The following is a 57,671-nucleotide window of genomic DNA, read 5'->3' as shown; positions in this document are numbered from 1 at the left end:
TATTGTTCCTGTACTAACAGGTCTGGTGTTGTTTCGCTATTTGCAGGTTAACCGGGCCGCAGATATGGAGCATACTTTACCTATTAAGCGGGAGACTATGTATAATACCCATATTGTAGCAGGTCTTATCTTACTTTTAGTTCCTCTTGTTATCACGGCTCTGATTTGCTGGGCCTTAGTTACCGGGCTAGGGATCCAAATAAATAATCTGGCTATTCTATCCTGGTTGTCGGTAGGTATGCTGGTCAATATACTTTTGTTTATGACTAGTGTAGCTGTAGGCATGTTTACCGGCATGTCCACTGTGCAGGGACTATTAAGCTATATCCTGCTTCTCCTGCCCAGCGGGTTTTCTATGTTGTTACTGTATAATCTGAAAATTTATATTTATGGTTTTGCTATTGATGTTTACTCGGAAAAGATTGCTCACCTGTCACCCCTGATAAGAATGGCAGAATACTCCGGGATGCCGCTTAATTCCACTGAAGTCATGGTTTATCTTCTGTGTAGTATAGCCTTATATTTTATAGGCAAATACCTGTACCGGCGGCGACGGTTAGAGATGGCCGGTAATGCTATAACCTTTGACATAATTGCTCCGGTTTTAAAATATAGTGTTACTTTTTGCAGCATGCTCTTAGTAGGGGTTTACTTCCAACATGCGCAGAACAGCATGGGATGGACTTATTTTGGCTATTTTCTAGGTGCAGTACTAGGTTATTTCCTAACTGAAATCCTACTTAACAAATCCTGGCATGTTTTTGGATGGAAGCAGCTTAAAGGCTGCGGAATATATGGAATGATTATCGTATTAATGCTTGGTTTACTACATTTTGATTGTACCGGTTATGAAAAACGTTTGCCGGCACTAGATCAAGTGGAAAGCATTTACTTGGATAATTCTTTTTGGGCTTTAATCTATAATGATGATCCCAATCCCATATACAGGCAGGCCTATAGAGGTGGTTTCCGCCCCTTACCGGTATTTGTGGACTCGGCTATTCAGAACAATATTCATACTTTGCATAAACAGATAATAGCTAATATTGGCAAGAAAAATGCAGTTTCCGTAGGAAGAAAAAGGAATATTCCAGGTGAGCGTATCTGCTTGGCTTATAAGTTAAAGGATGGTAGCTACATCTACCGGCAGTATACTATTACCACTGATAAGTATGCAGAACAGCTAAAGCCTATTTATGAATCGCCAGAATTTAAAAAGCTGCATTATGAAATCCTCAGTATAAACCCCGGTAAGGTAAATAGGTTGGAGATTAATGCTCGGGAGGGGAATAAGCAGGTACGTATTACTGATCCCGAACTGATTCGTCAGGGTATCATTGTTTTACAGAAGGATATTTATGAGCAGAGTTTTGCCGAGATGGTGGATCAAAGGTCTCCCTGGGCAGAAATAGAAGTCTATTTTAACAATCAATATAGTTGTGGTGTTAGGTGGAATAAATCATATGCCAATTTCGAACAATGGCTAAAAAGTACCGGTAAATATGATCAGGCTCGGCTAATGCCGGAGGATATTAGTTATGCTATTGTAGCCAAGGGCCCTGATCAGGAGCATAAAAACCCCCGGGAACCTCAGGCGGTTAAACCTGAACCGACCAGTATTCAAGAATTAGAAACCAGGTCAGGTGTAATTAAAATAACTGCCTCTGATCAATTGGAAAGTTGTTTGCGTATTTATCAGGATATCTACCCTGATAATGGGGAATATACCATTATGTTCCAGCTAAAAAACGGAGGAGTTATCTCGGGAACCTTTTCGGAAACAGATGTTCCTGATTTTATCCAAGAACATTTTTAGCAACATAATGGCCTAAATTTATTTATTAAGTTTGGATATTTCCCTTATCTTTTTCAAATAGTAATAAAAAAGGAGGGAGATATCTAAATGTCCAGAAAGCGATGTTTCATTCTTACTCTAGTAATATGCCTGTTATTTACAACCATCGTAGGGTGTTCCCCGGCTAAGAAACCGAATACTACTCCTTCTAAGCCCCGTACTACTTCAGATAGTAGCCGGGTAGCCAGTGCCATTGACACTATTGCCGGAGTAAATAAATCTACGGTAGTTTTAGCAGGGAATACCGCTTATGTAGGTTTAGATCTAAAGGCTAATGTAGAAAAGAGTAAAACCAAGACTATAGAAAAAGAAGCCAGTAAAAAAGTACAAAAGGTACTACCCCGGATTAAAACGGTTTTTGTTAGTTCAGACGTAGATACGGTTACCCGCCTTAAGAAAGTATCTAGCGGTATAGCGGCAGGTAAACCGGTATCAAGTTTTACCGACGAATTATCAGAAATAGGCAGGCGCATAACACCTATGAGGTACTAGGATACTTGTAATCCTTAAGGGGTCAGGATTTAATCATTTTACTTCCCCGTAAGGCGGAGAATGATGAAGTGATAAAGCCTGACCCTTTTTTATTTTCTGACTGGGCTTTGTTAAAGCTGTCTGCAAAGAGATTTTCACAGGTAGCCCCAGCTAAGGGAAATGATGTAAAATTGACTATGAAAGCGCAATATATAAAAACTAGAGTGGAGGGTATTTATGAAAGATTTTTTTAATAGCCCGGTCTGGAATATAATCTTTTTAGTCATTCTGGCTTTTTTATCGGTCTTTACCGGGGAAATCGTTACTTTTGCCATGTTGGGTATAATCATGATCATGTTAACGAACATTTACAATGTTTTGCGGGATATTTCGAAAAAACTGGATAGTTAATAAAGAAGCTGTTTGACCACTGTGGCCGGTATATTTCCCCTTCTGCTAAGGAGCTTAGATGGGGTTTTAACTTACCACTACCAGGCAGTATTTTAAAAGATCTGTTTTAAGGGCTGCTTTTAAGAAGACAACTCGAAAGAACAATTCCCCCTTCTGAGGTATTCCCATAAGTTATTAGACAAATAAGAAAAATGAATTATAATAATATTAAATATAGGGAGGGTGGTAAACAATGAGAGTAAAAAGGCTGGCAGCTTTGCTGCTGATTGCAGCCCTGGCATTATTTGCAGTGGCTGGTTGTGGTGGGGATAAACCGGCTGCGGATAATAATCCGGCTACAGATCAAAAAAGTTCTATTAAGATTGGTGGATCTAGTACCCTGGCCCCTATCATCGCTAAATGTGCAGATGATTTCACAGAAGAATTTAAAACCTGGAATAAGGTAGATCCCAGTTTGCCTGAGGAACCTATAGTAATATTCGTATCTACGGGTGGCTCAGGTTTTGGCATGAAATCAGCAGTAGATGGCACCTTCGATTTTGGAATGGTATCTAAAGACCTAAAGGACGAAGAAAAGGCCCAGTTTGCAGATGGTACGATTGTTCAGCTGGGCTCTGATGTTCTCGACATAGCTGTTAATCCTGCCAATCCTGTCACCAAGGTGAAACCCGATCTGACTACTGAAGAGATCAAGGCTATTTTTGCAGGCCAGATTAAGACCTGGCAGCAGTTGGAGCCTAGTTTGCCAGACCGTCCCGTTGTCGTTGCGGTACGGGACCTGGGTGGTGGTGCCAGTGAAGTTTTTGATAAAGCGGTTATGAAGGGTACGCCTATCTCACCGGAAGCGCTGCAGATTCCTTCTATGGGGGCTCTAGCCGGAAAAGTTATGGATAATGTTGATACTATTGGCTATGTTTCTTCCGGATTAGTGAACCAGAATTCTGATAAGATTACTGCTTTAAGTGTAGATGGTATTGCTCCTACGGTAGAAAACATCGTGGCGGGAAAATACAAGATCGGGCGGCCTTTGTTGTTAGTTAGTAAGGATAAACCAAATAGTCAACAACAAGCCTTCCTAGATTATCTGCAATCAGAAAAAGGGCTAAAGGTAGTAGAAAAAATGGGTTATATTCCCGCTGCCCAGTAAGAGGGTAACGGTGATTAAATAGCGGGCAGGATTATGATTCCTGCTCGTTATTTTTTGTAGTGAGGTAATAGTAATGCAAATTTTTACCCCCAATAGAGATTTTAAAGAGAGGCTTTTTGCTACCGGGATTACTATTATGGCTGCTTTTTTCAGCCTGATTCTTATCGGGATTATTTTCTTTATGCTGCAGGAAAGCTGGCCAGTCTGGTCGGAGGCAGGGGTAGTGAGTTTCCTGACTGGAACGGTGTGGAGGCCACTGAGCAATATTCCCCAGGTAGGCATAGCCCCTATGCTGGTGAGTACTTTGTGGGTGGCTTTTGGTGCCCTAATAATTGCGGCTCCACTGGGGTTAGGCTGTGCCATATTTATGGCTGAGGTTGCTCCTGCCTGGCTGGCAGCTGCTATTCGGCCGATGCTAAATATGCTGACTGGTATACCCTCCGTAGTCTATGGTTTTCTGGGAGCAGCAGTGATGGTTAGATTTTTTGAAGTTACCTTTGATCTGGCTAGTGGGGAGTCTCTATTTGCTGCTTCACTAGTGTTGGCGATCATGGTGCTCCCTTTTGTGGTGGCCAATTCGGAGATGGCCCTGCGGGCGGTACCATCCGAATACCGTGATGCAGGTCTTTCCCTGGGGGTATCCCGGCCTTATTTTACCCTGCGGGTACTAGTTCCTATGGCCTGGAAAGGAATCTTAGGAGCTTTGGTATTAGCTTTCGGGCGGGCTATGGGGGAAACTATGGCTGTACTTATGCTAGCGGGGAATACCTTGCTTTTGCCGGCTTCCTGGTTTAGTAAAGGGGAGCCTTTACCAGCCCTTATTGCCCTGGAACTGGGTAGTTCCACTCCCGGTACTCTACATTATCAGTCCTTATTTGCGGCAGGATTAGTGCTGGTGGTAATAGTATTTGTCGTTAATTTGTCTATCCACATCTATTTAAACCGGGTGAGAAACGAGGTGAATCGCTCATGAAACCAGGAAATACTATAGATCGTGTGCTGACGGGGTTTTTCTGGTTATCGGGACTGTTCATTATTCTGGTTTTGCTAGCAATTATTATATATCTGGTCTGGCGGGGCGGGGCCTTTGTTAATACCGCCTTTATAATGGGAAACCCCTGCGGCACCCCTCTGGGCAGTGAGGGAGGTATACTTCCTGCTATTAAAGGAACCTTGTGGCTAGTTTGGTTGGCACTTATTTTTGCTATAATTCCCGGGCTGGCTACTGCTGTTTACCTGAGCGAATACGGGCATAAACACCGCCTGGCAGAACCTATTAATATTTTGGTACAGAGCATGTCCGGGGTTCCTTCTATTGTACTTGGTCTATTTGTATACGCACTCGGAGTTGTAAAACTGGGCTGGGGGATATCCCTGTTGGCAGGTGGAGTAGCTTTAGCTTTAATGATTTTTCCGGTGATTGTCGTTTCCAGCCGGGATGCATTATTGGCCATTGATGACAACTATCGTTTGGTAGCCAGGTCACTGGGGGTATCGGAAGCTTACACCCTGGGAAGGATTATTTTACCCCGGGCGATTCCGGGCATAATGGCGGGGGTGCTTCTGGCTATGGGATATGCGGCTGGAGCAACTGCTCCTATTATGGTAACTGCTGCAGCGATTATAGCCAGTTCATCAGGGGTGTTAATGGAACCAGTAATGGCCTTACCCTATCACCTTTATATTTTGTTTAATGAGCATATATCCATGGATAATGCCTATGCTACTGCTCTGGTTCTGGTACTGCTCCTGTTAATAATAAATGCACTGGCTTTATGGTTACATAGTCTGCAAGAAAGGGAAAATGCATGATGATAGCGGTAAAAATAGCTCAATTTAACACCTGGTATGGAAGGCAGCCGGTTTTGCAGGATATTAATATCAACTTTCAAGCTAATGCTATTACGGCTATAATAGGGCCGTCTGGTTGTGGTAAAACTACTTTGCTGCGCAGCATAAACCGAACCGCCGAAATGGAAAAAGCCTTTTCCTGCCAGGGTGATATACAGGTACTAGGAAAATCTATCTATAACATAAAACAGGTTGCAGCAGTACGCCGCCAGGTAGGGATGGTCTATCAGACTCCGGTGGCTTTGCCTTTAAGCATTCAAGAAAACATACTTTTTGGGCCTAAATATTATGGTGTTAAAGAGCGTTCCCGTCAGAAGGAAATCGTAGAAAATTGCTTGTGTAAAGTAGCTTTGTGGGAGGAAGTTAAAGACCGGCTTAAGCAGCCGGCCGGTAAACTTTCCGGGGGGCAGAAACAGCGCTTGGCAATAGCCCGGGTACTGGCGGTGGAACCACAGGTATTGCTTCTGGATGAACCTTGTTCCAGCTTGGACCCGGCTTCTACCGGATTAATAGAAGAACTTCTGACCGGGTTAGCCGGTGAATTATGTGTGATTATTGTAACCCATAATCTTTTCCAGGCCTGCCGTATTGCTCAGGAGACAGTTTTATTATTGGATGGACAGGTGGTGGAGAGCGGTCCTACTGCCACTATTTTCTCATCCCCCGGTGATGTAAGAACTCGGGGCTTTATTGGTGGGCAATTCGGTTGATTTTTATAGGTTTAAATAAACTATTCTTTAATCATCCCCTAAAATCATCCTGTAAAAATCAATGTTTTACCCCGATATATCCTGATATATAGAAAGATAACTCCCCACTATCAACCATTTCCCATTTCCTTTCTCCGACGGCGTTATACCTGTCGGGCTCGACTCATAGGACCCGGCTTCTGCCTGCCGGAAAATACGGAATAGTTTTTTGCAATTATTTCCATACTTTGGAGAGTTTTTTAATGGATTGAGCATTTGTTGGACTTAATCTGTAAAAACGATGCAATTTACCGAAAAAAACAAACAAATATACAATATCCCAGTAAAAATGATATATATGGATATAAGTGGGCTTAAGAGATTTTCACGTATATCTGTTTATATGCTAAGCTGTATTCTGAACGGATATAACCAATTTGTGGGGAGGTGGTGGTATCATTTCATGAGAAAGATCTTTAAATGGGGAGCAATTTTAGTCGGTCTTGGGTTTGCCATGATGTTATTGACTCGTCTCCCGGCTTTAGGATTAGAGGAAGCCAGCTTTTGCGGGCGCTGCCATAGTATGCAAGTACAGGTTGATACATATATGCATTCTCCACATCGTGAGGTGGCTAATTGTGGTGATTGCCATGATCCGCATGGATTGGTTACTGGAGGTGCTTATGCGGCTTATACGGGTACACGAGATCTATATCGTGTAGTAACTAATACTATACCCCGTGAGATCCGTACTACTGAGTTGAGTAAGAGAGTACTGCAGGATAACTGTCTTCGCTGTCACCAGGATATCATGAAGGAAATAGGTGACACCAGTCGTGATCAAGGGAAGCATTGCTTCCATTGTCATCAAGAAATCGTTCATGAGAAATAAATGCTGAAAGGGGCGTGAATAGTCTGATGTCAGCTAGAATGAGGCAGCTTATTTTTGTTACTGTCCTTATTTTAATTTTTATAGGGGGAGCGGCTGCCTTCTTTTTTACCCGTAATAATCAGGATAGTATGGAGGGAATTCAGGGAGAAATTGCTGCCAATGAGATGCGGTCAGAAGTCTGGGGTAAATTTTATCCCCGGCATTGGGATAGCTATCAGGCCAACCTGAATAATACGGAGAAGCCTTCCCATTTTGAAACTAAGCCCTATATGAAGACCATTTATGCCGGTTTTGGTTTTGCGGCTGAATATAATGAACCTCGTGGTCATCTGTATACCCTGGAGGATATACGGGATATTGATCCGGCCAGAAAAAAGTCCGGAGCAGCCTGTAATACATGTAAATCTACCCAGATTCCTGAACTTATCCAAAAATATGGGGATAAGTACTACCAGATGTCTTTTGAAGAAATAAACAATCAATTAAGGGAACCAATTGGTTGTCTGGATTGTCATGATCCTAAGACTATGGATCTACGCATCAGCCGTCCAGCTTTGAAGGAAGCACTGGAAAGGCAGGGGCGTGATTTGAATAAAATCTCCCACCAGGAAATGCGTAGCCTGGTCTGTGCACAATGTCATGTTACTTACTATTTCCAACCAGAAACTAAAAAAGTAATTTTCCCCTGGGATAAAGGGATCAAGGCGGAAAATATCCTGGCTTATTATGATGACTTCCAGTTTAGTGAATGGATACATCCGCTAGCTGGTACGGGATTGGCCAAGGTTCGCCATGCAGACTATGAGACCTTCATGGGAAGCACCCATGAGAGCGCAGGAGTAGCCTGTGCAGATTGTCACATGCCATATACTAAGGTTGGAAATGTTAAAATTAGCTCTCATGACTGGAGCAGCCCCCTAAATCATATTGAAGAGAGCTGTACTACCTGTCATCGCAATGGTATAGAGTGGTTACAAAGCCGCGTTACTACTATACAAAAACAATGTAAGGAAACCCAGGACATGGCTGGTGAAGCTGTAGTTCTAGCGATTAATGAACTGAAAATCAGCCGTGAGACTCCTAGGGTAGACCAGGCTAAACTTAAACAAGCTATGGATAGTCACCGTAAAGCCCAGTGGTATCTGGATTTTGTCATGGTAACCAATGGATATGGTTTCCATAATCCTACTGAAACCTTGAATAATCTAAGCAAGTCTATTAATTATGCTCATCAATCCGTGCGGCTTGCCCGTGAAGCCAGAGTTAAATAATTAAAGTAAAACCTGGAGTGTGAATGGATTGAGAAATATATCGTATTTGGTGCAGGCCTTATCCAGGATGAAAACAGCCATCTATTTATTAATAACAATTAGTATAGTAAGTGCCGTAGGAACCTTTATCCCTCAGGACTATGAATCGGCTTATTATGCCCAGCAGTATGGTGCAGGTCTAGCTAAGTGCATACAGCTACTGGGATTAGATCATCTTTATCAGGTTTGGTGGTACCAGTCTTTAATAGGGATTTTAGGTGCCAGCTTGCTTTTATGTTCTGTACGGCGACTTAAAGTGGGGAGGAATATACAGGGAGCAGCTTCGCTGCTCCTTCATTTTGGTATGGTTATTACGCTGATAGGTGCCGTCTGGTCTCTGGGTTATGCTCATAATTCCTATATAGAGATAGCTGAAGGGGAAACTGTCTCGTTACAGGAACATGGTTTTGATAGTGGATGCTTACATATAAAAGATTTTCAAATTGATTATTATCCTGATCTGTCTCCCCGTCAGTATCAGTCTGAGATTTCCTTAGAGGGTTATCGCGGCCGGGATTACCACCAAAACGTAATCGTGAATCATCCACTTAAAGCAGGAGCACTAAAGATATATCAGACTTCCTGGGGCTGGCTGATGGAGACTAGTCTAAAAGTAGATGGAGCAGAACATAATTTACGTTTACAGGATGGAGTAAGGGTGACATTACCAGGTAATGAGAATATACAAGTACAGTGTTTGTTTATACCTGATTACCGGGAGGATAATCAGGGGCTTCAATCGGCATCACCGCTCCCCAATAACCCCAAAATGTGGATAACGCTTCTGTCTAAGGGGCAAATCGTGGCTATGACCATTCTGGCTCCGGGAGAAAATTATGAATGGGGGAAGTATAGTTTTACCTTTGACCAGTTTAGGTATTACACCGGACTTACCGTAAAGGAAGATAAGGGCGTTTATCTGGTCTTTATCGGCTTTTTGGTGACAATAGCCGGATTAATAGGACGATACTCGAAAGAATTATTATACAGAAAGGCAGTATAAATTATGGAGATGTATATCGTCTACTTGCTGGATACTAGTTTTATATTGCTGCTGGCCGGGATTATTGTCGGTGTGGCCATGCTGTGGAAGCCGGTGCCGTGCCTTAAAAAGGTTAATAACGTGCTATTTATCCTGGCCACCATATGTTTAACCCTGGTTATACTTCTGAGGGGAGTAGATTCAGGTCGTCTTCCTTTTGCGAGCATGTATGAATTTACCCTGCTTTTTATCTGGGGAATTCTGCTTTTTAGCACTGTTTTGAAGCGAACTATACAGGCACCTACTTTTGATTTGGCAGCTGGTATTCTAGTTTTATTTCTTCTATCCCTGAATAGTATAATACCTTCAGACTCCCGTCCCCTGATGCCTGCGCTGCAGAGTACCTGGCTTCATTTTCATGTAGCTACAGCCGTAGTTGCGTATGGTTTTTTTGGTGTGGCCTGCTGCCTGGGTGTAATGTATCTTATTAAATCTAAAAGCGAAACCCGGGAAGACATACAATATCTGGATAACCTGATTTATCGATTGGTGGTGGGGGGGTTTATTTTTTTAACCCTGGTTATTGTTACTGGGGCTATCTGGGCGGAGCAAGTCTGGGGAAATTGGTGGACCTGGGACCCTAAAGAGACCTGGTCGCTTATTACCTGGCTTGTATATGCAGCTTATCTTCATGCTCGCCGCAGCTATAGTTGGAAGGAGAAGAAAAGTGCCCTCATAGTAGTGGTAGGCTTTGCGGTGGTTCTTTTTACCCTGTTCGGAGTGAGTTTCCTATTATCGGGTTTACACAGCTACATATAAGTATCCTGGTATATCTTTATCTGTAATAAATTACTTATGCCCGTACTTGTTACGGGTATTGCTTTTTATAAGATGTCAGGTAGCGGCTCTGGGCTGTGTAAAAAGGTGGTCTCATTTAATTTTACCAGTTAATTTGTGTATACTATCAATAGCTGCCGGGAAGCCAAATAAGGTTTATTTACTACCATCTGGAAGGGCTTGCTAAAGCAGTAGTAAGGAGTGAGGAATTGGGAATCAAAATAATAACCGATAATTGCTGTGATCTTCCGCAGGAGTTGCTGGCCAGGTATGATATTACCGTGGTCCCCCTAAGGGTGCGCTTTAAGGATGAAGAGATCCCTCCTGGCCAATTTAGCCATGCAATGTTTTATAACCGCATGAAAACCTCTCCGGTTTTGCCTAGTACTAGCCAGCCACAACCGGGCGATTTTCTGCTGGAATATAATAAAGCCAAGGACTGCGGGCAGGAAGTGATCAGTATACATCTTTCGTCAGGAATATCGGGGACAGTTCAATCTGCTCATATGGCGGCTCAGATGATGCAGGGAAATAATATTCATGTGGTTGATTCCCTAAAAGCTTCGGTAGGTCAGGGATTGATGGTGCTGGAGGCAGCCCGCCGGGCTGATCGTAAGGAAGATATATCGTCAATTCTTAAACGGTTAGAGGAAATGAAAAAACGGTTACGCTGTGTTTTTGTAGTAGGGAATCTGGAGGCTTTAATAAAAGGGGGGCGTTTATCCCGTACTAAGGCTATAATAGCAGGAACCTTAGATATTAAACCAGTACTGCATATGGACGAATGCGGAAAAATTGTACCCTTTGATCGGGCCCGCGGATATAAAGGGGCCCGGAAAAAATTACTCGATATTATGGAAAATTTGGGGAGTGAACTATCTGGACAGACGACGGGAATTTGCCATAGTGCTTGTCCGGAACATGCTGAATATTTAAAACAGGCTATTCAGGAACGATTTGGATCCAAAGAAGTTATTATAGGCGAAATTGGTCCTGTTATTGGTTCCCATGTGGGCCCGGGAACTTTTTCAGTTTTCTTTGAGTCCCAACCTTATGCTTGAGGAGTACTATATAGTCGGATGTTTAGACACTATACTTCTTCGCTTTATGTTACGAAGCAGGCTGGAGATTAACACCTCCCGATCAGGTGATCTCCTACGAATAGGCTCTTAAACTTAATTGGCTCGTCTAATGTATAGTATTTTAAAGGCGGTAAACGCCAAGACTAATTTTTTAAATTACGTTATTTTTTTATAAAGGCTTTGCTACTCATAATCACTAGGGCGGCACTGGCGATAACGATGGCGGTCAGATATCCCAGATTTAAGCCTAAGTCCAGCATAAACCCGCCAAGAGCAGGTCCGATAGAACGCCCCAGACTATCATACCCCTGCAGTATTCCCATAGAGGTTCCCTGAGCATTTTCGCTTTGCTTGGAAACTGCTGCGGAAATAGCAGGACGCATTAGGCCTACTCCTGCGGAAAAAACAGCCATGAAAACAATGGAACTAGGAATATTAAAGGTAAAGATAAATAAGATGAAGCTTAAGATCAATAAAGCGATTCCGGTAGCAGCTGTTTTTTCTTCCCCCAGACGATTAATTAATCGTCCTACCAGTAGACCCTGAACTAATGCTGAGACTACCCCGGCAGCGGTAAATGACCAGCCGATATCACCAGCAGTAAAGTTGATTTTAGCTTCCGCAAAAAGGGCGAAGGTACCATGGTGAATAGACTCCCCGATACTGGCCAGAAGGATGACTATAAAGAACACGGCTAGGGGACTGTTTAGCCCTTCCCGGAGAGAAGCTCGCTGGAATTCCCGCTGAGTACGCATTTCTTTGGGAAGAGATTCCTTTAATACTACAAGCATTCCCATGCTATTTACCAGAGCTAATAGGCCGGCTAAAAGAAAAGGAAAGCCCAGGGAAATATCAGCTAAAACTCCGCCTATGGCTGGACCAAAAATCATGCCCATTCCCATAGCTGCACCTATTAACCCCATACTGCGCCCGCGTTCTTCCGGACTGGTAGAATCTGCCACATAAGCCATGGCTGTAGGCATAGTGGCACAGGATAAAGCCCCTCCGGCTATTCGCACCAGATACAGCATCCATAGCCGGGTGGAATAGGCAAAAAGAATAAAGGTTACGGCAAAGCCAAAGATGCCTAATAACAATACCGGTTTGCGCCCTACTCGGTCTGAATAGGCACCCCAAATAGGTGCGAAGATAAACTGGCAGATAGCATAGACCGTCATAAGTAACCCTAGTTGAAAGGCGTTAGCTCCCATTGATTCAGCATAATATGGTAATACCGGCATGATAATGCTAAAACCTATCCCTACCAAAAAGATGGATATAAAAAGGACGACCATACTGTTGCGCTGATCTTCCTGTTCCTGCTTATTGTGCATATTAATTCCTCATTTCGAATGCTATACTGATTGTATACCAGCCACTTCTAAAGGTGTGACCAGTTTTCAAGTATTGTATAAAAGATCAGATATAACTATTTTATATGTTCAACCTGTTATTAACACTAAACTCTTTAGCCCCCTAACCGACTTGGACAAAGTATCTTAATCTGGTACCTTTTAAAACAGGAGGGGGCAATATGCAACGTAAAAGGTACTCACAAGAATTTAAAGATCAGATTGTTAAAGAATCTCTGGAAGTTGGCAATGCCGCTATTGTGGCCCGGAAGAATGATTTATCTGCCAACATGGTCAGTCGTTGGGTTAGAGAACATAAGAATCACAATAGTATTGGAATAGGACCAATCCCTGTTAGAATCGGACCATATAATCAAAGCGCTAAAGCATTGGAATCTGAAAACGAGAAACTTAAAAAGTTGCTGGGCGAAAAAGACCTTGAAATAGCCATTCTTAAGGATCTTGTAAAAAAAACGAACCCACAATTCAAGATAAAGTAGATATATCCAGCAAATGGATATCAAGAGGATATCATAAAACCCTTGTATTGCGATTGGTCGGGCTTAGCCGCTCAACATACTATTACCATTTGAAGCATCCAGTTTCTGCACTTAATCACAGAGGCGGCCACCCGACAACTGCAAGTACCTGCACTAACGATGGCAGATTTGTAAGCAATGAACAGGTTAAAGAATGGCTTTGTGAACTCATCTTCGCTGAAGGAGAATACTATGGTTACCACAAATTAACCTGGGCGCTCAGACGGAAATACCAGCTTATCATCAATAAAAAGAAAGTATATCGTTTGTGTAAAGAACTGGATATATTGAAACCGCAGCGTAAACTTAAAGCAAAGCATCCCAGACGACTGGCACGGAACCATGAAATTACTTCTTCAAATCGTCTGTGGGAAATCGATCTCAAATACGGCTATATTACTGGAGAAAACCGTTTCTTTTATATTCTGCCTATCATAGACGTGTTTGATCGGGTTATTGTGGATTACCACATCGGCCTAAACTGTAATGCTCAGGATGCTGCACGTACTGTACAGGCAGCCATGTTTAAACGTCAGGTATATGGAACCGATGATTTAGTCATCCGAAGTGACAATGGGCCACAGTTTATCAGTCATCATTTTGATGAAAGCTGTATTAAATTCGGCGTTGAACATGAGCGTATTCCTTGTCGTACACCCAATAAAAATGCTCACATTGAATCTTTCAATGCCATCCTAGAAGGAGAATGTCTGAGCAAGCATGAATTCCAAAGTTATGCCGAAGCTTACGATACGGTAAGCCAATTCATAAAAGACTACAACGCAGTGCGGATTCATTCCAGTTTGAAATATCATACTCCAAATGAAGCGTACCACCTGTTACAGCAGAAATCCTTAAAAATCCAGTCTGTAAGGGTATAATAATGATCCTGGCAAAGCCAGTTTATATAAATTTTCAAATTCTAAGTATCAGCCAGACATTAAGAGTTTTTGTACAATATTAGGGGGTCAGTCCGCTAAATTTTGAATGATAGTGTTAATAAGGCTTATTGGCAAAATTGACACGCCAGTTAGTAAAGCATTAAGGAGACATAGCCATAATGCCTATAGCCTTAATGTAGTAGTACTGGTTCAAGGTAGATGGAAGATTATAAGTGTAATGGGTCTAACGGCAATAATTTTTAGGAAACTATTAGGTTATTCAAAGGGAGGGCTATTTGTGCCCGTAATCATCAGCATGATCAACCTTAAAGGAGGGGTGGGTAAGACTACCCTTACGGTAGCATTAGCAGAGTTTATAGCTTTAGAGTATGGACTGAAGGTATTAGTTATTGACCTGGATCCGCAGACTAATGCTACAGTTAGTCTTATGGACGAATACCAGTGGAAAAAGCACAATATACATGGTCAGACAGTGGTACAGCTATTCCGTGATTATCTGGAGGACCGGCGGGTTTTCTCAGCTCATGAAGCCATTGTACATAATGTATCTAATATTGGTGGGGGAATAGCCGGGCTGGATTTACTTCCTTCCAGTTTAGACTTAATTGACATACAAGACGAACTAATTAAAATCCCGGCCCGGGGAATATTTAGCCAGCGACCATTGACTATCCTGGGGGAAAACATTTGTGAGGAAATAGGCAGTTATGACATCGTCTTAATAGATTGTCCTCCTAATCTGGGTCTGATCACTCAAAATGGTTTAATACTCAGCCAATACTATCTCATTCCCGTTGTTCCCGATATACTATCCGCTTATGGCATCCCTCAGATTGTGACCCGTATTAAGCGTTTAGAAGCCGAAACGGGTATAAGGATTAATTGTCTGGGGGTAATTATTAATCGCTTTCGCCAGCAGAACCGTTTACATGTTAATCAGGTTCGTCTTTTACAGATGAATGCCAGGGACGGTGGTTACCAGCGGGTTCTTTCTACCATAATACCAGAGGCTGCCCGGGCGGCCTCTGCCGTTGACTTCAGTTTACCGGGGAACAACCTTCATGATAAGTATGGATACGATGTTCCATTTAAACAGTATCAACAACTAACCGAGGAGGTTTTACAGCTTGTCATCCTATGATATGGGTACAGCCATGGCAGATTTCCTACGCCTATTGGCAGAGGAAGTGGAAAAAAACCAGGCACTAGCTAAACGCCTGGCAGTTCCCTTTGACGAAATGATTAAAAAGAGCCGGTCAAAGCCTACTGCTTCGGCAGGGAACAAGCGCAAAAAAACTAACCTAGAGGTTCCTGAAGGATTTGATCCTTTTCAGATTTATCATGATCAGGGTCGGGTGGGACTATGTGCTGCCCTGGAAAGATATGATGCTAGACAATGTAAAGCTATTTTAAGCCATTTTGCCCTGGATCCCAGCCGTAGTTATGTACGCTGGCGCAAGCAGGAACGTTTGGCCAATTTTATCATTGAAAGAGTAAAGGCTATAAGTGAAAAAGGAAAAGTGTTTATGGATTAAAAATAGGCACTGTCGATGAGATAGTTCTGTTCTTAGCAAGCTTAGCAGTTAAGAAATATATTTATTTTTCTGGTCTAAACCGGCTAGAAAGGAAATAGCCACCCTGAAAGGGTAACTGTTTTTTTAAACTCTTTATTATCTGATGGTAACCCGCCAGTCATGAGTATATAGATTAAAGCGCTCACCCCGGGCAAATCCTACTACAGTAATTCCTATTTTTTCAGCTAATTCGACGGCTAAAATGGTAGGAGCAGATCGTGATAAAATTAGAGGTATCCCGTTGCGGGCTGCTTTTAGCAAAATCTCCGAAGCGATTCTTCCACTTAGAACCAGGCATTTATCATGTAAAGGGATATTGTTTAAAAGGGCATAACCAAATACTTTATCTACTGCATTATGGCGGCCAATGTCTTCGTAACGAACTATCAAACCATCAGATCCTCCCAGGGCTGCACTATGAACTCCCCCGGTTTGCTTAAAGGTTAAAGCGGCATCATTTAAAGTCCGAATTAAGCCTAAAAGATGAGAAGCTTCAAAAATTACCTTATCATTTATAACTGGTAGTGAATCGGTACCAGATGCATAGCTTTTACCCATGGCAGTGTGGATGCGTCCTGGGCCGATATCCCTGTGCAATGGCATTGCAGTTTGAACCTTTATACAAAGTCCTTCTCCCCAAGTAATACTTTTAATATCACTATGATGTTTTATAAATCCTTCATCAAGCAGATACCCTATAGCTAATTCTTTACAGGCATCTGGTGAGCAGGCTAAAGAGACCAGTTCCTGATCATTAAGTATAATACGCAGGTTTTCTTCCAGAACCATAACATCGCACAATGGGTGTAAAGATCCATCTTTAAATACCTGTAGCGAGCGCTCTTTCGTAATGGGCGGACGGTTCATATGAAAACTCCTTTCTAATAGTTACCTTCTTAGCTATATTAAACCATATAGAGCCAGTGTCCACTAGCCATGATGTAGTTATGAATGGGTAATGGGAAAAAAGCTTACGGGAAGATCATTTTCCTGCTGTATATCGGTATATAAAGGCTGGTATTTATAGCTCCTGTGAGTAATATTTTGAGGTAGAACCAGTAGTGTACTAAATCAGAACCACCTTGTTCATCTTAGAGAACCACTCTGGTCTTTCTCAGAGCCGCCGTCAAAAGACGGCAGCTCCAAGTATTGTTTTATTCTTTTAGACCATGACGTTCCCTCATTGATATTTCACCATCAATAAGAATAGTATAGGAATCATGAACTATACGATCCAAAATGGCATCGGCTAAAGTATCTTCACCTATTTTCTCGTGCCATCCCCTGGGATCAAACTGCGAGCAAAAAATAGTCGATCCAGTTTGATGTCTGGCTTCCACAATTTCCAGAACATCCATGGCTTGTGGTTCTCGTAAAGGCCTTAATAACCATTCATCCAGAATCAGGAGGCTTACTTTTTTGTACTGCTTCATGACTTTTTGATAAACCCCTTCACCTCGTGCAACAGCTAATTCATTGAGCAAATCTGGAAGACGAACATATTTAACAGTATAATAATTTCTACAGGCGGCTATACCGAAAGCACACCCCATATAGGTTTTTCCGTTTCCAGCAGCACCCATAATGATAATGTTATGCTTTTCCTGTATGTAGTTACAGGTAGCCAGGCGTAAGAGCTGGGTTTTGTCCAATTTCCTGTCCGGGTGGTATTCAATATCTTCCATACATGCCTCGGGAAAACGGAATTGCGCTTGTTTGATTAAACGGGCAAGCTTATTTGTTTTTCTTCTTGACCATTCAATGTCTACCATTAGCCCTAAGCGTTCCTCAAAGGATAGTTCCTGATATTTGGAATCAGATAGCTGGTCTCTATAGGAATCTGCCATTGCCGTCAGTCGCATTTCATTGAGTTTTGTTATCGTGCTTTGGTTAATCATGCTTCTTACCTCCAAAATAGTCAGCACCACGGGTAAAGCCGAAGTTTTCTGCTGTATTTTTCTTTGAAGTAGCTATTGGGTTTGTTCCTTCTGTCAGTTTGTCTTATCCGGTTTTCAAGATAGTCTGGATGCTCTTTAAATTCGGACAAGGCGTATAGGATAATGCCTTCCTACAGGCGGATTCTACTCTGTTTACAGAATATTTGTCCGCCAGTTTCATTAGTGACATACAGGAACGATATCCTTGCTGTTCTACTTTATGTGAAGATAAGATAGCTTGCATGGCAGCCCCTGTGTTAGGACCAACAGTTCTAGCCCAGTCCATGAAGCGCTCGCCGTTCCATGATAGATACTGTTTATGGTTGTCTGGCATATGTTCCGGTAATATTACGGGATCGTTTCCTTCCCCATAAATACGGACATGAGATGCTATACGGTGGTTATGATAAAAAACCTCAATGACTTTACTTGTTACACGAATATCCACCTCATGTTTGATGTATTCATATGGAACCGAATACTTGTTTTTATCAACATGTATGAGATAATCATACTGTACAATAGCTTTTTTCCAGGTAGCTAACTCGTATGGGGAAGCGGGTAGGGGTAAAAGCAAAGCCTTCTCTTCTTCAAGGAACGCACTCTTCCTGCTTCCCGGTTTCTTTTGAAATGGTTTTTCATTAAACTCGTCTAGTTTGATAAAGATGGCCTCATTCAATTCCCTTAATGAAAAAAACTGCTGGTTCCTTAGGGAAGCAATGATCCAGGTGGTGATGATCCCAACTGTCCCCTCTACGACACTTTTATCTTTCGGGTGTTTCACCCGGGTTGGGATAACAGCAGTACCATAGTGTTCTGCCATCTCGTTATAGGTTCGGTTAATAGTAGGCGTAGGTCCTGAAACTCGATCAACTCCTGTCTTAAGGTTGTCGGGTACAAGGATTCTAGTAACGCCACCAAAGTACTGATAAGCATGGATATGGGCTGTAATCCAGCTCTCCATATCCATTGATAAAAATGCCTCCACATATGCAAACTGGCTGCACGGAAGTGCTGCAACAAATACATAAGCCGGAATAATTTCGCTGGTAATATTGTTAATGATGGATGCAGTTTTTCCTGCCCAATCCACCTCCATAATTTCACCGGGTTTACGTTGGATACGCATGGTAGCTTTTGTTGTACTTGCGTAGCGTCGATAATATCTGCAAAACTGACTGTACATAAGTGGGATCTCACCGCTTAAATGGCACTCCTCACAATATTCATTCCATAGAAGGGTAAGTGTTACGCCACTCTTAGCCATTTCCTTATGAATACGCTCACAATCCGGCATCTTCCGGCTAGAAGAAACACATTTTTCAGGAAATAGAAGCTGATGTAACTCGCCATCTGTTCGGTCTGAAGGTAGCGGCCACGAAATACCACGTTGTTCTGCCCGTTCCAGGACGGCAGTAATGGTATTACGTGAACAATGACAGCTAGTGGCTATGCCTCTTTTGCTCATACCCTGGCTACTAAGCCTAAGGATTTCACGATACTGGGTCATAATATCGACCTCCCGTATAAGATTTACACTGATAAACAGTGCATATCCTTACTATACAGGTGTGGTTTTCGCTATGACCATAATGGTTCTATTTTAAGACCACAGTGGTTCTAACACAGTACACTGATGGGTCTATTGAAAGCTAATTTGCACTCCTGTTAAAAAAAGCCGCTTGACCAGGATGGCAACACAGGTAATACATCCCGGAAAAGCGTGCTTTTTACTATAGATTATAATTGGCTTAATTTTTGCTTAGAGCCATAAACAAATGTTTAGACTTCATAATAACTTATCCCGATCAGACCTGGACCGGTGTGAACTCCCAGGGCGGGACTAATATCGGAAAAAATAATATCACGTACATTAGGTAAACTACGTAGGCGTTCCAGAACCTTTTCGGCCTCCTGCCGGGCCCCTCCATGCATTACAGATAGATTGATCGGTTTATGGGCTGCCTTTTCTACTACCTGAATTAAGCTTTCGATAGACTTCTTCCGGCCCCTGGTTTTACAATAAACATAGTAGCGCCCTTCCTCATTCACAGAAATTATAGGTTTAAAATGCATAAATTCTCCCAGCATGGCAGCAACATTACCAATACGTCCACCGCGCCGTAAATATTCCAGGGTTTCCAAAACATAGAAAACCTTAACTCGGGGGCGCATAGCCTGTAGGTGCTCTATAACCTTGTCCAAGTTGAAACCTTTGGCTATACTACGGGCTGCTTCCATGACCATCCAACCCGTGCCGATAGAAAGGGTTTTAGAATCAAAGACCTGGACCGTAAGGTCTTCCATTTGATTAGCCATCATTTTAATCGCATCATAAGTGCCAGAGAGGTTACTAGATAAAGAAATACTTAATAAATGGGTAAAACCTTCCTCACGGATCTTTTCAATTACACTGGTAATTTCGTGGGGACTAGGCATGGATGTTTTGGGAATCTCTTCCGGCATACGCTTATAAACATCCTCTGGCTCAATGTCAACCCGGTCAGAATAAGTTCCCTCTGGGTAGACAACCTTTAAAGGCAAGATGTGGATATTTAATTCTTTTATAATTTTTTCAGGTAAATCACAGGCACTATCTGCCAGGATAGCGATACGCTCTTTCAATACATTACCCCCTATAGAAATTCCCAATTATCATGTAATCATTGTAGGATACTACAACCTGCTCGGTAAAGAAACAAATACGATTAAGGGGCAGGTTTATTCCTGATCATACTGTTGTTTAATCTGTTCTATAGAACTTAAACAATCCCCTAATTCCCGAATTTTATTTGTAATATGGAAAAGCTGTCGATGCAGGTTATCTAAAACCGGTTGTTCTTCAAAACCTAGAGCCATTAAAGCATAACATTTACCGATATCCAACCGAAGCTGTTTACCTTCTTCGATCAGCTCCCGTATCTGTGATTCCAGTTGGTCAGTTCGTATATCCAGGAACTGCATTATTTCGTCTTTGTAGGAATCGTTTTCCAGATCGTACAAAATATCATCTAAATTCATTTTACCAGCTCCCTTCTGCTTAAATTATATAGTAAAAAGGGAGCTTTGCAGATAAATTACCCCATAGTTCGACACAATTTATTTACCAACAATATTACCGCTGTTTACCAGTAACCCATCAGATGGATTAACATTTGGATAATAGCGGGGTATGGTAATAAACCCATTCGCAAAAGCAAAAGGGAGCAAGTTTATGCAGGCTGATTAATACTAGATTTACCGGAAAACACAGTTATTTTTTTCAAAATTATGTTGAAGTTTGTCCCGTAATTCCATACCATTTTCATATTCATCAGGCTGTAATTTGCATTTATTGCCATTGCCGGTTTGGATTATATAATAGTTAGGTCCCACGGGTAGGTTCCGGCTCTCTTTGATGCTCTTAATTTCATTAAAGGCGATACAGGACTGTTCTCCTCCACGTGAGAAAGTCATACCTTTATCGTTAATTTCGATCAAATCACCTACCTTTTTTTGGCCCTTATACTTTATAAATAACAGCAGGAGTATTCCCAGCAGGGCTACCGGCATAGCCGCTAAAGGCGAAAACACCCGCCAGATGAAAAAACCGGCTATCAGTAGCAGAGCAAACCATATCCAAACTTCCGAATGCCAGGATTTTTCCGTGACATAATAACGATTCATAATATCCCGCCTTTTAAAATATTTTTAATGTTAGCTGAAGATTTATCTATGGAATCTTTGGAGAAATGTTAATTAATAATTAACAAAATTATAGTCCCTAGCTAAAATAGCGATACCTTAAGTATTATCGGTTCATTTATAATTTTCCTGCCTGACCGGTGTTTTTTGCAAGGTACCAAAATATGTCGTTTAGGCAATGTTTTTTAATAAATTAGAAGTAAAATATACCTTCTAGCAGGAAAACAAATATTAGCAGCGTAATAAATACTTATTAATACTGGGAAAGGAATCCGTTCCTTGAAAAAAAATACACCTGGTTTATTAACCCTAGCTGGACAAGAGGTTACATTTAGGAACCTGGCCATCTGTGCGGTAGTCCTAATGCTAGCCTGTTATTTCACAGCCCAGTTTATAGCTGCCGTTTTGCTGCCTAATCACCTTAATACTGTGCACACCCTGCTGGAAACGACCGGTATATTCATAGCTTTGTTTACGTTTATCTTAATGTGGAACCAACCGGAAGAAAGCTGGTTAGTCTCCCAGACGGTAGGCTACGGGTTTCTGGTGATATCTATTTTTCTTATATTTCACGCCTTCTTCTATCAGGGTTTAGTCACTGGACAGGGGGTAAATAGTGGTCTTACTTTTAAATATTCAACCTTAGCTCGCTTGGGGGAAGCAGTAGTTTTTTTGCTAGGCAGCCTGGGAGTTAGCTGGAGAAACAGGACTTCATGGCTGCAATTATTCCTGGTTATTTTGTTATCCCTGACCCTAGCCGTTTTCATCTATGCTTTTCCTCAACTGGCCCCAAAGCTTTCATTAACAAGTGATTATACTACGGCCAGAACTACTTCCCGGGTAGTTGAACAGCTGGTTATTGTTGCTATATTGTTAGTGGCGGTTTTTCCCCTATCCAAAAAAATTAAGCAAAAAGAGCGCATTAGCTATTATTACCTATTTATCGGCTTATTGTTGGCTATAGCAGCCGGGATATGCTTTGCGGCTTATCCTAATGTTTATTCTGTCTGGTATTTGTGCGGTCATTTATTAAAAATAACCTTCTACTTTTTAGTTTATCAGGGGATTGTTGTTACAGCTTTAAAGTATCCATATGAATCAAAGTATCGGGCTTTAAGGTATATGGAAAGTATACTGGATGCATTGCCGATGGGTATTATGATTTTTAATCGTTACAGAAAACTGACCTATGCTAATGGCCGGGTGGAGAAATTTTTCCATTCCCATAAAGGAAAGCTGATTGGAATGAATGATGCTGAATTTTCCAGAATATATCTGGGGGATACCCCCTTAATAAGTCAGGTAATGGATGGCTCCTTACAACCAGAAATAATAACTTTAGTCCACCCGGAAGGTGGAGTGTTTAAATTGGTGCTAGAAGTTGAAAAACTGTCTACCGGAGACTATGTGTTAGCTTTTGTCCGGGCTCGGGATGAGCAGGATTTGGGTAAGATCAAGATCCAGACCCGAACTATACTTGATACTATCACTAACCCTGTTTTTATCATCGATAAACAAAAAGTAGTAGTAGCCTGTAATCGTGCGGTACAAAGTCTACCGGGGCTTAATATGAAGGATATAGCAGGTAAGAAGTTGTCGGAGATTAAAAACCGCATCAAAATCAGAGAGTATTTCAAGTTTAATTGTGAGCCAGACAAAATGGAAAAATGGCAATTAGTCATCGAAGATCAATCAGGGGAAGGCCGGGAGATATTAATTCATCAATCTGTGGTAGAAAATGCTAATGGGGAGACCATAGGATCTATCATAGTGGCTACTGATCTAACCGGGCTACAGGAGCACCAGCACCAGATGCAACAGCAAGAGAAGTTGGCAGCCTTAGGTCAAATGGCAGCTGGAATCGTACATGAAATCAAAAATCCCCTCACGGCTATAAAAGGGTTCAGTCAAATCTTAACCAGTTCTAACCTATCCCGGGAGGAAACCCAGGAATATGCCGGGATTATTGAGGAAGCAACCAACCAGATGAACAAGGTGGTATCGGATTTTTTGATGTTTGCTCGTCCCGGTAACCCCTGTCTGCAACCAGTTACCTTGAATTCCCTAGTTCGTTCGTTGCATTTTATGCTAGAAGGGCATATCTTCATGAGAAATATCAGATTAGGCTATAATCTATGTGCAGCAGGGGAGGAGTATTATGTAACCATTGATCCAGATCAGGTAAAACAGGTAATGTTAAACTTGGTAAAGAATGCTCTGGAAGCTGCCGAGATGAGCCCTCAGCCTCTGGTGATAGTTTCCACCCGATCAGACCCCCAACAAAAAGTAATGATCGTGGAGGTTATGGATAACGGTCCGGGAATTAGCGAGGAGCAAATGGAAAGGTTGGGTGATCCCTTTTATACTACAAAAGATTCGGGAACTGGGCTAGGTTTAAGTATCTGCTATCAGTTAGTCCAGAAAAACCGGGGAAAAATTGCCGTAGAAAGCCAGCCCGGAAAAGGGACTACTTTCCGCCTGGCTTTCCCTTATGGTTAACCATCTTTCCTACTTAAAGAGATACGGCCCACAACATTTGGCCGAAATTTCGATAATCCAGTGTTAAATATCTTTCATACTTAAAGAGATACGCTTTTTGCTTACATCTATTGAAAGTACTCTTACCTTAATTATATCCCCGATAGAAACTATATCCAGCGGGTGGTTCACCCGGTGAGGGGCCATTTCTGATATGTGGACCAGTCCATCTGTTTTAACGCCTATATCAATGAAGGCTCCAAAATCAACTACATTCCGTACTACTCCGGTGAATTCCATACCGGGATTAAGATCTTCGATGCTCAAAACATCCTGACGAAATACCGGGGGTGGGACATCTTCTCGAGGATCGCGTCCTGGTCGCATCAGGGCTTCTACTATATCACGCAAAGTAGGAATACCTGCTTCCAGATCTTTAGCTGCCTTGATTATATCAAGGGCCTTCAATTTATGGTGCAGCTTTTCCGAACCTATACTAGTCAGATCTTCTTCCAGGTAGGCCAGCAGATTCATGGTTAATTTATAGGATTCCGGATGAATAGGAGTATTATCCAGTGGATTATCCCCGTAAGGAATACGTAAAAAACCAGCTGCCTGTTCAAAAGAACGAGGTCCTAAACGGGGTACTTTTAAAAGCTCCCGGCGGGTGCGGAAAGGACCGTTAGCTTCCCGGTGTTTAACAATATTTTTGGCTACGGTATTATTAAGTCCAGCCACATAAGCGAGCAGGGAAGGTGATGCGGTATTCAGATCTACACCTACGTAATTAACGGCTGACTCTACCACTGCTGTCAAATTTTCATCCAGGCGCCGGGGGGCAATATCATGCTGGTATTGACCAACTCCGCAGCTACGGGGCTCAATTTTAACCAGCTCTGCCATGGGATCTTGTACCCGGCGGGCTATGGAGATCGCACTGCGTTCGGCCACATCCAGTTGGGAAAACTCCTGGGCCGCTAGTTCTGAAGCTGAATAAACACTGGCTCCAGCTTCACTTACCATAGTATAAGTTAAGGCGGTTAAATCAGATTCTTTAATAAAACTGGCCACTACTTGCTCAGTTTCCCTTGAACCGGTACCATTACCGATGGCGATAGCGTTAATATGGTATTGATCAACTAAACGATTCAGGGTAGCCAGAGTTCCCTTTATATCCTGGCGGGGCGGGGTGGGAAAGAAAACTCCCACTTCTAACATTCGGCCGGTGGGGTCCACTACTGCCCATTTGCAACCAGTACGGTAACCTGGGTCAATCCCCAGCCAGGTTTTACCAGGGACGGGCCGCTGCAAAAGCAAAGCACGTAAATTTTTGGAGAATACCTGCAGAGCCTGCTGGTGTGCCTTTTCGGTTAAATCATTACGGATATCTCTTTCTACTGCCGGGGCTAGTAGACGATTATATCCGTCTTCTATAGCCATTTGCAAATGGTGTTGGGCTGGTCCATTATGGCAAAAACGCCGAACCAGGTAATCAAGTACCGGTTGGGAATCCAGTTCAATAAAAACCTTTAAAATATCATCTTTTTCCCCGCGGTTAATGGCTAGTATGCGATGGGGAGGAATGCGGGACAAGGCCTCCTGGTAGTCATAATACATAGTATAGACTGAATCTGCCTCAGAATCCCGGGCTTGAGAGTGTAAAATTCCCATGCGGTAAGTTTTCTCCCTGATTTTCTGCCGGGCTTCCGGATCATCAGCTACCTGTTCGGCAATAATATCACGAGCCCCCTGTAGAGCATCTGCCGGGGTATTTATGTCTTGACTAAGATATTTACTGCCTTCTTTCTCGGGCTGACCCTCCGAAGGGCAGGATAGGAGGTAATCGGCCAGTGGCTGTAATCCCCGCTCCCGGGCCATGGAAGCCCGGGTCTTGCGCTTAGGCCGGAAAGGCCGGTATAAATCCTCCAATTCAGTAGGACGGTGGGCTTGTAAAATCTTAGTTTTAAGTTCGGTAGTTAACTTGCCCTGTTCATCAATAAGTCTGATGATATTTTCCTTTTTTTCCTCCAGACTGCGATGAAATTTCAGTAATTCATCAATTTTTCTGATCTGTATCTCATCAAGTTCTCCGGTAACTTCCTTACGGTAGCGAGCTATAAAAGGAATGGTTTTCTGATCATTCAGCAAACCTATTGTATTTCTAACTTTATTAACGGGCAAGCCGCTTTCTAATGCTACCTGTTGAATTATCCTGTCTATCATTACTCACCTCAAAAATCGTCAAATAAGGAAGCAACAGGACCGTCAGCCTGTGCTTCTAAGTTAGCTGGTCTTGTGTTTTTTCCGGCTTTCTGCCGATTGCTTAACCTTTATTTTATCATCCTCAATCTTTATTGTCTTGCTTATTTACTTATTTAACTTACTAAAGTACAATATAAGCGTCAAGACTACATAAGGAGGTTGTCACATTGAGAAGGAAACTGGCATTTATTTTGGTTTTATGTCTATCTCTTGGTATTATGCTAGCCGGTTGCGGATCTAATGCCGGGGAGGAGCCGAAGAATTCTGGCCAGCAGGAGGATACTTCCTGGCAGGATATCAAGGAACGGGGTTACTTTACGGTAGGTTTAGATGATGCTTTTCCGCCTATGGGTTTCCGGGAAGAAAAAACTAATGATATTGTTGGTTTTGATATTGACCTGGCCAAGGAAGCCGCTAAACGGATGGGTGTAGAAGTAAAATTCCAACCAGTTATCTGGGATACCGTAGTTGAAGAGCTAAACGGCGGCAACATTGATGTGATCTGGAATGGTTTAACCATTACCGAAGATAGAAAGGCCAAAATTGCTTTTACCGAAGCCTATGTAGCAGATAAGCAGATTATAGTAGTTCAAAAAGGTTCGGCTATTAAAGGTAAAGCTGATTTAGCTGACAAAAAAGTAGGAATTCAGGCGGGTAGCAGCGCGGTAGAAGCAGTACAAAGGGATGAAGAGACTTACAACTCTATCGGAGAACTGGTTGAGTTCGGCAGTAATGATGAGGCTCTTCTGGATCTGGCTTCCGGGCGTCTAGATGCCGTAGTAGTAGACGAGGTCGTTGGTCGCTACTATATTGCCAAAAAACCCGATGATTATCAGGTACTCCAGGATAACTTCGGTGAGGAAGAATTTGGTATAGGCCTGAGAAAGGGCGATAGGGCTTTCTTAAGTGAACTACAGAAGGCTCTTGATGCTATGAAGGCTGATGGTACCTCTGCAGAGATTTCCGAAAAGTGGTTTGGAGAAGATATTATTAAATAGTCCAGAATTGCAAAATGGATTAGAGTAAGGTTTTGCAGGCTAACAGCACTGGTGCTGTTAGCCTGTAATTGTGCTTTTAGCAATTAGACAGAGGGGTTGGCAATGGATTATTTGGCTTCACTTATTCCTTTCATGCTGAAAGGTACCTCAGTAACACTGCGGCTTTTCTTTTTAACTTTGGTTATTTCTCTTCCACTGGGCGTGGTTATGGCCATAGCCCGGATTTCCAAGCTCAAATTACTAAATATATTTATGCAGATCTATATATGGGTGTTCCGGGGAACTCCACTGCTGCTCCAGTTATTATTTATTTATTTCGGCCTGGGTATAGTGGGGATTAAGATTGACCGTTTCCCATCAGCACTTCTAGCTTTTGTTCTTAATTATTCAGCTTATCTGGCGGAAATTTACCGGTCAGGAATTCAATCTATTGATCGCGGACAGTATGAAGCAGCTGATGTATTAGGATTAACTCGTTATCAGACCATGATCAAGATCGTATTACCTCAGATGTTTAAGCGGGTACTGCCTCCCATTAGTAATGAAGTTATCAACTTGATCAAAGATACCGCGCTCATCTATGCTATTGGCATGAGTGAACTGTTAAGGGTGGCGAAAACTGCTTCAGTAAGAGACTTTAACTTTGTGCCCTTCATAGTGGCAGCAGTTTTTTATCTGCTTATGACTGCCTGTATCCAGCAGTTCTTTAAATGGTTGGAAAACAGGTATAACTATTACCGTTAGGAGCGAGTATCCATGTATATACTGCAAGCTTTAGATATTTACAAACGCTTTCACCAAACTGAAGTCCTTAAGGGAATTTCCCTGCAGGTAAAAAAAGGTGAGGTGATAGCTGTTATTGGACCTTCCGGATCAGGAAAAAGTACTTTCCTGCGTTGTTTAAACCGATTGGAAACAGTGGACCGTGGCATGATCGAGATAGAGGGAGAGGTCATGGTTCAAAACGGGCCGGATGGCAAGGCTGTATATGGTAATGAAAAGGAGATTGCTCGTCTCCGCCGGAAAATGGGGATGGTCTTTCAAAGCTTTAACCTTTTTCCCCATATGTCAGTTTTGCAAAACCTGATGCTGGCACCGATGATGGTACAGAATGCCCAGGAAGCTGAGATAGAATCGATGGCCCGGACTTTACTGGATAAAGTAGGATTGGCTCACAAGGCTAACAATTATCCATTTGAGTTATCTGGTGGACAGCAGCAGCGGGTAGCTATCGCTCGTGCACTGGCAATGAATCCCGATATTATGTGTTTTGATGAGCCTACTTCTGCCTTGGATCCTGAGCTTACCGGCGAAGTTTTACGGGTAATGAAAGATCTGGCTATGGAGCATATGACGATGGTGGTAGTAACTCATGAGATCGGCTTTGCCCGTGAAGTAGCCAACCGGGTCATTTTTATGGATGAAGGGGTAATTATTGAACAAGGACCGGCCCAGGAGATTTTGACTAATCCCCGGCATGAACGTACCCAGGCCTTCTTAGGAACAGTATTAATGGCCCGCTAATACTAGTATCTTTTATAGACCTACGCAGTAACTAAAACTAAGGCTAACCTTAATGTGTAGGAAAAGAGGTAAAGGCGAATCAAGAACCGTAATTTATCATTTTACCTCAGACAATACCATTAGAACAAAAACCTATGCTAACCAGAAACTAGAGTCCGGGCTTTTCCGGAACATTCAGGCTAGCCTTAACGTGCCCCCTCATAATTTATGAAGAAAAAACAAATCCCGTACCATGAACTGCTCCCTGTCAAGTAGACAGACGAAAAAAAGAAAACCTTTTACCGGGCTCCGTCAATGACGGGGCTCAGTTTTTAGGCTGCATTTTCAAGCAACTGAGGGTAGGTCATCGGAGGCAGTTTGTTCAGTCTCCTTTGCCGGCGTTCGTAGTTGTAGAAATATATGTAGCTTTCAATAGCCGCTACCAAGCTATCGTAATCCGGGAACTTACCAAGGTAGTACATCTCGCACTTAAGAGTACCCCAGAAACCTTCCATTGGGCCGTTGTCAATGCAGCGGCCGACACGCGACATGCTTTGTTTCATTCCGGCATTATTCAATCTGATCTTGAAATGCTTGCTTGTATATTGAAAACCTCGGTCACTATGAAACAGCGGGTGAGCATCGGGGTATTTAGAAACGGCCAAATCAAAGGTTTCAAACACGAGCTGGTTATTGTTGCTTCGTCCCATGGCGAAAGAGATAATGCTTCTGTCTTTGAGGTCAAGGATTGCGCTCAAATACAATTTTTCATTATTTCCGTACTTGAATTCTGTGACGTCGGTCAGCCATTTCTCGTTAAGCTTTTCTGCTGTGAAATCACGGTTCAAAATATTCTCCGCTGTAACTTCAGGAGTAGACCGCTGGTATTGCGGACGCTTTCTGCGGATGACGGCGTTCAAGTTAACCAGTCGGGTAAGACGATATATACGCTTGTAATTATAACTGGTTTCGTATCTGGCGTTCAGTTCATCTGTCAGTCGCCGATATCCATATATTCCGTTGAATTCAGCGTAGAGATAACCAAGCTTGTGAAGAAGATCTTCGTTCTCATACTCGCGGGCACTCTTGCTGCGGTGGAGCCATTTGTAATAGGATGACCTGTTCAGGTCTAATATCCTGCAAATGTCCTTTACTGGGTATGCTTTATTTCCGTGCAGTTCCTTTACGGTCAGGTAAAGCTTTTCCTGCCGGACCCCGCTCAGCCCCGCCTCCTCTCGATCTCCTGGAGTTTTTTTAACACGGCAATCTCCATTTCTTTATGCTCGTTCTCGGCTTTAAGCATCCTGTTCTCTGCCCGAAGACGCTCAACTTCGGTCATTTCATCCAACGGTTTGCGCTTCCCGCGCTTGTCGATTAGGCCGTCTACGCCCTTTTTCTCATATTTGCATACCCAGCTATATATTTGCTGGTAGGATACCCCATACTTCTCGATTGCTGCACCATAGTCCTTACCATTGGCTATACAGTAGCCGACAATTTCTATCCGCTCCTCCAACGTGGTTAATCGTCCTTTGGTCATATAAATACCTCTCCCTCGGCCCCCGGTGGCCCGAATATCTTTATGACCATTATAATCCGTTATCCAATCCTGGAGTTGCCTTTTGCTACGAATGCTATACCTCTTACATATTTCCAATAAGCTTGCTTCACCCCGTAGGTACGCCTCTACCGCTGCGGTTTTCAGTTCCACGCTGTATCTGGTGTTTGTCTGCTGGGCTGCTAACCCAGACGGGCCCATGGCCTCATAATTGACTATCCATTGACGCAAAGTGGATGGATCTATCCCATATTTGCGCGCTATACTATCCTGACTTCCTTCTCCTTGCTTGTACTTCTCGACGGCTTCAACTTTCTTGCCCCAATCGATCCTACTTCTACCCATAAAAAAACTCCCCTTTGTGTAGTCCTGAATTTTTGTTTTTTCAGGTGTCTACTCAAAGGGGAGCATATCATCACTGTGATACGGGATGCTTTTGGGTATTTAACCAAATATAATTACCTTATTTATAATTTTGTTCTGTTACTGGCCTAGAAAGGAATTCCCAAGTTTAGGATAAACCTGGAAACACCTCCCGGGTTAGTACTAAAACTACCTCCCTCAGGCCGGCAATGGCCCCGGTTAGTTCTTGCAGCCGGCCCTCAATTCTTATAAGCAGATAGGCAGTAACTGCCATAGGAAAGCCCACATTAGCCATCATATTAAGTAAATCCTCCATCATATTCCTCCTTATCTGTACATGAAATTAAGGAAACCATTCTTTGGTTTATTAGAAACAGGAGAAAGAACAAGCCTTCTCCGCTACGTATCTAATCAGGTTAGCAACCGGGTAATTAAAAAGGGACGGCCTGTCGGCCGTCCCCTAAAGCTAGCCACCATTTTTTATTACAGGACCAGGTCGCTAGTTTCCCGCCTAATTATCCGGGCAGCAACCTTAGAAGTTAATTCTCCACCAGCTGGGAAAAAGATGTTGCTGCTGATGACCTGATCCATAGCGAAGGCTACTTCACTACCGGAAACATCCTGACTGACATCATAAATACGGATGCGATGGTTTTTGCCTAATTCAGTACCAAAGTCCATTTCCAGGGTATTTTGAATTGCCAAATTTTAAACCTCCTTTCTATAATTTATAAATGTTTTACTATTAAAGCCCCTCCTGAATCTCTACTATATCCCGGCGCTGTATGGCTAAAACGGTTTTTTCCTGGAGGTTTCCCAGGGCTTGGGCTACAGCGTAGATGTCATCGTTAACAGCGGAAGGTTTAATTTCGTTATAAATGCGGTCTCTGGTTAATTGCTGGCCTGAAGCACCAATTCCGTTATCTAATACCAGGATCAAACCGGTTGCCACTGGCATAGCTGTGGTTGCCAATTAACTCACCTCCTTAATGTTTATTGGTTAGGCCTGACCTGGTTTAAATTTACCGCTTTAAGGCAGGTAGGTAAAAAAGCTGTTACGTAAAAGCAACCTGCGCATTATACGGTCTAATCTTACTCAGGGTATAATAATAAAGAGGAATTTAATTGGCAGCCGCAATTGGGGCCCGGTTTCGCTTTTTGAAATGTTAAGAAATCTAAAGATTATCTAAAAATAGAATTTAAGGTGTAATGATATACTGCCATCAGAAACAAAATAAGGAGGTAGAAAAAATGTCCAAAAAGATACTTAAAGTTGCCATGTTGTTTATACTGGGAGTTTTTATCCTGGGGACTAGCCTGCCGGTTATGGCTGATGTTACCTCTGATACGGGTACTGCCGACCGGGGAAGTGGTTTAGGAATGAGAGCTCAGACTATGGTTAAGGCCTTGTCGGATCTTACTGGTATGGATATTAATGATATCCGGGCGGAAAGACAGGCAGGTAAATCGGTTCTGGATATAGCTCAGGATAAGGGAATTGAGGAACAAGTGTTAAAAGATAAAGTCACTGCAACTAATAAAGCTCGCCTACAAGAAATGCTTAATCAGGGAACTATTACCCAGGATCAGTATGACACCTGTATAAAGCAGATGGAGCAGAGAATCGAAGAGAGATTGGACCGTAAACATGTTGGCGGCTATGGGATGGCTCAAGGTAGAGGAGCTGGGAACAAAGCTGGTCGTGGTCAAGGTTTAGGCTGTGGGCATGGACCTGGAAATGGCTACTGCCTGCAAATTAACAACTAAATCATATACTAAGAAACCCGGTACCCACCGGGTTTCTTAGTTAAAATATCTTCTTAGCAGGGAACAGTAATAAAGGAGTAAGAGGGAGATGAACAGTCCCCCAAGCCTGGATTTCGTAAGTTTAGATGCTTTGATAAAATCCACCTGGCAATTCCGTAATTTGCCCAGTGCGCAACAGGTAACCCAGGTGATTGCGGATAGTCATTTTTTCCCAAAACAGTTCGTATAAGTTGTGGCGTTGTGGCAAAACCAGGTGCTCTTCGGCTAACTGGTCTAGTGTGCGGGGTTTTCTTAGTAGCTCTAGGATACGTGACTGGCGGTCGATAACTACCTGGATATAGTGATCTAATTGCTGATGAAGGTTCTTGTTCTGAATATGGCGGTGGGCGGGAACAATTACGGCCGGGTTCACTTCTTTAATTTTCTTTACAGAATTTATAAGATCTTCTATATCAGCACTATTACTGCTGTACCAAGGTCCGGATGCGACTAGATCAATATCACCACTATACAAGATCCCTTCTTTTTCTAAAAAAAAACCATAATGACCTGCGGTGTGCCCAGGTAAATGTATAGCTACTATTTCCCGGTTGCCTAAATCAATTTTCTGCATGTCCTTAAAAACGCCAGAAGGGTTTAAAAAATGAAAGCCTGGTCTCATTGGAATGTCATCTGATAGCGGGACTACCTTCCCATAACGTTGACGTTCCATTCCAGGCATGAGTTTATTCCAGAGATCGTAACCATGAAAGCTAACATACTCCTGCTCATCTATATAAGTCGGGTATTCTTCTTGACTTACTAAAAGGTCTGCCTGGGGAAACAGGCTGTAACTATGAATGTGATCAAAATGGAAATGGCTAACTAAAGCCAGTTTTACATTTTGTTGGGTTATCCCTGAATAGGCCTGGCGGCCAGCTCCCAAATCAATAACCGCTGGCCGATCAGCCTGCAGGAATATGCTATTGGCATATGGATAACGTGGTTTAGCTGCCGGACAAACTACCCAGGTATTTTGGGCCAAAGGAATAAGCATATATCGGTCCCCTTTAAGGATTCAAAAACATAGATAATATCTTTACGGATAATACCTATGTTTATTTCACCAAAACCCGGATATTAATGAAAATAAGATAAGCGATAATATTAGTAAATTAATAGAGAAAATGGCTCACCTTTCAGGTGAACCATTATACAGGGGTAAGGATGCAATTAATCCATGGGCCCGCCTTCCCAGCGTTGCCTGATCATTCTTAAAGCATAACTACCTACATAAAGACCGTTAATAAATGCTAAAGGAATAGCCATTGTTGACCATGGATCTACTCTCTGTTTTAAATCTTCTTTCCCATCTGTAGTACGATAGCGTGTCACCTATTTATCCCTCCTTCTAAATTTATTTTGGCCGGAGGGATGATAATTACTCAGGTTTTATTTCTCAGCCTTTGTTAGTTAAGGTAGGAAGTACTTTAACCAGGAACAGATAGATAAGTGTTCCTCCTATTAAAAGAATTAACAATAAACTTATCAATTTTACATACATTTTTTCATCACCAATAATAATTTGTGATATAGCGCTGGCTTTTATACGCGGTGCTTATGGCGTGGCATGCAAATTATTTCTTTAATTTGCGTGTCGAAAAAATGGTTAGAATGAGCAGGTTCAATGATTATAGCAGCATCAACTCCCGAAGCACTTCCGCCTATGGAAATAATTTCTTTACTAAAGGGAACCAGTCCGGCATCAAGGGCCATTACGGCGATTTCAACTGCCACTTTTATACCCTGCCCGAAAAGGCGCAGGGTTTGGGCCATGATTTCGGCTGGATAAACACCGCCAAATTGGTTGCGAATAGCACGATCCACACCTGCTAACAGGTGGGTGGTAGTCAACACTTTTACTCCCTTATCTAGTAGGTATTGGCGGGTAGCGGTATCCATTTCATTTTGGCCTGGATCGGTAAACCCGGTGTGGTGAGTGACACATACCAGGTTGGGTACACTTATATCCAGGTCCAAAATTTTCTTAATGGTGTTACCTGTACAAGAAGCCACTACTAAATCAGTTATTTCATTTTGCTGCATTCGGTCTAGAGCCAGCCGGATGGTACCGTCAGTATTATGCTGACCTGCCTGTTCCCAATACATTTAAAATCCCCCTCTTTAATAATCTTTTAAGCATCGGATATAGTAATCTTGTGCTGTTCTATAATATTATAGCGACTTTAATGTACACGTTATTGCTTTACAGGAAGATAGACATTGTCAGGACTGTATCACAAAACTTCGGGATGGAAATTATTATTCCTTCTTTATCCAGCCGGTCTCATAATCTCGTAGTACTGCCATAGCAATACCAGAAAGGCCGAGGACAGCGATAAGGTTAGGTATAATCATTAACCCATTAAAGACATCGGCTAGTTCCCATACTAAGGGAACTTCCAGAGTTGTACCAAATATAACAAACAAGAGTACTAATAACTGAAAAATTCGCAGGGCTTTTTTGCCGAACAGAAAACGCACATTGGATTCGGCAAAAAAGTACCAGCCCAGAATGGTAGAAAAGGCAAAGAAAAACAAAGCTATGGCCAGAAATGAAGGACCGAAGCCAGCACCGAAACCTTGCGCAAAAGCAATTTGAGTTAGCACGGCACCGGTTGATTTAGTATAGTCAGCTCCTGAAACCAGAATTATCAAAGCGGTCATAGTACAGATCAGTGCTGTATCAATAAATACGGCCATCATAGCTACCAGGCCTTGCTGGGCCGGATGTTTGACATCGGCTACAGCGTGGGCATGGGGAGTACTACCCAGACCAGCTTCATTGGAAAAAATGCCGCGGGCTACCCCGTAACGAAAGGCTTCACGAACGCTAACACCTAGAAGACCGCCACCGATAGCCTGGGGATTAAAAGCGGCCACAAAGATAGAGCGAAAGGCTGGTCCGACTTGGTCAAGGTTTAGGAATATAATGACTATTCCCCCCAGGAAATAGAAAAAGGCCATGATCGGTATCAGGTATTGGGTTACCTGGCCAATACGCTTAACTCCACCAATAATTATAGCAGCTACTAGTATGGCAACTAGAAAACCTGCCGCCAGTTTCGGAATACCAAAGGCGGTATTAACTGCTACTGCGATAGAATTAGACTGTACCATATTACCCATAAATCCCAGAGCCAGTATAATAGCTATGGCAAAGAATACGGCCAGCCAATGCTGTCCCAGTCCTTCCGAAATGTAGTAGGCAGGTCCACCTACGACTACTCCTTCCCGGCGGGTGCGAAATTTTTGCGCTAGAACTGCTTCTCCGAAAATAGTAGACATGCCAAAAAAAGCCGAAACCCACATCCAAAAAATAGCTCCGGGACCACCTGAGGCTATAGCAGTTGCGACCCCGGCCAGATTACCAGTTCCCACCTGGGCGGCTATGGAAGTGGTCAGGGCCTGGAATGAAGAAAGTTCGCCTTCCTCATCGGCAGCCTCCTTTTTAAAGGCTCCGCCAAAAACCTGACGATAAGCCTGGCCGAATTTGCGTACCTGTATGAATCGAGTGCGCAAGGTATAATACACCCCGGTACCCAGCAACAGGAATAACATAATCGGCCCCCAAAGAACGTCATTGATTGATTCAGCAATCGATAACATAGGGCAAACCTTCCTTTATTAAAAATATATTTTAGGTTTTGCTTTAAAAGGATCCTTTATGCGCAGGTAGCAGGTGATAAAGGTAATAGAAACCAGCGGCAAAATACCGGTGGCTATAAGGTTAGTATGTATATCAAAATTGATTAAGATCTTCCGCGGTAAGTGTTTTAGAAATCAGGATAGTAGAAAGCTTGGACAGATCTATTTCGTGGGGACGTTGAATTCTGCGGGTATATTTATCATAAACAACCCGTACTATAGGGCGCGTAGGCATTTCCCGGTTAACATCCACCACAATACCTATTTCGCCAGTATTGAGCTCTACTATAGTTCCGATCGGGTAAACAGCGATATTGGCTAACATAGCTTCTATACAGTGAGGATCCAGATGAATGCCGCGCATGCGTTTTATGATGGTTATAGCCTGATTTACTGTATAAGAAGCACGGTAAGGCCGATCGGCCAGCAAGGCATCATAAACATCAGCTACGGCAACGATACGGGCATATTCGTGGATATTGTCCTGAGCCAAGTGCCGGGGATAACCCATACCATCCCAGCGTTCATGGTGCTGAAAGGCTACATGAGCAGAAAGCAGCGGGACATCATCATATTGACGCAGAATTTGAAAACCGTATTCTGCATGCCGCTTAATTTCCTTATACTCGTCTGCAGTAAGATCATCAGGTTTATTGAGGATGGTTTTATTGATTCTGGTTTTACCTATGTCGTGCAGTAAAGCACCTATGCCTAATTCTTTCAACTGAAGATCATGATAACCCAGGACTATTCCGGTCATAATAGCCAGGATACAGACATTGACCGAATGACCAAAAGTGTAGTCATCGAAGGTGCGAATATCAACCAGATTGACCAGGACATTCTGGTCGCTTAAAAGTTCATCTATGATATAATCGACCATAGATTTAACTGCCCTGATATTCAGCTTATGCTGGTGTTCCAGGGCCATAAAATTAGTTTTTACAACTTTGACTGTTTCCAGGCGGGTTTTTTCCGAAACCACATCTTTTATCTGGTCGGTTCCTTCCCAGTTCTCATCCTTGATATAAATTGACAACAAACCCAGGTTGTATAGACGGTTTATATAACTAGCGGTTAGCTCTATTCCGGAATGTAAAAGAACGCGGCCATCACTGTTAAATATGGTTCGTGCTACTATCATTCCTTCTTTAAGATCTTCAACTCTTACTCGATGCACAATATCACCTTGTTGTTATTTACTGACTTCTCCATTTTCTATGATTCGGTAAAAGACTAGTTGTTCCTGCTTATGGGGCTAATTTTTATAAATGTTTCGCAACTTTTCAACTGGAAAATACATATAAGTATAATAAATGGAAAAAACAAACAAGTTCTAGTGTATCTTGATTGCATCTGCCCCTGTAAAAATGGTACATTACAGATAGCTGATAAGGACAGGAGTTAACTATGAAAAAGAAAAAATCGACTTTTCCCCGTGCCATCTTAAAAAAATTCGTAACTGATATTAAAAAACTAATTCTTGATAATGAAGGCCGGATATTTATATTGGAAATATTGGAAGAAATCCCTAGTGATCTTCGTTCGTTGGTGTTAGAAAGTCTTTCATCATTTTACGAACCGGAAATGGTAGATTTTTATCATTTACTTAAGGCTGAGTACGGTAAAGAAGTTGAAACTATATGTGACCGTACCCTGGGAAAGTATAGTATGGCTGGAATGGACACACAACCGCATCCCTTTTTTACCGGGACTTTTTACCGGGCTTACGTAAGTAAAAGCCGCCACACCGGTCGCATTGCTTTAGATATAGCTTGGCATATTGATGAATCAAGTGTACATGTAGAATGCTTTTATTTGGTTTTTAACAGTGATGGTATACACAGCTTTTTTGTTGTAGAAAATATGCCGGTTCGCCAGTTTGATCAAGATCGTGAAAATCTAACCGAAATGATGGAACTGGATTTTAATGAGGTCTGCTTTTTAATATCCCAGGCTTATCGGTTTAATTTAAATAATATGAGCCGTCCGGCTTTAGGACGATTTCTGTACCAGAAGTACCTCAATCATGGATGGGATTTATCGAATGAAATGCAATTGGAGCTTACTCGTAGGCTTTCCAACCGGATGACTCCTCGCCAGGTGGTTAACAGTTTTTTCCATGCCTGGCGGGATCATGATAGTGTTTATATTGATTCCCTAATTGATTGGAATACAGCGGATGTAAAGAAAGTCAAAACAAACATTGACCAGATGTTAACGCCGGGTCTTATCCTGGTCGAAGGTCAAGTAGAAGAAGTATTTGCAGCTCGTACATTTGCCCGGGTCACTAGCCGTACTATTGCTATGGATGAGGGTGAATGCTGCTGGGGGGAATACATTTTTTACCTGACTAAAGATTCTCACTGGGGTTGGCGGTTACGCGATATAGAGTCATTAAGCACTGAATTGCTGAGCTCTATTTCAGAACGTAACCCTTTTAATAACCAGGTTTATGCACGGGTATATGAGATTGTCGACTTAGATGATCTTTTTGAAGCTCTGGACCGCCTGGACAATATTCGTGAGGTAGAAGAATTACCCTATGGTTTGCATATGCGAGTCACCAGTAATAACAATGATCTGACTCAGGGAGTATCTTTACTCACCGGCGTAATGGCAGAGCTGGTGATTAATGCGGATGAATTTGTTATTATTAGCTCCAATTATTCAACCTTGCTTGATTTGCATTATCTGTTACTGGGTGAACCAGGATTACCAGTTGTTTCTCGGGGTGAGTATGAAGTTACCTTAATGACGGTGTATAGTTATCTTAGTGGGCAGTATTTAAATTTTGAAGATCTTCTTTTAGCTCAGGAAGATGATTTAGTTTTCGAAGATGGGATGCGCTTTATCAGTACCCGTTATTTGGTAAAAGACCGGGAGCAGGTCCTTAATCGTTTGCAGGAATTAAAAACTCTGGAACTGGGAATTACTGAGGACTGGCGTATTTTTTATCAAATGGAATCTAACCATGAAACCAGCCAATTCTTAGTAGAGTATATCCTGGGACCGGGATGGGTTACCCTGTCTACTTTTGGGGAACACGACATGATTAAAGCCCGTCAGGTATTTGAGAAATCCATGCAGGATTGTCTGGAGTTTGATGGTATGGAGGTTCGGGAGGAGGGCCTGTTTGCTATACTTACTACGGAGGTAAAACGGGAGCATCCTAATCTGGAAAACAACCTTAAAAAGATGTACCTCAATAAGTGGTATCATTCTGAACTGGTTGGTTTACGCGGTATGAGCCCATCGGAGGCATCAAAAACGGAAGAGGGTAGTCGTCTCTTATGGGCTATGTATAAAAAAATTAAGAAGAAGGAAAATAATCGGTTTTACCAGGGTCACCCCAATCGTATTCAACTTAGAGAGTATATCCGTACGGTGGAACGAAAAAAAGAAGGCCAACAATAAATATCTGTATTGACAGCGACCCGGCCTTTCAATATACTTTATAGATAATATACTTAAATCGGCAATGAAGGGAAACAACAGGGGAATTACTTGATCACAGAGAACCGGGTTAGCTGAAAGCCGGTATCAATATTCCTTATGGACATCATCCCGGAGCTGCTATCTGAACGGCGATATAGCTTAGTAGGTGGTGCCGGACGAACCAGTCCGTTATCAAGTCGGCATGACTAATCATGCTGTAAGTGGTCGTACTAGGTATGACAAACAGGGTGGTACCGCGGGAAAAAACCTCTCGTCCCTGATGGGGCGAGAGGTTTTTTGTATTCTTTTTTAGGCACAGGGAGGGATTGTTTTGCGAAGTGATCTAGTCAAAAAAGGACTGGAAAAGGCTCCCCATAGATCATTATTTAAAGCACTAGGTTTTACAGACGAAGAGATGGAACAACCTTTGATAGGTATAGTAAATTCCTTTAATGAAATTGTTCCTGGACATATGAATCTGGACAAAATAGCCCAGGCGGTAAAGGCCGGGGTGCGCTTAGCAGGTGGAACACCAGTTGAGTTTAATACTATCGGCGTTTGTGACGGTATTGCGATGAATCATGTGGGCATGAAGTATTCCCTTAGCAGCCGGGAGCTAATCGCTGATACTATCGAAATAATGACTACTGCCCATGCTTTAGATGGGCTAGTCTTTATACCCAACTGCGACAAAATAGTGCCTGGTATGTTGATGGCAGCCGCCCGGCTTAATCTCCCCTCCATATTTATTAGTGGCGGGCCGATGCTGGCCGGGACGGTAAATGGTCGCAAAGCTAGCCTTAGCCAGGTGTTTGAAGGTGTGGGCGCGGCAGCAGCTGGCAAGATGTCACTGGAGGAATTGCAAGCTTTAGAGGAGAATGCCTGTCCTTCCTGTGGATCATGTGCCGGTATGTTTACTGCCAATTCTATGAATTGTCTTACTGAGGGAATGGGTTTGGCGCTTCCGGGTAATGGAACCATACCTGCAGTTTATTCGGAAAGAATCCGGCTGGCTAAAAAGGCTGGCATGAAGATCATGGAATTGCTGGGAAAAGATATCCGCGTTAAAGACATCCTTACAAAGGAGGCCCTTTATAATGCTATCCGTCTAGATATGGCCATCGGCTGTTCTACTAATTCTGTGCTTCATTTACTGGCGGTGGCTCATGAGGTCGGCCTTAATATTAATCTGAATGTTTTTAATGACATAAGTGCTTCAACTCCCCACCTGTGTAAGATTAGCCCGGCAGGATTCCATCATATGGAGGATTTATACCAGGCAGGGGGAATTCAGGCCCTGCTTAATGAATTGAATAAAAAAGGTCTTATTAATTTAGATTGCCTGACGGTAACTGGCCAAACGGTGGGGGAAAATATTATTACTACCCCTGTAGTTGATTACGAAGTAATCAGGCCGGTTGATAACCCCCATAGTGAAAGTGGTGGTCTGGCCATTCTATTTGGTAACCTGGCCCCGGAGGGTGCCGTGGTTAAAAAAGGTGCCGTAGCTGAGGAAATGATGCAGCACCAGGGCCCGGCCCGGGTGTTTGACTCGGAAGAGGAGGCAGTTGAGGCTATTCTTAATGGGCGTATTAAATCAGGAGATGTAATCGTCATACGCTATGAAGGACCCCGGGGAGGTCCTGGGATGAGGGAAATGCTAACTCCTACTTCAGCTGTTGCTGGGATGGGACTAGACCGGGAAGTTGCCCTCATAACTGATGGACGCTTTTCTGGAGCTACTCGAGGAGCTTCTATAGGACACGTGTCCCCTGAAGCTGCTGCTGGAGGGATCATTGCTTTAGTAGAAGAGGGTGACCTTATACGTATTGATATACCTGCCTGCCGACTAGAACTACTAGTTGATGAAGTTGATCTGCAGGCCAGAAGAAGTCATTGGTCTGAACCCGAACTCCGAATTAGAAGCGGGTATATGAAACGATATGCAAAGATGGTGCAATCAGCCAGCACCGGGGCAGTATTTAAAGACTAAACCGGTGTACTATATCCCTAAAGGGTTATGGAGAGCGGGCCATCAAGCCCGCTTTTCGTTTATAAAAAACTGTTTTAAATCATGTGTAAAATTGGTGGAGGTGATTGGATGAGATTGCGCGGCGCAGACATTTTATTGCGGTGCCTGCAGGAAGAGGGGGTAGACACCATCTTCGGATATCCAGGTGGAGCGGTGTTACCGATCTATGATGCACTTTATAACTCAGATATCGAACATATTCTCACCCGGCACGAACAGGGGGCTGTCCACGCAGCCGATGGCTATGCCCGGGCTACCGGGAAGGTGGGAGTATGTATTGCCACTTCAGGTCCGGGGGCAACTAACCTGGTGACGGGGATAGCTACTGCCTATATGGATTCTGTCCCTATGGTTTGTTTTACTGGTCAGGTAGCCACCTCTTTGATTGGCCGGGATGCCTTTCAGGAGGCAGATATAACCGGGATAACCCTGCCGATAACTAAACATAACTATTTGATTGAAAAAACGGAAGATGTGGCCCGGGTAGTCAGGGAAGCCTTCTATATTGCCCGTACCAACCGGCCGGGGCCAGTTGTGGTTGATCTACCCAAAGATGTTATGGAGCGGGAGATTGAGTATGAGCCATCCGTAGAAAAAGAAGATATTAACATCCGGGGCTACCGGGTTATGAAAGGGTTTAATACTGGCCAGGTCATTACAGCAGTAGAGTTGATAAAACAGTCTAGTAAGCCGGTGATTTATGCCGGGGGTGGTGTTATTGCTGCTAATGCCTCCCGTGAATTAGCCCACCTAGCTGAAAGAAGGAAAATTCCGGTAACTACTACATTAATGGGGATAGGTAGTTTCCCGGCCAGCCATTATTTATCACTGGGCATGCTGGGGATGCATGGCACCCGCTATGCTAACTATGCCATCGGGGAGTGCGATCTGCTAGTGGCAGTTGGGGTCCGTTTTGATGACCGGGTTACCGGTAAGATAGAGGCATTTGCTCCCCACGCCCGGGTGATTCACATAGATATTGATGCAGCTGAAATAGGCAAAAATGTAGGGGTAGAAATACCCATAGTCGGAAATGTTTGCGAGGTTTTGCAGGCCATTAATGACCGGCTGCCCGAGGTGGAAGAACTGGGAGAATGGCATGCTACTATCGACCGGTGGAAAGATGAATTCCCCTTACGTTATGAAACCATAAGTGAAGGATCATTGATGCCCCAGCATATTGTGGAAAAGATCTACGCCATAACTAAAGGCGAGGCCATTATCACTACTGAAGTAGGTCAAAACCAGATGTGGGCTGCTCAATATTACAAATGTAAATATCCCCGTTACTTTTTAACCTCAGGAGGATTAGGAACGATGGGGTTTGGATTTCCGGCTGCCATTGGGGCGAAAGTAGGCCGGCCGGATGCGACGGTTATAGATATTGCTGGTGATGGGAGTATCCAGATGAATATTCAGGAACTGGCTACGGCTGTTCAGTACCAGCTACCGGTTATTATTTGTATCCTTAATAACCAATACCTGGGAATGGTGCGTCAGTGGCAGAGCCTTTTCTACGAAGGGCGTTATTCTTATACTGATATGGCCCATCAGCCGGATTTTGTTCGCCTAGCTGAAGCCTACGGGGCGGTGGGTATTCGAGTAAACACTATGGCAGAGGTTGACCAGGCCCTGGCCCAGGCCCTGGAGGTTAAAGACAGACCGGTAGTTATAGATTTCAGGGTAGAACGGGAGGCCAATGTTTATCCCATGGTTCCCCCGGGGGCTTCCTTATTAAATATGCTGGGAGGTGACTGATTTTATGAAGCATACCCTGTCAGTAACAGTAGAAAATAAACCCGGTGTTTTAACCCGGGTAACCACCCTGTTCCGCCGCCGGGGCTATAACATTGACAGCCTGGCTGTAGGTGCTACGGAAAACCCGAGTATTTCACGTATGACCATAGTAGTTGAAGGTGACGACCGGGTCATAGAACAGGTCACCAAGCAGTTGTATAAGCTGGTCGATGTTATTAAGGTTGTGGATATTACCGGACAGCGCTATGTGGAACGAGAACTGGTATTAGTAAAAGTAAAAGCGGACAATAATATCCGGGCTGAAATCGTACAAATTGTAGATATTTTCAGAGCACGTATAGTAGATATAGGAAGAAACTCCTTAATAATTGAAGCCACTGGTGATTCGGGCAAAATCGATGCCATTGAAGATTCTTTAAAACCATTTGGCATTATTGAGCTGGTTAGAACTGGTAAAATAGCTATGGTTCGGGGAGGAAAATCATAGTTTATAGGAAGGTTATTTTAAAAAACAGATTTTGAGGAATATTACGAGTATATCTCTAAACTTTAGGAATGGGGAGCTTGTACTTCAACTAAACAAATGTTTAGATAAGTTAACATTAGCTTATAAGCCTAACCCTAAACAAATGTTTAGACAAGTAAACATTAGCTTATAAGTCCAACCCTGGGGACGCTGGGACAGCTGGTAGTGGAGTTTTGCTATCAACTAAGGTACGGCAGGAGGTAGAGATGGCTCTTGCGAACTAACGGATGTTTCCTATGCTTGTGGACTTGATAGCATAAAAATAAGGAGGAATTAGTATGGCGAAGATGTTTTATGATGCGGATGCCAATCTAGATCTTTTAAAGGGAAAAACTATTGCAGTATTAGGATTTGGATCACAGGGGCATGCCCAGGCCCAAAACCTGCATGAAAGCGGGTTAAAAGTAGTAGTTGGATTACGTAAACCTTTCGATGAAGCCAGCGAGAAAGAATGGAATGCGGTAATTGCTGCCGGAATTACTCCTATGACTGTAGCGGAAGCTGTTCAGGCAGCGGAAGTTATCCAGGTTTTATTGCCGGACGAAGTCCAGGCTCGGGTATACCAGGAGGAAATTAAGCCTTACCTGCAGGAAGGGAATGCACTAGGTTTTTCCCATGGATTTAACATACACTTTGGGCAGATCGTTCCTCCTGCTAATATTGATGTTTTCATGATTGCCCCTAAGAGTCCAGGACATCTGGTGCGGCGTATGTACCAGAAGGGTGCTGGAGTTCCGGCTCTAGTAGCAGTCGAACAGGATTATACCGGTCAGACCCGGGATTTGGCTCTGGCTTATGCCTGTGGTATTGGATGTACCCGTGCGGGAGTTATTGAGACTACTTTTAGAGAGGAAACAGAGACCGATCTGTTTGGAGAGCAGTGTGTACTATGTGGTGGGGTAACCGAGCTGGTTAAGGCTGGTTTTGAAACTCTGGTTGAGGCCGGTTATCAGCCTGAGATTGCCTATTTCGAATGTATGCATGAACTTAAACTGATCGTGGATTTAATGTATGAAGGCGGCATGGGCTATATGCGTTATTCCATCAGTGATACGGCTGAATTCGGAGACTACACCGTAGGTCCCAAGGTCATTGGTGAAGAAGCTCGCTATGCCATGTATGAAGCTTTACAAGATATTCAGGAAGGCCGCTTTGCTAAGGACTGGCTCCTGGAAAACCAGGTAGGACGTCCTCAGTTTAATGCCTTACGCAGGCAAAACCGGGAGCATCTTATCGAAGAAGTGGGATCAGAATTACGGGCTATGATGCCTTGGTTAAAAGAAAGTAAATAGTTTTTAGTTGGCGGAGTGGGCTGTAAAGCTTTCCTCCGCCTGTAATAAAATGGTGCTGGAGGGTTAGATATGGACAGGAATCGTATTTATTTATTTGATACCACCTTGCGCGATGGAGAACAGTCTCCCGGGGTTAGTTTAAATCTAGATGAAAAGCTGGAGATTGCTCAGCAGCTAAATCGTTTAGGAGTAGATGTCATCGAGGCCGGGTTCCCGATTGCCTCCCCGGGTGATTTTGCAGGGGTACAAAAGATAGCGCGCCATGTAAAGGGACCGGTGATTGCTGCTTTAAGCCGGGCCAACCGCCGGGATATAGACCGGGCCTGGGAAGCAATATGTGAGGCGGAATCGCCCCGTATTCACACTTTCCTGGCTACATCTGATATTCATCTCCAGTACAAACTACAAAAGTCCCGTGAAGAGGCTCTGGTGCAGGCGGTAGAGGCGGTTAAATATGCTAAGAAGTATTGTAGTGATGTGGAGTTTTCCGCTGAAGATGCTTCCCGCAGTGATATGGATTTCCTGGTAGAGGTGGTTGAAAAGGTTATTGAAGCCGGAGCCACGGTGGTGAATCTGCCTGATACGGTTGGATATGCAGTTCCCGAGGAGTTTGGAAAGTTTATCCGTACTATCATGGAAAGGGTGCCTAATGTAGATAAGGCCATTATTAGTGTGCATTGTCATGATGATCTAGGTATGGCGGTAACTAATTCTTTGGCCGGGATAATGAACGGAGCCCGTCAGGTGGAATGTGCTGTCAATGGAATTGGTGAGCGGGCTGGTAATGCCTCACTGGAAGAGATTATTATGGCTTTATATACCCGTCGATCCTTTTACGAAAAAGCAGTTGCTGTAAACTACGAGGAAATTTATCGCACTAGTCGTTTAGTAAGTAGTTTAACCGGGATGGTTATTCAACCCAATAAGGCTATTGTAGGAAAGAATGCCTTTGCCCATGAGTCAGGTATTCACCAGGATGGGGTATTAAAAGAGAGATCTACTTATGAAATTATGAGTCCAGAATTGATCGGTTTATCCCGCAGTAATCTAGTTTTGGGTAAACATTCAGGTCGTCATGCCTTTAATGAAAGGCTTCAGGAGCTGGGGTATACCCTGAATGAAGAAGAATTAGATCGCGCTTTTAACAGTTTTAAGGAATTGGCTGACAAGAAAAAAGAGGTAACTAATGACGATCTGGAAGCTCTAATCAAAGACCAGGTTTGGGCGGTTCCGGAAAGATTTAAACTTACTTACCTGCATATTTCCAGTGGTACCAGTATTGTTCCTACAGCTACCGTGAAACTGGCTATAGAGAATATGGTATTTGAGGCGGCGGCTACCGGGGATGGTCCAGTTGATGCAGCCTGTCATGCGGTAGATAAAATTACTGATATTTATGGGAAAATGCATGATTATAAACTGGTTGCTGTCAGCGGTGGTAAAGATGCTTTAGGAGAGGTAATCTCCCACATAGAAATAGAAGGGGAAAAATTTAACGGCCGTGGTTTGAGCACTGATATTATTGAAGCCAGTGTTAAATCTTATATAAATGCTATTAATAAGTATTACTATGAGCAACAGCGACATGCCGGGCTCAACCAGCCGGAACCATCAGGTGAAGAGAGGAGTTAGATTTTATGGGAATGACAATCAGTCAGAAGATTATGGCCTTTCATGCCGGCAAAGATTACGTAGAACCCGGAGAGTTGGTTAATTGTAAAGTAGATGTGGTTTTAGGTAATGATGTGACTGCTCCAGTAGCTATCTTTGAATTTAATAAACTCAACCTGGATCAGGTTTTTGATAAAGATAAGGTGGTGCTGGTTCCAGATCACTTTACTCCTAATAAAGATATAAAATCCGCCGAGCAGGCTAAAGTTGTCAGGGATTTTGCCCGCCAATTTGGCATTACTAATTACTTTGAGGTGGGGCAGATGGGGATTGAACACTGCCTCTTACCAGAGCAGGGTCTAGTTCTACCAGGAGACCTTATCATTGGAGCTGATTCCCATACTTGTACTTATGGGGCACTGGGGGCTTTTTCTACCGGGGTAGGCTCTACGGATATGGCGGCTGCCATGGCTACTGGTGAAGCCTGGTTTAAGGTACCGGAGTCGATTAAATTTGTCTATTACGGACAGCTCCCTCAGTGGGTTAGTGGAAAGGATCTCATCCTGCATACCATTGGTGATATCGGGGTAGATGGTGCCCGTTATATGTCCATGGAGTTCACTGGGGAGGTGATTGAGCACCTGTCCATAGACGGGCGTTTCACCATGGCTAATATGGCTATAGAGGCCGGGGGGAAAAATGGCATTATTGCTCCTGATGATATTACCCTGGCTTATGTCAAACAGAGGGCTAAACGTCCCTTTAATATATATAAATCCGATGAAGATGCTCATTATTATGAAGTTAGGGAATATGATGTTTCCAGACTGGAACCAGTAGTAGCTTTTCCGCATCTACCGGAAAACACCCGCCCGGTAAGTGTGGCAGCCGGAGTTTCCCTGGATCAGGTGGTGATTGGTTCCTGTACCAATGGACGTATTGAAGACCTTCATATTGCTGCTTCTATTTTAAAAGGGAGAAAGGTGCACCCGGAAATAAGGGTGATCGTATTTCCGGGTACCCAGCAAATTTATCTGGAAGCCATGCGCCGCGGTTATATTGAAACCTTTATTGAAGCCGGGGTGGCTGTTAGTACTCCTACCTGCGGCCCCTGCCTGGGAGGACATATGGGAATTCTGGCCAAAGGGGAGAGAGCCTTGGCTACCACTAACCGTAACTTTGTAGGGCGCATGGGACATCCGGAAAGTGAAGTATACCTATCTAGTCCGGCTGTTGCTGCTGCCAGTGCTTTGACTGGCAAGATTACTCCGCCCTGGGAGGTAGTTTAAACCGGGAAAATACAGCAAAGGGGAGTTAAATATGAAACTCACTGGTAAAGTGCATAAATTCGGTGCCGACATTGATACTGATGCTATTATTCCGGCCCGTTATCTAAATACATTTGATCCGGCTGAACTGGCTAAACATTGTATGGAAGATGCTGATGCCAGTTTCCCTGCCCGGGTACAAAAAGGTGATATTATCCTGGCGGATAAAAATTTTGGATGCGGCAGTTCACGGGAACATGCTCCTATTGCTATTCAGGGAGCCGGGGTGTCATGTGTTATAGCCCGGTCTTTTGCCCGTATATTTTACCGCAATAGTATTAATATAGGATTACCTATCCTGGAATGTAATGAAGCATATGAAGGGATAGAACAAGGGGATCAGGTAGAGGTAGACTTGGATACTGGTAAAATTGTTAATCTAAGAACGGGGCAACAATTTCAGGCTATTCCCTTCCCGGAATTTATGCAGTCTATTATGGCCCGGGGGGGACTTATCAACTATGTCAAAGACCAGGTCAAGAAATAGCCGACTGGTTATGAAAACCAGTTATGAACAAGATATATTCTAATACAACCATATAAGGTAAGGGTCTACTTGGTCAGGCATATCAGGTAGAGATAAACGGTTTATTAGATCGTACCTGTACCTGCTGTTTATAGATAATTTATAAGTCTTATTTATAGAAAGGGTGGGAAAATGTACCGTATTGCTGTACTCCCCGGAGATGGAATCGGGGTAGAAATTGTACCCCAGGCTATTAAAAGCCTGCAGGCTATTGGCGATAAATTTGGGCACCAGTTTAATTTTAGTGAAGCATTGATAGGGGGGGCGGCTTATGATGCTGTAGGGCACCCTCTCCCTGAAGCAACCTTAGATTTGTGCCGCTCCTCAGATGCAGTTTTATTGGGGGCTATTGGAGGACCTAAATGGGATGATCTGCCGGTTCACCTGCGTCCGGAAGCAGGTGCCTTGCTGCCGATCCGTAAGGAACTGGCCCTGTATGCCAACCTCCGGTTATGTACTTTATTCCCTGGACTACTGCATGCCTCCACCTTAAAAGAGGATGTATTGCAAGATGTAGATATACTGGTGATCCGGGAGTTGACCGGCGGTTTATATTTTGGAGACAAGAGCCGGGAAAAAACTCCTGATGGAGGCGAAAAGGCTACTGATGTATTGACTTATTCCACTTTAGAAATAGAAAGAATTGTGCGTTTTGCCTACCAGGCAGCCCGTCAGCGCAGCAAAAGGCTTTGTTCAGTAGATAAAGCTAATGTTTTAGAAAGTTCCCGTCTATGGAGAGAAACCGTACAAAAGCTGGCTTTAGAATACCCGGATGTAGAGACCGTCCATATGTATGTAGATAATTGTTCCATGCAGCTTATTCGCAATCCCAGGCAGTTTGATGTAATCGTTACTGAGAATATGTTTGGCGATATACTTACTGATGAGGCATCTATGCTAACCGGTTCTATTGGCATGCTGCCCAGTGCCTCTATAGGTGGGGAAGTCGGGCTTTATGAACCGGCTCATGGGAGTGCACCTGATATAGCTGGACAAAATAAGGCCAATCCCCTGGCAACTATACTGTCTGCGGCTATGCTCTTGCGCTACTCTTTGCAGTTGGAGAAGGAAGCCCGGGTAGTGGAAGAAGCGGTAAGAAAAGTCTTACAGGAAGATTACCGTACTCCTGATCTGGCTGAACCGGGTAAAAAAGTACTGGGGACTGCCGAAATGGGTGATCTGGTAGCCAAAACCATACGGGAAATTTAACCAGATTATTTTTAAAATAGCCTTTGTTATCACTTTTCACATTGCCTGACGATCCTTTTGACAGATTTTCTGGGATAGAACCAAACTAAACTTTTGTTTAGGAGTCTTTACAAAAGTTTAGGGCGTTGTGATTAGCTTAAAAATATACCTTTAAGGGAACGAAAATAGTTAAAGAGAAGACTCTGGGAAAGGATTTTGATGAAAAAGGAGGAGGAAGGTATTGGGGATACAACGCTAGATGTTCTAATCTATGACACAACTCTTAGAGATGGATCCCAGGGAGAAGGAATATCCTTTTCCCTGGATGATAAATTAAAAATTGCTCAGAAGCTTGATATTCTCGGTGTAACTTATATTGAAGGCGGGTGGCCAGGTAGTAACCCCAAGGATCTAGAGTTCTTCAAGGCTATCCGGCAAAAGGAGTTACAGCATGCCCGGCTGACTGCATTTAGTTCCACCCGCAGGCCGAATATTACGGTTAAGCAGGATAGTAATCTTCAGGCACTAATGGATGCGGGGGTTTCTACTGCTACTATATTTGGTAAAACATGGGATTTCCACGTATTAAGGGCCCTGGAAACCAGCTTAAATGAAAATCTTAATATGATCCGGGAAACGATAGCCTATTTAAAAGACCGAAACCTGGAAATTATATTTGATGCCGAACATTTTTTTGATGGTTATAAAAACAATGCCGAATATGCAATTCAAGTACTGGGAACAGCTGCTGAAGCCGGGGCGGACTGGCTGGTACTATGTGATACTAATGGTGGTACTATGCCTTGGGAAATCGAAGATATTGTTAACCGGGTCCGGCAGATTACCGATGCACCTTTGGGTATTCATGCTCATAATGATTCAGGCTGTGCGGTAAGCAGTTCGCTGATAGCTGTGCTTAATGGCTGTACTCAGGTGCAGGGTACTATGAATGGTTATGGTGAGCGGTGTGGTAATGCTGATCTAGGTTCTATAATACCTAATCTGGAACTTAAAATGAAGAAATCATGTCTACCGGAGGGGAACCTGAAGTATATTAGTGAAGTTTCCCATTATATTAGTGAGGTAGCTAATATGCCTCACCATAACAACCAGCCATTTGTAGGTTATGGTGCCTTTGCCCATAAGGGGGGAATACACGTAAGTGCCCTTTTGAAGGATCCCCTGACCTATGAACACATTAATCCTGAGGAAGTAGGTAATCACCGTCGGGTTCTGGTTTCAGAGTTATCCGGTTTATCAAACCTCCTGTATAAAGCCCGGGAGCTGAATATTGATATTAATAGCTATGATGCCGAAACTAGACGAGTGATCAAAAAGATTAAGGAATTGGAAAACGAAGGATTTCAGTTTGAGGGGGCGGATGCTTCTTTAGAACTATTTTTAAGGAAAGCTTTTGGTCAATATGAGGATTTTTTCCAGCTTAAAAATCTTAAAATTATACTGGAAAAGAGTGAGGATGAAGAAATAACGGCGGAAGCCATGATAAAGGTTACGGTGGGGGAACAGGTATTTCATACTGCGGCCGAAGGTGATGGTCCGGTTAATGCGCTGGATAATTCATTACGTAAGGCCCTTACTGAGGTGTATCCGGAAATTAAAGAAATGCACCTGACTGATTATAAAGTAAGGGTTCTTAATGGTAATGATGGTACAGCTGCTAAAGTAAGAGTACTCATTGAATCAGCTGATTCGACCAGCAAGTGGAGTACGGTAGGTGTATCCGAAAATATTATTGAAGCCTCATGGCAGGCGATTGTGGATAGTATCAATTATCTATTACTGACACGTTCAGCCCAGCGTTCATTAGTATAAAATCTATTTTCAATGCCTCCCGGTGGTATAACCAGGAGGCATTTTATATATCTACCAGGTTATACCTCGATAGTTTTCGCCTGGCTCAAGATACATTGGCCCATGGGATTTACCATGGTGGTGAACTATTATATATGACAAAATTCCTATAATATAGAGGAATTTTGTCATTGACGACCGACCGCTTGTCAATTAGAATAGGTAAGTGTTGGAAATAATGGCAACAAGGTTTATTGTTGCGAAAAAAAGATTACTAAGTTAATAAAGGGAAAGGGTAGAGGGGATCATGAGGGGACCTAGCCTGGAAAACAATTGTTACCGGGCCATTCTTGCACAGGTTAATTATCTGGATAGTATTTATCAGCAAAGGCATCGGGTAAAGGACCTGTATGAAGAACTGACCGAGTTAGCATTTTATATGATGGTAGATGATAATAAACAGGTAATTAAAGGCATTGATCAGATGAAAGATACCGTATGTGAATTAGAGCAGACTAATACCTGCCAGCCAGGTGATACTGTACCTTTTGTTTTGGGGGAGCTTAAAACCCATTTAGATTTTTTGCGGATGGAATACACCAACAAATTTAAAAATATTATTTAAAAGCTGCTGGTTAAAACCTCTTTAATGAGGATGGTTTTTAATTCTTAGTTAGCGGGATTTTTCCTTGCCCATGTCGGTCCGGATAAATGATAAGTGAGTTAATTATTCCGTTATTATTAGCATAATACCTGGGTAAGGTTGCAAGTACTGACCATTAGTATGGGGATACTTATCCCGGCTCCTTTTTAAAAGGATGACGGCAGGTGGATAAGAATGGTATATTTATTAATAAAGTGTCAAATGGGGGGGAGTTTTTATGAAAGCAATGATTATGGCAGCCGGAGTTGGTTCCAGGCTTATGCCTTTAACTATCGATATTCCCAAACCCATGATTCCCATGGCTAATCAACCGCTTATGAAGAATATAGTTAACTTGTTGGCCGAACACGGTTTTAACCAGCTTATAGCTAATCTGCACTATCATGCTCCGGTAATCGCCGGGTATTTTGGTAATGGTAGTAGTGCCGGGGTATCTATGCTTTATTCACGTGAGGATGAACTGCTAGGAACTGCTGGTGGAGTAAAAAATTGTGAATGGTTTTTAGATGATACTTTTGTAGTAGTTAGTGGTGATGCCCTAACTGATGTGGATCTTACTGCACTAGTAAAGACCCATAGGGAAAAGGGGGCTTTAGCTACCATAGCCGTAAAGGAAGTTGAAGAAGTAGAGCATTTCGGGGTAGTTATAAGTGACGAGAACGGTAAAATCAAGCGTTTCCAGGAAAAACCCCGTCCTGAGGAAGCTTTAAGCCATGAAGCCAATACCGGTATTTATGTTTTTGAACCGGAAATTTTCAAATACATACCAACCCGGCAGTTTTATGATTTTGGCAAACAGGTATTTCCCCATCTGGTTAAAACTGCCGCACCATTTTATGCAGTGCCTATAGAAGATTATTGGTGTGATGTCGGAAATATTGATACTTATCGTCAGGCCCACCATGATATTTTACAGGGCCGGGTTAAGGTGAAAGTGCGGGGAATGAGGCGGGATTATCCTGGAGCCAGGGTTCTGCTGGGTGAAAATACCCGCCTAGAGGAAGGGGTACAATTCCATGGTGATGTAGTGGTAGGAGCCGGCTGTCATATAAAAACAGGTGCTGTATTGGAAAATTGTGTTATTTGGGATCAGGCCTTAATAAAAGAACAGGCCGTGTTAAAAAACTGTGTCTTAGGGTCCAAGAGCGAGGTGGGGTATAAATCCCGGGTAAATAATGGGGCTGTCATTGCCAGCCATTGTGTAATCGGTAATAATGTAGAAATTTCAGCCGGTCAAAAGGTTTTCCCCCATCCTGATGAGGAAACTAAGATGGAACAGGGATAGGATCAGCCCTCTATTCAGATCTAGATCATAGTTGGGGCTTAAGAAATCGCCAGAAGGATAAGATTAACTAACTAAACCATAATCTATTTTTCAAAAAGAGATTTAGATATTACTACCTGGAGAATATTCTAAATTTCATCCAGAATAAAAAAGGAGGACTCCGGAAGAGTCCTCCTTTTCCGTGCTTATTACTTGGTTTCGACCAAGTTTTTAAAACTTTGATCCATAGCTTCTAGATCACTATCCGGAATAGACTTGATAATTTCAGCATTGATCGGACTCATACTGTAAATTCGGTATTCATCCTTTTCTTTAATCAGGATAGCCATTTCCATTCCCAGGCTTTTGCCATCTTCTTCAAAGGAATAGGCGACCAGGGCACTGTTAGGCTTCTGGCGGGTATAATCAGGTAAAATTGTGATAGCTAGATTTTGCGGTAATTCATTCGATTTCTCAATATCGGTAATGACCTTAGCGATGTCATTTTCAACCTGGTCCCTTTGTTCCAGGAGCTGTGCCGGTGAGGATGACATATACTGGGGCAAAAACTGGACCGACCAAAAAACACTCAGATGACTGGCTACAGTATCAAAATCACGCTGAAAATAGGCCTGGTAAAAGTCTTCCACTACTTTTTCCGGGTTGGAGATATCAACAAATGCGGCATAATAGTACATAGCAGCCAGTAGTACTATAATAATGACATAAATAGGTTTAGGGACACCTTTGGGTGTTGAATAACTCAAACTGGTAACCTCCGTTCATTTGGAACACTATATGAATACGATTGTAGCAGATTTATTTTTTGGAAACAATGCAAAGTCAAGGAGGCCTATAATGACAGTTTTAGTTGTCGGCGCTGGTCCTGCCGGCCTTATGGCAGCTGCGGTAGCTGCCCAGGCAGGGGCGCAGGTGCTGCTATTAGAAAAGAAAAATTCTCCCGGCCGTAAATTAAAAATCACTGGTAAAGGACGCTGTAATATAACCTCTGCTCTAGAGGGGGAGCTTTTTATGGGGGGATATGCCGGCAATGGCCGCTTCCTTTATAGTGCCCTACAGCAATTTACCAGCCGGGACTTGATGGAGTTTTTTACCTCCCGGGGGCTTGAACTAAAGGTAGAGCGGGGGCAAAGGGTATTCCCGGTTACAGATAATGCCGATGATGTACTGCGGATTCTGCTTGATAACGCTATTAAAAGCGGGGTTAAAATAATGACCTCTCATCCGGTCCAAAGCATTCTGGCTGAGGAAGGTCGGGTTAAGGGGGTTATGACCGGGACAGATAGCCTTATGGGAGATGCGGTTGTTATTGCTACTGGTGGTTTGTCTTATCCAGGGACAGGTTCAACTGGAGATGGTTATGGCTGGGCCCGGGATCTGGGCCACAGGATTATAGAGCCGCGTCCAGGACTAGTTCCGCTGGTCTGTGCCGAGGAATGGGTAAAAGAACTGCAGGGGTTAAGCCTGAAAAATGTAAAGGCTAGTGCCTATTCTTTTCGGGGCCAGAAAATCAATGAAGATTTCGGGGAAATGCTCTTTACCCATTTTGGGGTGTCTGGACCTATTATCCTCAGTATGAGCCGGGATATAGGCGATCACTTGATAAAAGATAAAAAAGTAAAACTGAGCATTGATTTAAAGCCTGCTCTTACTGAAGAGCAATTGGACAGCCGCCTGCAGCGCGATTTATACCGCTATAGCCGGCGGCAATTTAAAAACTCGCTAGATGATCTATTACCACGTAAACTTATTCCCGTAATGATAAAGCTAAGCCAGATAGATCCGGAAAAACCTACTCACCAGGTTACCCGTCAGGAGCGGCACCGGTTAGTAGAGTTATTTAAAGGATTGGCAATTAGTATAGTTGCTACCCGCCCGGTAGCCGAAGCTATTGTTACGGCAGGAGGAGTAGCCGTAAAAGAGGTTAACCCTGGTACCATGGAATCCCGCCTAGTTAAAGGGCTTTATTTTGCCGGGGAGATATTAGATGTGGATGGCTATACAGGAGGATTCAATCTGCAGGCGGCCTTTTCTACCGGTTATGTAGCTGGAAAACATGCGGCCATTACCGATTTGGCCCCCTAGTGTTTATTGCCGGAGTTGGTTTAGTAGTAAGTAAAAAGGTACTATAGGGTATAGATTTTACCTTATTTAGCTGGGACAAGTTCCGCAGCCTTATTAAATCTTAAGATGCTTAAACCCCGGCACTTTTTGGATTTATTTGCCAAAGGATATTTTAAGTGCTATACTACGCGTAAAGTTCTGGCAATATCATCATTATCCTCATGTCCTTTATTATAGAAGGGATGAGGATAATATACCAATAAAAACCTAATATAATGTTTCCTCCGGTAGCAGTATAACTGCTTTAATAGGGAAAGCGGTGAAAACCCGCTGCAGTTCCCCCTACTGTAAAGGTGACGAAATCTGGACAGACCACTGGGTAATTTACCTGGGAAGGTGCAGAGAGTAGGATGAACCTGAGCCAGGAGACCTGCCGGCAGGAAGTTTGCTTACTAACTTCTGGGGATAAGAAGGGAGGAACAGGGATGGTAATGAATAGATCGCCTGGTTGCCTGGATAGTTAGTCCAGGTTTTATTTTTTTTAAGGGAGGATTACAGGTGATATATAAACCATTTACATTATTAACTAAAAGAAACAGAAGGAAACCAGGATTGATTCTGCTGATTGTGCTCTTGCTATGTTCATTTTTTAGCGGGGTAGCAGTTGCTAACGATGGTATGACTGGAAATGTTTTAGCCGAGCAGGCCATGCAGAATCAATATGGACTATATCAGAATGGGGTACCGGTTGACAGCCAGTGGGGTAATTTAGGAGCCTATGATGCATACATATTAACTTTAAACGGGGTCAATCCGGATGTTTGGATGATAAATGGGCGGAGTCTAAAACAAAGTGTTTTAGACTTAATGGATAAAAGTTTAGCCCATGGTCAGGAAAAGGTAACCGGATGGTCGGGCACTGAAGTTTATGCCTGTTCAGCGCAAAAGATAGCCCAGGAATACCTGACTGCCCAAAGCTGGGGGGAGGTTGAACGGGCTAATGCTCTTCTAAAGATACTGAAAGAGCGGCAGCAAATCTCTGGAGACGGCTGGTTTGATGGTAATGAGTTTAGCGATTTACCAGCCTTAGAAGCATTGGGACAGGCTGGTGGTATAAAGGATATTATGGTAGCTGATGCGGTATATGCTGTTGTAAAAGCCCAGGACCTGAATAGCGGGGCCTGGTCAGTTACCTGGAATGATTTTATGGCTACGGCTCAGGCGGTTCGGGTTCTGCATTATTTAAAACCTCTGGCCGGGGAGCAGCAGGAAGGGATTCAGGCTGCCATTAACCGGGGATTGAATTGGCTTAAGGACCACCAGCAGGAAGATGGAAGTTTTCAGGATGAGGGCGGATTTGATGATCCTTTATTAGATACTGGTGAAGTCGTTCAAACCCTTATTCTCTTGGGAATCGACCCCAACACCTGGTGTAGGAGCGGTAATAGTCCCCTGGACTATATCAAATATGGAGCTATGGAGCCGGATGGGACTTTTGGCAGTGGTGGTAATGTTCAGGATAATACCTGTATGCTCAATATTAGCCGTTGGTTAGGAATTTCTCTGCCAGAAGATCTGGTGCTTAACCTTAACCTTCAACCGGATGAATTACAGTTAACCAGGGGACAAAGCGGTCAGATTAAGGTGCAGGCCTTTCAATTGAATGGAGTCAGTGCAGATGTTACTGGTCAGGTGCAATGGGAAGTTGAAGACTCCAGTACTGCTGAAGTTGATAATCAGGGTATGGTTAATACTATAGCATCTGGCCGTACCAGCATCAGGGCTAGTTATGGCGGGTTAACTGCTTCAGTACCTGTACAGGTTAACCAGTCATCTGGCGGGGCTACCACCAGCTATAGTCTTTACCTATCTGTAACTGGTGATTCCGGAACTATATTGGGAAAACAGGCCTGGTCATGGACGGGGAAATCCCCCACTGTATTAGAGGTTTTGGAAGCAGTTCTCAGGGATAACGGTATCGACTATCAGATTGATGGGGGATATGTAAAAAGTATA

At 43.2% G+C, this 57,671-nt stretch carries 53 protein-coding genes, 1 pseudogene, 1 riboswitch and 1 other annotated feature (2 of these 56 cut by a window edge); of the genes and pseudogenes, 35 read left to right on the top strand and 19 right to left on the bottom strand.

What is annotated here, in order from left to right; translation table 11 throughout:
* From ACZ5Q0_RS04290 to ACZ5Q0_RS04235, 12 genes are all read left to right on the top strand, one after another.
* On the top strand, nucleotides 1-1,816 hold the 3' portion of the coding sequence (locus ACZ5Q0_RS04290) for a DUF6449 domain-containing protein (protein ID WP_446819189.1). The gene continues 224 nt to the left of window position 1, outside the view; the window shows 1,816 of its 2,040 coding nt (coding positions 225-2,040); its start codon lies off the left edge, out of view; the stop codon is at nucleotides 1,814-1,816.
* Nucleotides 1,817-1,903: 87 nt separating this feature from the next.
* The gene (locus ACZ5Q0_RS04285; RefSeq protein ID WP_446819190.1) at nucleotides 1,904-2,347 is read left to right on the top strand and encodes a YhcN/YlaJ family sporulation lipoprotein; all 444 of its coding nucleotides are present in this window, start codon (nucleotides 1,904-1,906) and stop codon (nucleotides 2,345-2,347) included.
* Between the two features lie 216 nt (nucleotides 2,348-2,563).
* Nucleotides 2,564-2,737, top strand: a complete 174-nt coding sequence (locus tag ACZ5Q0_RS04280) for a hypothetical protein (protein ID WP_446819191.1) — start codon at nucleotides 2,564-2,566, stop codon at nucleotides 2,735-2,737.
* A 232-nt stretch (nucleotides 2,738-2,969) separates the two neighbouring features.
* Nucleotides 2,970-3,884, top strand: a complete 915-nt coding sequence (locus ACZ5Q0_RS04275; protein WP_446819192.1) for a phosphate ABC transporter substrate-binding protein — start codon at nucleotides 2,970-2,972, stop codon at nucleotides 3,882-3,884.
* 73 nt (nucleotides 3,885-3,957) lie between these two features.
* Nucleotides 3,958-4,857, top strand: coding sequence for a phosphate ABC transporter permease subunit PstC (pstC, locus tag ACZ5Q0_RS04270; protein WP_446819193.1), 900 nt, complete (start codon nucleotides 3,958-3,960; stop codon nucleotides 4,855-4,857).
* Entirely contained in the window at nucleotides 4,854-5,696 is an 843-nt protein-coding gene (gene pstA, locus ACZ5Q0_RS04265) for a phosphate ABC transporter permease PstA (protein ID WP_446819194.1), read from the top strand. The genes pstC and pstA overlap by 4 nt, the downstream gene beginning before the upstream one ends.
* On the top strand, nucleotides 5,693-6,445 hold the full coding sequence (locus ACZ5Q0_RS04260) for a phosphate ABC transporter ATP-binding protein (protein WP_446819195.1): 753 nt from the start codon (nucleotides 5,693-5,695) through the stop codon (nucleotides 6,443-6,445). The genes pstA and ACZ5Q0_RS04260 overlap by 4 nt, the downstream gene beginning before the upstream one ends.
* 442 nt (nucleotides 6,446-6,887) lie before the next feature.
* Nucleotides 6,888-7,316, top strand: coding sequence for a NapC/NirT family cytochrome c (locus ACZ5Q0_RS04255; protein ID WP_446819196.1), 429 nt, complete (start codon nucleotides 6,888-6,890; stop codon nucleotides 7,314-7,316).
* 26 nt (nucleotides 7,317-7,342) lie between these two features.
* Nucleotides 7,343-8,587, top strand: coding sequence for an ammonia-forming cytochrome c nitrite reductase subunit c552 (locus ACZ5Q0_RS04250; RefSeq protein ID WP_447182756.1), 1,245 nt, complete (start codon nucleotides 7,343-7,345; stop codon nucleotides 8,585-8,587).
* Between the two features lie 28 nt (nucleotides 8,588-8,615).
* On the top strand, nucleotides 8,616-9,629 hold the full coding sequence (locus tag ACZ5Q0_RS04245; protein WP_446819198.1) for a cytochrome c biogenesis ResB family protein: 1,014 nt from the start codon (nucleotides 8,616-8,618) through the stop codon (nucleotides 9,627-9,629).
* Between the two features lie 3 nt (nucleotides 9,630-9,632).
* Nucleotides 9,633-10,427 (top strand): c-type cytochrome biogenesis protein CcsB, encoded by a 795-nt coding sequence (ccsB, locus tag ACZ5Q0_RS04240; RefSeq protein ID WP_447182754.1) that lies wholly within the window; start codon nucleotides 9,633-9,635, stop codon nucleotides 10,425-10,427.
* A 227-nt stretch (nucleotides 10,428-10,654) separates the two neighbouring features.
* On the top strand, nucleotides 10,655-11,506 hold the full coding sequence (locus ACZ5Q0_RS04235; protein WP_446819200.1) for a DegV family protein: 852 nt from the start codon (nucleotides 10,655-10,657) through the stop codon (nucleotides 11,504-11,506).
* 182 nt (nucleotides 11,507-11,688) lie between these two features.
* Here ACZ5Q0_RS04235 and ACZ5Q0_RS04230 read toward each other — a convergent pair whose 3' ends face one another.
* On the bottom strand, nucleotides 11,689-12,861 hold the full coding sequence (locus ACZ5Q0_RS04230) for an MFS transporter (protein WP_446819201.1): 1,173 nt from the start codon (nucleotides 12,859-12,861) through the stop codon (nucleotides 11,689-11,691).
* 200 nt (nucleotides 12,862-13,061) lie between these two features.
* On the opposite strand from ACZ5Q0_RS04230, the gene ACZ5Q0_RS04225 reads away from it, so the two are divergent.
* The 4 genes from ACZ5Q0_RS04225 (at nucleotide 13,062) to ACZ5Q0_RS04210 (ending at nucleotide 15,855) form a co-directional block, all read left to right on the top strand.
* The gene (locus ACZ5Q0_RS04225) at nucleotides 13,062-13,379 is read left to right on the top strand and encodes a transposase (protein ID WP_447182485.1); all 318 of its coding nucleotides are present in this window, start codon (nucleotides 13,062-13,064) and stop codon (nucleotides 13,377-13,379) included.
* A complete protein-coding gene (locus tag ACZ5Q0_RS04220) occupies nucleotides 13,364-14,299 on the top strand; it encodes an IS3 family transposase (RefSeq protein ID WP_447182850.1) in 936 nt (311 codons plus the stop codon). The genes ACZ5Q0_RS04225 and ACZ5Q0_RS04220 overlap by 16 nt, the downstream gene beginning before the upstream one ends.
* A gap of 298 nt (nucleotides 14,300-14,597) precedes the next feature.
* Complete coding sequence (locus tag ACZ5Q0_RS04215; RefSeq protein WP_446819202.1) at nucleotides 14,598-15,461, top strand: ParA family protein; 864 nt, start codon at nucleotides 14,598-14,600, stop codon at nucleotides 15,459-15,461.
* Nucleotides 15,448-15,855 carry a hypothetical protein gene (locus ACZ5Q0_RS04210; RefSeq protein WP_446819203.1) on the top strand — a complete coding sequence of 136 codons (408 nt, stop codon included), beginning with the start codon at nucleotides 15,448-15,450 and terminating at the stop codon, nucleotides 15,853-15,855. Before ACZ5Q0_RS04215 ends, ACZ5Q0_RS04210 begins: the two co-directional genes overlap by 14 nt.
* A gap of 135 nt (nucleotides 15,856-15,990) precedes the next feature.
* Here ACZ5Q0_RS04210 and fdhD read toward each other — a convergent pair whose 3' ends face one another.
* The 6 genes and pseudogenes from fdhD to ACZ5Q0_RS04180 all read right to left on the bottom strand — a co-directional run bounded on the left by fdhD (nucleotide 15,991) and on the right by ACZ5Q0_RS04180 (nucleotide 21,497).
* A complete protein-coding gene (gene fdhD / locus ACZ5Q0_RS04205) occupies nucleotides 15,991-16,761 on the bottom strand; it encodes a formate dehydrogenase accessory sulfurtransferase FdhD (RefSeq protein WP_446819204.1) in 771 nt (256 codons plus the stop codon).
* Nucleotides 16,762-17,048: 287 nt separating this feature from the next.
* The gene (gene istB, locus ACZ5Q0_RS04200) at nucleotides 17,049-17,792 is read right to left on the bottom strand and encodes an IS21-like element helper ATPase IstB (protein WP_446818376.1); all 744 of its coding nucleotides are present in this window, start codon (nucleotides 17,790-17,792) and stop codon (nucleotides 17,049-17,051) included.
* Nucleotides 17,785-19,341 (bottom strand): annotated as a pseudogene (istA, locus tag ACZ5Q0_RS04195) (IS21 family transposase). Before istA ends, istB begins: the two are co-directional and overlap by 8 nt.
* A gap of 272 nt (nucleotides 19,342-19,613) precedes the next feature.
* A complete protein-coding gene (locus ACZ5Q0_RS04190; protein ID WP_446819205.1) occupies nucleotides 19,614-20,456 on the bottom strand; it encodes a DegV family protein in 843 nt (280 codons plus the stop codon).
* A gap of 96 nt (nucleotides 20,457-20,552) precedes the next feature.
* Entirely contained in the window at nucleotides 20,553-20,852 is a 300-nt protein-coding gene (locus ACZ5Q0_RS04185) for a hypothetical protein (protein WP_446819206.1), read from the bottom strand.
* Nucleotides 20,853-21,068: 216 nt separating this feature from the next.
* The gene (locus ACZ5Q0_RS04180; RefSeq protein WP_446819207.1) at nucleotides 21,069-21,497 is read right to left on the bottom strand and encodes a hypothetical protein; all 429 of its coding nucleotides are present in this window, start codon (nucleotides 21,495-21,497) and stop codon (nucleotides 21,069-21,071) included.
* Nucleotides 21,498-21,794: 297 nt separating this feature from the next.
* Here ACZ5Q0_RS04180 and ACZ5Q0_RS04175 point away from each other — a divergent pair, with 297 nt between their 5' ends.
* Nucleotides 21,795-24,014 (top strand): MASE3 domain-containing protein, encoded by a 2,220-nt coding sequence (locus tag ACZ5Q0_RS04175; protein ID WP_447182753.1) that lies wholly within the window; start codon nucleotides 21,795-21,797, stop codon nucleotides 24,012-24,014.
* Between the two features lie 63 nt (nucleotides 24,015-24,077).
* On the opposite strand, the gene ACZ5Q0_RS04170 is transcribed toward ACZ5Q0_RS04175, so the two are convergent.
* Nucleotides 24,078-26,216 carry a Tex family protein gene (locus ACZ5Q0_RS04170; RefSeq protein WP_447182752.1) on the bottom strand — a complete coding sequence of 713 codons (2,139 nt, stop codon included), beginning with the start codon at nucleotides 26,214-26,216 and terminating at the stop codon, nucleotides 24,078-24,080.
* A gap of 206 nt (nucleotides 26,217-26,422) precedes the next feature.
* Between ACZ5Q0_RS04170 and ACZ5Q0_RS04165 the strand changes: the two genes are divergently transcribed.
* The 3 genes from ACZ5Q0_RS04165 to ACZ5Q0_RS04155 all read left to right on the top strand — a co-directional run bounded on the left by ACZ5Q0_RS04165 (nucleotide 26,423) and on the right by ACZ5Q0_RS04155 (nucleotide 28,777).
* Nucleotides 26,423-27,253 (top strand): amino acid ABC transporter substrate-binding protein, encoded by an 831-nt coding sequence (locus ACZ5Q0_RS04165; RefSeq protein ID WP_447182751.1) that lies wholly within the window; start codon nucleotides 26,423-26,425, stop codon nucleotides 27,251-27,253.
* Nucleotides 27,254-27,355: 102 nt separating this feature from the next.
* On the top strand, nucleotides 27,356-27,997 hold the full coding sequence (locus ACZ5Q0_RS04160) for an amino acid ABC transporter permease (protein ID WP_447182750.1): 642 nt from the start codon (nucleotides 27,356-27,358) through the stop codon (nucleotides 27,995-27,997).
* A 12-nt stretch (nucleotides 27,998-28,009) separates the two neighbouring features.
* Entirely contained in the window at nucleotides 28,010-28,777 is a 768-nt protein-coding gene (locus ACZ5Q0_RS04155; RefSeq protein WP_447182749.1) for an amino acid ABC transporter ATP-binding protein, read from the top strand.
* Between the two features lie 311 nt (nucleotides 28,778-29,088).
* On the opposite strand, the gene ACZ5Q0_RS04150 is transcribed toward ACZ5Q0_RS04155, so the two are convergent.
* From ACZ5Q0_RS04150 to ACZ5Q0_RS04130, 5 genes are all read right to left on the bottom strand, one after another.
* On the bottom strand, nucleotides 29,089-29,934 hold the full coding sequence (locus tag ACZ5Q0_RS04150; RefSeq protein ID WP_464827285.1) for an IS3 family transposase: 846 nt from the start codon (nucleotides 29,932-29,934) through the stop codon (nucleotides 29,089-29,091).
* 41 nt (nucleotides 29,935-29,975) lie between these two features.
* On the bottom strand, nucleotides 29,976-30,659 hold the full coding sequence (locus ACZ5Q0_RS04145; protein ID WP_446818359.1) for a transposase: 684 nt from the start codon (nucleotides 30,657-30,659) through the stop codon (nucleotides 29,976-29,978).
* A gap of 166 nt (nucleotides 30,660-30,825) precedes the next feature.
* Nucleotides 30,826-30,996, bottom strand: a complete 171-nt coding sequence (locus ACZ5Q0_RS04140) for a YvrJ family protein (RefSeq protein WP_447182748.1) — start codon at nucleotides 30,994-30,996, stop codon at nucleotides 30,826-30,828.
* Nucleotides 30,997-31,160: 164 nt separating this feature from the next.
* Complete coding sequence (locus ACZ5Q0_RS04135; protein WP_447182747.1) at nucleotides 31,161-31,382, bottom strand: DUF2922 domain-containing protein; 222 nt, start codon at nucleotides 31,380-31,382, stop codon at nucleotides 31,161-31,163.
* 40 nt (nucleotides 31,383-31,422) lie between these two features.
* Entirely contained in the window at nucleotides 31,423-31,650 is a 228-nt protein-coding gene (locus ACZ5Q0_RS04130; RefSeq protein WP_446819215.1) for a DUF1659 domain-containing protein, read from the bottom strand.
* Nucleotides 31,651-31,928: 278 nt separating this feature from the next.
* Between ACZ5Q0_RS04130 and ACZ5Q0_RS04125 the strand changes: the two genes are divergently transcribed.
* Nucleotides 31,929-32,444: a hypothetical protein gene (locus ACZ5Q0_RS04125; protein ID WP_446819216.1), complete on the top strand. Its 516-nt coding sequence runs from the start codon at nucleotides 31,929-31,931 to the stop codon at nucleotides 32,442-32,444.
* 121 nt (nucleotides 32,445-32,565) lie between these two features.
* Here the strand turns inward: ACZ5Q0_RS04125 and ACZ5Q0_RS04120 are convergent, their stop codons facing one another.
* The 5 genes from ACZ5Q0_RS04120 to ACZ5Q0_RS04100 all read right to left on the bottom strand — a co-directional run bounded on the left by ACZ5Q0_RS04120 (nucleotide 32,566) and on the right by ACZ5Q0_RS04100 (nucleotide 37,311).
* Nucleotides 32,566-33,480 carry an MBL fold metallo-hydrolase gene (locus ACZ5Q0_RS04120; RefSeq protein WP_446819217.1) on the bottom strand — a complete coding sequence of 305 codons (915 nt, stop codon included), beginning with the start codon at nucleotides 33,478-33,480 and terminating at the stop codon, nucleotides 32,566-32,568.
* A 176-nt stretch (nucleotides 33,481-33,656) separates the two neighbouring features.
* Nucleotides 33,657-33,818: a hypothetical protein gene (locus ACZ5Q0_RS04115; protein WP_446819218.1), complete on the bottom strand. Its 162-nt coding sequence runs from the start codon at nucleotides 33,816-33,818 to the stop codon at nucleotides 33,657-33,659.
* Nucleotides 33,819-34,028: 210 nt separating this feature from the next.
* Entirely contained in the window at nucleotides 34,029-34,592 is a 564-nt protein-coding gene (locus tag ACZ5Q0_RS04110; protein WP_446819219.1) for a pyruvate kinase alpha/beta domain-containing protein, read from the bottom strand.
* A gap of 153 nt (nucleotides 34,593-34,745) precedes the next feature.
* Complete coding sequence (locus tag ACZ5Q0_RS04105; RefSeq protein WP_446819220.1) at nucleotides 34,746-36,092, bottom strand: alanine/glycine:cation symporter family protein; 1,347 nt, start codon at nucleotides 36,090-36,092, stop codon at nucleotides 34,746-34,748.
* A gap of 133 nt (nucleotides 36,093-36,225) precedes the next feature.
* Nucleotides 36,226-37,311, bottom strand: a complete 1,086-nt coding sequence (locus ACZ5Q0_RS04100; protein WP_446819221.1) for an HD-GYP domain-containing protein — start codon at nucleotides 37,309-37,311, stop codon at nucleotides 36,226-36,228.
* Nucleotides 37,312-37,541: 230 nt separating this feature from the next.
* Between ACZ5Q0_RS04100 and ACZ5Q0_RS04095 the strand changes: the two genes are divergently transcribed.
* From ACZ5Q0_RS04095 to ACZ5Q0_RS04040, 12 genes are all read left to right on the top strand, one after another.
* A complete protein-coding gene (locus ACZ5Q0_RS04095; RefSeq protein ID WP_446819222.1) occupies nucleotides 37,542-39,548 on the top strand; it encodes a hypothetical protein in 2,007 nt (668 codons plus the stop codon).
* A gap of 55 nt (nucleotides 39,549-39,603) precedes the next feature.
* Nucleotides 39,604-39,851, top strand: a binding site (T-box leader).
* 49 nt (nucleotides 39,852-39,900) lie between these two features.
* Nucleotides 39,901-41,562, top strand: a complete 1,662-nt coding sequence (gene ilvD / locus ACZ5Q0_RS04090; RefSeq protein ID WP_446819223.1) for a dihydroxy-acid dehydratase — start codon at nucleotides 39,901-39,903, stop codon at nucleotides 41,560-41,562.
* Nucleotides 41,563-41,670: 108 nt separating this feature from the next.
* Complete coding sequence (gene ilvB / locus ACZ5Q0_RS04085) at nucleotides 41,671-43,359, top strand: biosynthetic-type acetolactate synthase large subunit (protein WP_446819224.1); 1,689 nt, start codon at nucleotides 41,671-41,673, stop codon at nucleotides 43,357-43,359.
* Between the two features lie 4 nt (nucleotides 43,360-43,363).
* Nucleotides 43,364-43,846: an acetolactate synthase small subunit gene (ilvN, locus tag ACZ5Q0_RS04080; protein ID WP_446819225.1), complete on the top strand. Its 483-nt coding sequence runs from the start codon at nucleotides 43,364-43,366 to the stop codon at nucleotides 43,844-43,846.
* Nucleotides 43,847-44,163: 317 nt separating this feature from the next.
* Nucleotides 44,164-45,177 (top strand): ketol-acid reductoisomerase, encoded by a 1,014-nt coding sequence (gene ilvC, locus ACZ5Q0_RS04075; protein WP_446819226.1) that lies wholly within the window; start codon nucleotides 44,164-44,166, stop codon nucleotides 45,175-45,177.
* A gap of 69 nt (nucleotides 45,178-45,246) precedes the next feature.
* Nucleotides 45,247-46,809, top strand: a complete 1,563-nt coding sequence (locus ACZ5Q0_RS04070) for a 2-isopropylmalate synthase (RefSeq protein WP_446819227.1) — start codon at nucleotides 45,247-45,249, stop codon at nucleotides 46,807-46,809.
* A gap of 5 nt (nucleotides 46,810-46,814) precedes the next feature.
* Complete coding sequence (leuC, locus tag ACZ5Q0_RS04065) at nucleotides 46,815-48,077, top strand: 3-isopropylmalate dehydratase large subunit (protein WP_446819228.1); 1,263 nt, start codon at nucleotides 46,815-46,817, stop codon at nucleotides 48,075-48,077.
* A gap of 31 nt (nucleotides 48,078-48,108) precedes the next feature.
* Nucleotides 48,109-48,603, top strand: a complete 495-nt coding sequence (gene leuD, locus ACZ5Q0_RS04060) for a 3-isopropylmalate dehydratase small subunit (protein ID WP_446819229.1) — start codon at nucleotides 48,109-48,111, stop codon at nucleotides 48,601-48,603.
* Between the two features lie 171 nt (nucleotides 48,604-48,774).
* A complete protein-coding gene (leuB, locus tag ACZ5Q0_RS04055; protein ID WP_447182746.1) occupies nucleotides 48,775-49,851 on the top strand; it encodes a 3-isopropylmalate dehydrogenase in 1,077 nt (358 codons plus the stop codon).
* Nucleotides 49,852-50,049: 198 nt separating this feature from the next.
* Nucleotides 50,050-51,663, top strand: a complete 1,614-nt coding sequence (gene cimA, locus ACZ5Q0_RS04050; RefSeq protein WP_447182745.1) for a citramalate synthase — start codon at nucleotides 50,050-50,052, stop codon at nucleotides 51,661-51,663.
* Nucleotides 51,664-51,949: 286 nt separating this feature from the next.
* A complete protein-coding gene (locus ACZ5Q0_RS04045; protein WP_446819231.1) occupies nucleotides 51,950-52,267 on the top strand; it encodes a hypothetical protein in 318 nt (105 codons plus the stop codon).
* 256 nt (nucleotides 52,268-52,523) lie between these two features.
* Nucleotides 52,524-53,591, top strand: coding sequence for a sugar phosphate nucleotidyltransferase (locus ACZ5Q0_RS04040; protein WP_447182744.1), 1,068 nt, complete (start codon nucleotides 52,524-52,526; stop codon nucleotides 53,589-53,591).
* A 188-nt stretch (nucleotides 53,592-53,779) separates the two neighbouring features.
* On the opposite strand, the gene ACZ5Q0_RS04035 is transcribed toward ACZ5Q0_RS04040, so the two are convergent.
* Nucleotides 53,780-54,337: a hypothetical protein gene (locus ACZ5Q0_RS04035; RefSeq protein WP_447182743.1), complete on the bottom strand. Its 558-nt coding sequence runs from the start codon at nucleotides 54,335-54,337 to the stop codon at nucleotides 53,780-53,782.
* A gap of 91 nt (nucleotides 54,338-54,428) precedes the next feature.
* On the opposite strand from ACZ5Q0_RS04035, the gene ACZ5Q0_RS04030 reads away from it, so the two are divergent.
* Nucleotides 54,429-55,676 (top strand): BaiN/RdsA family NAD(P)/FAD-dependent oxidoreductase, encoded by a 1,248-nt coding sequence (locus ACZ5Q0_RS04030; RefSeq protein ID WP_447182742.1) that lies wholly within the window; start codon nucleotides 54,429-54,431, stop codon nucleotides 55,674-55,676.
* 247 nt (nucleotides 55,677-55,923) lie between these two features.
* A riboswitch (cobalamin riboswitch) is annotated at nucleotides 55,924-56,107 on the top strand.
* 106 nt (nucleotides 56,108-56,213) lie between these two features.
* Nucleotides 56,214-57,671, top strand: partial view of an S-layer homology domain-containing protein gene (locus ACZ5Q0_RS04025; RefSeq protein ID WP_447182741.1) — the 5' portion only. It continues 1,266 nt past the right edge of the window; only the first 1,458 of its 2,724 coding nucleotides appear in the window; the start codon lies at nucleotides 56,214-56,216; its stop codon lies beyond the right edge, outside the window.

Source organism: Syntrophomonas erecta subsp. sporosyntropha (genome assembly GCF_055395365.1).
This window is presented reverse-complemented; position numbering and strand designations above follow the sequence as displayed.

Coding starts and splice junctions, on each gene's coding strand:
- ACZ5Q0_RS04285 (WP_446819190.1), top strand. CDS start 1,904: ATGTCCAGAAAGCGATGTTTCATTCTTACTCTAGTAATATGCCTGTTA.
- ACZ5Q0_RS04280 (WP_446819191.1), top strand. CDS start 2,564: ATGAAAGATTTTTTTAATAGCCCGGTCTGGAATATAATCTTTTTAGTC.
- ACZ5Q0_RS04275 (WP_446819192.1), top strand. CDS start 2,970: ATGAGAGTAAAAAGGCTGGCAGCTTTGCTGCTGATTGCAGCCCTGGCA.
- pstC (WP_446819193.1), top strand. CDS start 3,958: ATGCAAATTTTTACCCCCAATAGAGATTTTAAAGAGAGGCTTTTTGCT.
- pstA (WP_446819194.1), top strand. CDS start 4,854: ATGAAACCAGGAAATACTATAGATCGTGTGCTGACGGGGTTTTTCTGG.
- ACZ5Q0_RS04260 (WP_446819195.1), top strand. CDS start 5,693: ATGATGATAGCGGTAAAAATAGCTCAATTTAACACCTGGTATGGAAGG.
- ACZ5Q0_RS04255 (WP_446819196.1), top strand. CDS start 6,888: ATGAGAAAGATCTTTAAATGGGGAGCAATTTTAGTCGGTCTTGGGTTT.
- ACZ5Q0_RS04250 (WP_447182756.1), top strand. CDS start 7,343: ATGTCAGCTAGAATGAGGCAGCTTATTTTTGTTACTGTCCTTATTTTA.
- ccsB (WP_447182754.1), top strand. CDS start 9,633: ATGGAGATGTATATCGTCTACTTGCTGGATACTAGTTTTATATTGCTG.
- ACZ5Q0_RS04230 (WP_446819201.1), bottom strand. CDS start 12,861: ATGCACAATAAGCAGGAACAGGAAGATCAGCGCAACAGTATGGTCGTC.
- ACZ5Q0_RS04225 (WP_447182485.1), top strand. CDS start 13,062: ATGCAACGTAAAAGGTACTCACAAGAATTTAAAGATCAGATTGTTAAA.
- fdhD (WP_446819204.1), bottom strand. CDS start 16,761: ATGAACCGTCCGCCCATTACGAAAGAGCGCTCGCTACAGGTATTTAAA.
- istB (WP_446818376.1), bottom strand. CDS start 17,792: ATGATTAACCAAAGCACGATAACAAAACTCAATGAAATGCGACTGACG.
- ACZ5Q0_RS04185 (WP_446819206.1), bottom strand. CDS start 20,852: ATGAATTTAGATGATATTTTGTACGATCTGGAAAACGATTCCTACAAA.
- ACZ5Q0_RS04180 (WP_446819207.1), bottom strand. CDS start 21,497: ATGAATCGTTATTATGTCACGGAAAAATCCTGGCATTCGGAAGTTTGG.
- ACZ5Q0_RS04170 (WP_447182752.1), bottom strand. CDS start 26,216: ATGATAGACAGGATAATTCAACAGGTAGCATTAGAAAGCGGCTTGCCC.
- ACZ5Q0_RS04160 (WP_447182750.1), top strand. CDS start 27,356: ATGGATTATTTGGCTTCACTTATTCCTTTCATGCTGAAAGGTACCTCA.
- ACZ5Q0_RS04155 (WP_447182749.1), top strand. CDS start 28,010: ATGTATATACTGCAAGCTTTAGATATTTACAAACGCTTTCACCAAACT.
- ACZ5Q0_RS04145 (WP_446818359.1), bottom strand. CDS start 30,659: ATGGGTAGAAGTAGGATCGATTGGGGCAAGAAAGTTGAAGCCGTCGAG.
- ACZ5Q0_RS04140 (WP_447182748.1), bottom strand. CDS start 30,996: ATGATGGAGGATTTACTTAATATGATGGCTAATGTGGGCTTTCCTATG.
- ACZ5Q0_RS04125 (WP_446819216.1), top strand. CDS start 31,929: ATGTCCAAAAAGATACTTAAAGTTGCCATGTTGTTTATACTGGGAGTT.
- ACZ5Q0_RS04120 (WP_446819217.1), bottom strand. CDS start 33,480: ATGCTTATTCCTTTGGCCCAAAATACCTGGGTAGTTTGTCCGGCAGCT.
- ACZ5Q0_RS04110 (WP_446819219.1), bottom strand. CDS start 34,592: ATGTATTGGGAACAGGCAGGTCAGCATAATACTGACGGTACCATCCGG.
- ACZ5Q0_RS04105 (WP_446819220.1), bottom strand. CDS start 36,092: ATGTTATCGATTGCTGAATCAATCAATGACGTTCTTTGGGGGCCGATT.
- ACZ5Q0_RS04095 (WP_446819222.1), top strand. CDS start 37,542: ATGAAAAAGAAAAAATCGACTTTTCCCCGTGCCATCTTAAAAAAATTC.
- ilvB (WP_446819224.1), top strand. CDS start 41,671: ATGAGATTGCGCGGCGCAGACATTTTATTGCGGTGCCTGCAGGAAGAG.
- ilvN (WP_446819225.1), top strand. CDS start 43,364: ATGAAGCATACCCTGTCAGTAACAGTAGAAAATAAACCCGGTGTTTTA.
- ilvC (WP_446819226.1), top strand. CDS start 44,164: ATGGCGAAGATGTTTTATGATGCGGATGCCAATCTAGATCTTTTAAAG.
- ACZ5Q0_RS04070 (WP_446819227.1), top strand. CDS start 45,247: ATGGACAGGAATCGTATTTATTTATTTGATACCACCTTGCGCGATGGA.
- leuC (WP_446819228.1), top strand. CDS start 46,815: ATGGGAATGACAATCAGTCAGAAGATTATGGCCTTTCATGCCGGCAAA.
- leuD (WP_446819229.1), top strand. CDS start 48,109: ATGAAACTCACTGGTAAAGTGCATAAATTCGGTGCCGACATTGATACT.
- leuB (WP_447182746.1), top strand. CDS start 48,775: ATGTACCGTATTGCTGTACTCCCCGGAGATGGAATCGGGGTAGAAATT.
- cimA (WP_447182745.1), top strand. CDS start 50,050: ATGAAAAAGGAGGAGGAAGGTATTGGGGATACAACGCTAGATGTTCTA.
- ACZ5Q0_RS04045 (WP_446819231.1), top strand. CDS start 51,950: ATGAGGGGACCTAGCCTGGAAAACAATTGTTACCGGGCCATTCTTGCA.
- ACZ5Q0_RS04040 (WP_447182744.1), top strand. CDS start 52,524: ATGAAAGCAATGATTATGGCAGCCGGAGTTGGTTCCAGGCTTATGCCT.
- ACZ5Q0_RS04030 (WP_447182742.1), top strand. CDS start 54,429: ATGACAGTTTTAGTTGTCGGCGCTGGTCCTGCCGGCCTTATGGCAGCT.